Raw genomic sequence first — 57,373 nt, forward strand, 5'->3', positions numbered from 1 at the left:
CCAATACGGTTTTCTACACGTTTTACATTGGCACTTAAAGAAGGCTGCGAAATGAAAAGGGCAGCAGCAGCTTTGGAAAAGCTTTTTTCCTTGTATACTTCATAAATATATTCCATTCCCTGAAACATATGATCCCTCCAATATATAATCTAAACACTATATATTTTATAAAAATATATGTATTTGATTATATTATAGCAGAGATATATAATAAGGGCAAATACATGGGAGGGAGAATGTTACTGTTCACTCCGTTCACAGTAACGTAGCCAAAATTCATTCCAGATTGCCTGCGGCAATGGAATTTTGGCTTGTATGTCTCGGGATTTTGGCATATTCATGCCAAAACACCTCGCGGAATAGTGATGTGTGAACAGTAACGGGAGAATAACTATGAAAAAAACAGATTATCGTGTAGAAAGAGATTCTATTGGTGTAAAGGATATTCCAGAAGACGTATATTATGGAGTTCAATCCTTACGTGCGGCTGAAAACTTCCACATTACGGGATTAAATATGCATCCGGAGATCATTAACAGTCTTGCATACATAAAAAAAGCATCAGCCATAACCAATTGTGAGGTAGGTCTTCTTGAGAAGAAAAAAGCCCAGGCCATTGTCCAGGCATGTGATGAAATTATTTCAGGAAAATTCCACAATGAATTTATTGTGGACCCTATTCAGGGAGGTGCTGGCACATCTTTAAATATGAATGCCAATGAAGTAATTGCAAACCGCGCCATTGAGATTCTGGGAGGGAAAAAGGGTGATTATACAATTATAAACCCTAACGATGATGTGAATTGTGGACAGTCTACCAATGACGTGATTCCTACTGCCGGTAAAATGACTTCTCTTCGTCTGCTGCAGAATCTGAAGAAACAGCTTCTTCGTCTCTACGATGCTCTTAACGAAAAAGCGGTAGAGTTTGATCACGTAATCAAAATGGGACGTACACAGATGCAGGATGCAGTGCCGATTCGTCTGGGACAGGAATTTAAGGCATATTCGGTAGCGATCATGCGTGATATCCACAGAATGGATAAAGCAATGGATGAAATGCGGACTCTTAATATGGGAGGTACTGCTATTGGAACAGGAATTAATGCTGATGAGGGTTATCTGAGAAGAATTGTTCCAAATCTTACTGAAATATCGGGAATGGACTTTATACAGGCCTTTGATCTGATTGATTCCACTCAGAATCTGGATCCATTTGTAGCTGTTTCAGGTGCTGTGAAAGCATGTGCGGTAACTCTTTCCAAAATGTCAAATGATCTCCGCCTGATGTCCTCTGGTCCACGTACTGGTTTTGGAGAGATTAATCTTCCGGCAAAACAGAATGGCTCCTCTATTATGCCAGGCAAAGTTAATCCGGTTATTCCTGAAGTAGTGAATCAGGTTGCTTTTAATATTATTGGTAATGATGTTACCATTACCATGGCTGCGGAGGCTGGTCAGCTGGAATTAAATGCATTTGAGCCGATTATTTTCTATTGCATGTTCCAGTCTATCGATACTCTTGGCTATGCAGTCCAGACACTGGTAGATAATTGTATTGTAGGAATTACAGCAAATGAAGAAAGATGCCGTTATCTGGTAGAAAACAGTGTAGGTATTATTACTGCGATCAGTCCTCATCTTGGGTATCAGAAGGCTGCGGATATTGCAAAAAAGGCAATTAAGACAGGTGAATCTGTAAGAAGCCTGATTCTGCAAGAAAAGCTTATGGATGAGGATGAACTTAATCGTATTCTGGATCCAATCCATATGACGGAACCTGGTATTTCCGGAAAAGATTATCTTATAAAAAAATAAGAAAAAAACAGGCGGGAAATTTTTCCCGCCTGTAAAATCGTCTGGACATAAATCATATTTAAATATGATTTTTTATTTTGGAGTTAAGTTCTGCGAGATTAGAACAGACCTGTGATCTTACCTGTCTCGTCTACGTCGATTCTCTCAGCAGCCGGAACTTTAGGAAGACCTGGCATTGTCATGATCTCACCTGTAAGAGCTACGATGAATCCTGCACCTGCGGAGATCTTCAGGTTACGTACTGTAACTTCGAAGTCTGTAGGAGCACCCAGTTTAGTCTGGTCATCTGTTAAGCTGTACTGTGTCTTAGCTACACAGATTGGGCAGTTGCCGAATCCAAGAGCTTCTAACTGTTTCGCCTGTTTCTGAGCATTTGCTGTCAGAACTGCTTTCTTACCGCCATATACTTTCTGAACGATCTGGTTCAGCTTGTCTTCAATAGAACCTTCCAGTTCGTATGCATAGGAGAAGTCGTTTGGTTCTTCAACAAGACGGATAACTTCTTCCGCAAGTTTGATTCCGCCTTCGCCGCCTTTTGCCCATACTTCAGAAAGAGCAACGTTAACGCCCAGTTCTTTACATTTAGCTTCTACAAAGTCAAGCTCTGCCTTTGTATCTGTCGGGAATGCATTGATAGCAACAACACATGGAAGTTTGTATACGTTCTTGATATTGGAAACGTGTTTTAACAGGTTCGGGATACCTTTTTCAAGAGCTTCCAGGTTTTCATTGTTAAGGTCAGCTTTAGCAACACCACCGTTGTATTTCAGAGCACGTACTGTAGCTACGATTACAACTGCGCTTGGCTTTAAGCCAGCCATACGGCATTTGATGTCGAGGAATTTCTCAGCACCCAGGTCAGCGCCGAAACCAGCTTCTGTGATTGCATAATCAGCAAGCTTCATAGCCATCTTTGTAGCTGTTACGGAGTTACATCCGTGAGCAATGTTTGCGAATGGTCCGCCGTGTACGATTGCAGGAACGTGTTCCAGAGTCTGTACAAGGTTTGGTTTCAGAGCATCTTTTAACAGAGCTGTCATAGCGCCTTCAGCGTGAAGGTCACCAGCTGTTACAGGTTTCTGCTCGGAAACTTTGCCGTATGTATATCCGATGATGATCTTGGATAATCTTTCTTTCAGGTCTTTGATGTCGCTTGCAAGACAGAGAACTGCCATGATTTCAGATGCAACTGTGATGTCGTATCCGTCTTCACGAGGCATACCGTTTGTCTTTCCGCCAAGGCCGTCTACTACATTACGAAGCTGACGGTCGTTCATATCTACACATCTTCTCCATGTGATCTTACGAGGGTCAATGTTTAATGCGTTGCCCTGGAAGATATGGTTATCGATCATAGCTGCCAGTAAGTTGTTAGCTGCACCGATCGCATGGAAGTCACCTGTGAAGTGAAGGTTGATGTCTTCCATAGGAACAACCTGTGCATATCCGCCGCCTGCTGCACCACCTTTTACACCGAATACCGGTCCTAAGGATGGCTCACGAAGAGCTACCATAACGTTCTTTCCAAGTTTCTGCATACCATCTGCAAGACCTACAGTAGTAGTAGTTTTACCTTCTCCTGCAGGAGTTGGGTTGATAGCTGTAACAAGGATTAATTTGCCGTCCTTTTTGTCGCTTTCTTTTAAAAGATTGTAATCAATTTTTGCTTTATATTTTCCGTACTGCTCCAGATATTTATCATCAATACCTGCTTTTTCTGCAATCTGAGTGATTGGAAGCATTTCGCATTCCTGTGCAATTTCGATGTCTGATTTGAATCCCATAAGTGTTTTTCTCCTTTCGTCTCCGCATAAACATGAAAAACTTATATTACTGTTCATTTGTTACTGTGCACTCTGCGATCAGTAACAATTTATTCATTGAAGGAATGATCGATCAGCCCGTCAGATGAACAAAAGTATTGTTTCATCCGATAAAAAAAGGCCAGTATCTGAAATTTTCAAATACTGCCCAGACGGTCGGCTTCTACAAACCTCCGACTCCCCGTGGTTTGCATTCCACTCTTTCCGTCAGTACTCGAAGGTTCCTTCAATTGATGGCAATAGTATATCATTTTGAGAAAAAAATGTCAAGAAAATTTTTGCTGAAATGTCAAAAAAATCAAGTAAACTGGACGAAAGTTGTGTAAAATTAATAATGAAAAACCAGAGTATCTATGATTGTTGGGAAGAATTTGCTTTTTCAAAGAAATGGGATTGTTAAAAAATAGACATGGATTTATAGTAGAATGAAGATTATGTAAAGGAAAGGTTAAACCTTGCAGTTTATAGGAATTTCATAAAAAGTTTATGATTATATTAGTTGCTACCTGTGGTAAATATGGTAGAATAAGAATAATAAGTGCACAGAAATCTCCTGCTTCAATTATCATAAGCAGTGTATGGGGATTTATATTTTGGCAAAGTGGAGTGTAAAAGATGAACAGACAAGAATTTTTGGAAATCCTGAGAAGCCAGCTTGCCGGTCACATGCAGGAGGGCAAGGCTGCAGCACATGTACGATACTATGAAGATTATATACAGTCCCAGGTACGCGGTGGTCGTACAGAGCAGGAAGTGCTTGATCAGTTGGGAGATCCCAGACTGATAGCAAAAACTCTTATTGATACAGAGGGAGATACTGTAGATGAGGAATATGGAGCCTATTCCTCCTGTGGATCTGGATTAGAACCGCCGCCCCAGCCGGAGAAGCGGTGGAAAAAAGTTCTGGACCTTTCAACCTGGTCAGGTAAGCTTGTTGTGATTGTGGCAGCTGCTGTAGCGATTATTTTATTACTTATAATAATTGGTGCCGTTCTTCCGTTTTTTATTATTCTGATTATCATTTTATCTGTTATTTCCTGGTTTACCAAGAGAAGTCACTGATCAAAAGAGAACTCCCTTTGGGAGCTTTCTTTTGATCTGTCTTATAGCTTTATCTAATATTCTTTTCAGTACTCTTTTTATTCAGTTATTTATATTTTTCATATCGTTTCATATTTTCGCCTTAGTCTTATCTGAAGTGTGTTATTCCCTAATCCTGCCAGGCAGCAGGTAAATCTCAATTTTATTATTTTTATAAAGGCAGAAAACAGGATTTTTGCACAGGAATCCTTTTTTCTGTATGCCAAATGGAAAGGAGACAACATGAAAGGAACTGTGAAACTAAAAAAACGTCTGGAGGCTTTAGGCTTAGCCTTACTGTTTATGCTGCAGTCTGTACTGGGCTTTTTACCTGGAATGATTTTCAGTGCGGCCGGAGCGGTAAAGTCCATCGAGGTCTGGGACTCTGATCAGCTTATTGACTATGGTTACCGTTTCAATATGAAGTTTCAGCCAGGGGTAACTACCTATGAGTCTTTTGGCTGCGATAATCTGGACAGTGCTGCATTTTCAGATCACGGAAGAAGTACAAGAGATACAGAAAGTGTGAGGATAACAGAGGATTACAAATCCGGAAGTGCAGGAATGCGCTATAACAATGTGGGCAGAGATGCAGGGGGAAATATTGTGGATGTGCGTCTGACCCTGGTGGGGGTAGAAAATGCCGAGAGACGCTATGACCTGAGAACCCCTGTCTCCAAAAAAGAAAATAATGGTGGACTTACCTTTGGCTGGGAGAATAATGAAACCTATCCAATGGTAGGCTTTGCTAAAAACAATATTGGGGTTTTTATCTATTCACTGGGTTCTGCAAAAATTAATTTTCAGTTTCTGAAGCATGGGACAGATGAGGCTCTGACGATCAGTGGACATGGTACGATCCGTGATATTGATGCGGCGCAGGGAGTATCTATACCCTCAGACAATGGACTGGATCATGCATATGTATTAAAAAATAATGAGTTTTTGAAAGTAAACGGCACCTATGTAGGATCTCAGAATGTGGCTATTGAGCCGGAGGATGAGAATGGCTGGCTGAATATGTTTTTCCAGACAGATAATTTTAATCTGGTGTTTTCTCATCAGGAAAAACTGGATATGTGGGATGCAAGCAGGGAAAAAAGTATTGCAAAGGCCGGCTCTCAGGAGAAGTGGGCAAGTAATGCCAGAAAAGCATATGCAGATGAGTCCGGAAAAAGCTACTGTGAAACTTTTGAAGGACAGAAGGTGGTTAAGGGCTTTGCATATTTTGATTTTACTTCCTATTGCTTCAGTGGTATAGAAATGAAAAAAGCACCGGAAAAAAGAGTAGGCGAAGTGGGCTGCACATGGGATCAGGCAACGGCTGCACCAAAGGAACAGCCATTTGTCATGAAAACAGAAAAAGAATTTCAGTATATGATCCAGGCGGAGACTACTCCTAACAGATTAAAATCATTTGTGATTAGTGATGCACTGGAAAACTGTCTGACAATGGATGATGCCTCTAAGGTTTCGGTAATAAATAGTCTGGGACAGGATGTGACAGAACAGTTTGATGTGGCTGTGGAAGGACAGACTGTAATCTGCAGTGCAAAGGCGGACAGCCTTAAAGAAGAAGCTTTTACAGATAATCAGACATATACTTTTATTCTGAAAGTACACAGGAAGCCAGAAGGACAATTTGATATTTCTAAATATCTGGCAGAGGATGGATACACCCTTCTGGTTCCCAATCAGGCTTCCATGAGTTATGAGAGAGTTAATGGAGGCGGAGATACGAAGAAAACAGAAATCGTATGGGTGAAGGGGATCATTCCGCCTGAGCTTGAGGTAAAGAAAAACGTTTCCGCTTATGAGTGGAAGGTAGGGGATATGATAGATTATTCTGTGACGGTTACGCAGACAAAGCCGGATGTCCAGGCTGTAGGAGTAAGTGTGACAGATGAGATTCCCTCCTGCCTTTGCCTGACAGAGGGACAGTATGCAGCACAGACCAGTCCGGGAGCAGATCCCTGCACTCTTACCAGGCAGGGGGAAAATGGATGGAAAGTAACCTGCCCTACTTTGAAGTATGGAGAAACCATAACAGTCAGCTTTAAATGCCAGGCAGCGGAAGCTTCCAATGGTCAGGAATGGGAAAATATAGTAACTGCTACAGCGGATAATCTTGTAGACCCGGAGACAGGGGAACAGAAAGACCGAAAAGATATGGCCGAAGTATGGCCTAACAGCCCTCAGCTGGAGATTGACAAAACAGCAGATAAATATGAATGGCAGGTAGGGGATGGAGTTACTTATAGAATTGTAGTGAATAATTCTGTGCCCGGAACAATTGCAAAGGATGTCAGTGTGACAGATATCGGACTTCCTCAGGGGCTTGTGCTGTCAGGGGGAACCCAGAGTGTGGAAGTGCTGAATGTACAGTCTCAGGTAAATTACCCGGTTCCTGATAAAAAAACAGGGCAGGCTTATGAAAGCCGGACGGTAGAATCACATATGGAAGCAGATGAAAGCGGCTTTGCTTTTTATTGCTCTTATCTGCCTTACAGTCAGCCGGTCACGCTTGTATTTCACTGTATAGCTACAGAGTCTGCCAATGGCCATGAAAGTGTAAATGTGGCAAATGTAAAAGCTTCCAATGCAAATGAAAAATCTGATGATGCAGAAGTATATGTAAATACGGGAAGTCTCTGGATTGAAAAGACAGCCGATCATTATGAGTGGAAGACAGGAGAGCAGGTTGAGTATAAGGTTGTTGTTGAGAATAAAAATCAGGGAACGATTGCCAGAAATGTGACAGTCTGGGATACAGAGATGCCGGCAGGCCTGGTTCTGGATTCTATGGAAAATGTATCTGTTAATGGAATTCCTCAGAATATTACGCAGCCTGTTGCCGGAACAGAAGATACTCCGGGACAGCTGAATCCGGAATTTTATAATGAAACCGGTGAGAAAACGGTAGGATATGAGTTTCTTCCGGAAGGAAATGGATGGAGACTGAATCTTTCAGACTTGCCTGCAGGAGTACCTGTGACGGTTGCTTTTCTCTGCACAGCCACTGAGGATGCAAATGGAGTGGAAAGTATTAACCTGGCTAATGTGCAGGCAGAGAATGCACCGAAGACCACTGATGATGCGGAAGTATATGTAAATACAGCAATCCTGTCTATTGATAAAGGTTTTCAGAATCCATATCTGGCAGCAGAAGATGGCCGCGTGGAAAATGAATTCCGGGTAGGAGAGCAGGTAAATTATCAGGTAACGGTTACCAATCAGCAAAAAGGGTCTATTGCAAGAAATCTGGTGATCAGTGATCTTTCTCTTCCTGAAGGACTTGCGCTGGACGGTGATGAAGGAGCAGTTACAGTTAGTGGTGTTCCTACAGTGATCCAGAATCCGGTTGCCGGAACGGATGATATGGGGAATGCGTTGAATCCAGAGAATTACGGTGAAACCGTAGAAAAACAAGTCAGCTGCCAGGTGATTCGTCAGGGGACAGGATGGATCGTTACTATTTCTGATCTGCCCTATCAGATGCCGGTAACTGTCAACTTCCGTTGTACAGCCCAGAGTACTGTAAATGGTATGGAAATTGTAAATACAGCCAAGGCATATGCAGATAATGCAGCGGAAGTGAAGGACACCTCTAAGATATGGGTAAATTCTCCGGCTCTCAGGGCTGTAAAGACGGCAGATAAGACTTTTTATAAATATGGAGATATTGTTACCTGGCGTATTGATCTTACTCAGGAGCAGACAGGCTGTGTTGCCAGAGAGCTGGTGGTTCAGGATGTGACAGATACTCCGGGAGTTCGGCTTCAGAAGGATTCTATTGTACTTCTGGATGAAAAGGGAACTAAGGTTGAGGCGCAGATTCAGGCAAATGATGACAATACCTTTGTGATCAATACAGGCAGAAACCTGATCAAAGATGTGGGATATCTGATCTGTGATAATGACAGAGGTGGTATTTCAGAGCAGGTAATGCCTAATCCGCTGGAGTGCAGGGAACAGAAATGTATGGCTGTAGAATATCAGACCGCAATTATTGATCCGGCTCTGGCAGGAAAGAAAATCCATAATACAGCAGTGGTAAATAGTAGAGAAAATATTCCGGTGAATACAGAGGCAGAAACAGAGGTACATAGTCCGGTCCTGGAGATTACAAAGACCTCAGATAAAAAAGAGTATATGTCAGGAGAAACAGGCTACTATACCTTGAAGGTACGTCAGCTCCGTGAGGATGTAACGGATGAAAATATAGTGATCACGGATACTTTTCAGACAGAGGGAGCAAAGATAAAGAAAGAGTCTGTTCTGGTAAAGAAAAACGGAACTGTTTTGAAGGATGCAAAAACAGAAATTTCAGAGGCAGGCTTTGTGATCCATACAGGAACCGGATTAGGAGATTCAGACAAATTGGAAATTTATTATGAGGCAGTGTTTGAAACAGCAGCGAAAGATAAACAGACGATCGTAAATCATGCCACAGCCAGAGGAGATCTTTCTACAGAAGTACAGGCTGATCATGAGGTTTATGTGAAACCTGTGCTAAAACCAAGTCCTACGCCAACTCCGACTCCGAAACCATCGAAAACTCCAGAACCTACCAATACGCCTGTGCCAACGCCTACAATCATTCCAAAAGCAACCCCAACTCCACGTCCAAATGGAACTTGTCCAAAGCTGACACAGATTCCGACAAATACGCCGGTAGGAGTTATAGGCGGTGGAAATAACGGGAATTCCGGAAATGGAGGTTATGGATCCGGAGGTTATTCTTCTTACAGCAGCGGATATCAGGGTGGATATACTGCGGGAAGCTCTAAGACAGGAGAATCCAGACCTTTTAAAACGATGGCAGGTTTGAGTATTCTGGGAATTCTTTTGCTGGGAACCGGAATTCTGGTATTCAGAAGAAGCAAAACCGGAAAAAGGGAAAAGCATTTATGAAAATTCTGAAAAATCTTGCTCGAAGTATGATCTGTGTAGCTGCCGGATTGCTTTTGTACTGCGGGAGCTTTTATATAAAAAGCTATGAGCAGAACAAAGTTGCCAGGGAAAAGAATCAATATGTGGAACAGCTTGCCTATGCCGGAAGTTACGCAGAAAATGATAAAGCAGTTAAAAATCCGGATACAGAAAATAACACCGGACAAAGCAGAAAAAAATCTGACGCAGAAAAGGCGAAAAATAATATAAAGGCTGAAATCAGGGAATCCTTTGGGATTTCCTGGGAGAAGCTAAGAAAGCTCAATCCGCAGACAGTTGGCTGGATTAGGATTTCGGGAGCTGATATTTCCTATCCGGTAGTGCAGGGAGAGGACGATGAATTTTACCTGAAACATGATTTTGAGAGAAAGGAGGATTTATTTGGGAGTATTTTCCTTGGGCATCACAATGATGCAGCTTTTACAGATTCTCACAGCTTTATCTATGGTCACAACATGGAAGGTCATATGATGTTTGCTAATCTGAACCAGTATGAACAGCCTGAATTTCTGGAAAAATGTCCACAGTTTGAAATTGTGACACCAGAGAAAAAGTTGGTTTACGATATTTTTTCTGTAGAACAGGCAGGGGAGGGAGGAGCTGCCTTTGAATATGGATATGACCTGGACAGTCCGTCATATCAAAGGCAGCTGGCTGCCCTGAAGAGAAATTCTATGTATGAAACCGGTATCTGGCCGGATGCCCATAAACCGATGGTGACATTAATCACTTGTAATTCCAGGCTGGATGAGAAGGTACGTATGGCAGTTCATGGTATTTGTAGCCAAGAGATAAAATAATGGGAAAAACTAATGAAAAATCCTCCTGTATTTTGTATAATTTAAGCATAAAAAACAACTTGTTCGTATGTGCATACAAGTTGTATCCTAAATACAGGAGGGAAGAATACATGACAGATAATGGAAAGCCTAAATATTTCTCGCTTATGGAACAGCTCAGAAATGATATTGTATCAGGAGTTATCCGGCCGGGAGAAAAGCTTCCTTCAGAAAACGAACTTTCTCAGAAATATTCCCTGAGTAGGCATACAGTCCGTAAAGCACTGGGAATTCTGGAACAGGACGGATATGTGGAGGCATTTCACGGGAGAGGTACTTATTGCTCAGAAAATATGCGCCACATCAAAAAATCAAAAAATATTGCGGTAGTTACCACATATATTTCTGATTACATTTTTCCCAGACTGATACAGGGAATGGACAATGTCCTCTCAGAAAGTGGTTACAGCATTATCCTGAAAAATACGGCAAACAGCAGGCAAAAAGAAGCCAGATGTCTGGAAGAGCTTCTGAAGAAAGATATTGACGGACTGATCATTGAACCAAGTAAAAGTGAAATGATCTGTAAACACAGAAATCTTTATCAGAATCTGGACAAGTTTGATATTCCATATGTGTTTATTCAGGGAATCTATTCGGAAATGAGAGACAAACCTCATATTCTCATGGATGACGCGCAGGGAGGATATCTGGTAACAAAATATCTGCTGGATCTGGGACATAAGAAGATCAAGGGATTCTTTAAAGCTGATGATATGCAGGGACTGAAACGTCATAAAGGTTATGTAAAAGCACTGCAGGAGGCCGGGATTTCCTATGATCCGGATGATGTTATCTGGTTTCACACAGAAGACAGAAAGATTAAACCGGCACTGATGGCAAAGGAGATGGTACAGAACGGACAGCTTCCGGATGGGATTGTCTGTTATAATGACCAGATTGCTGTTCAGGTTATGGAAGAACTGGAAAAACTAGGAATCAGGATACCGGAAGATGTTTCGATCACAGGTTATGATAATTCTCTGTATGCACAGCGTGGAGGCGGAATCACAACAATTGCCCATCCCCAGGAAAAACTGGGAGAAATGGCTGCAGAACTGATCCTGGAAAAGATCAACGGAGTTTCTGAAGCAGAGAGCAAGGTTGAAAGACTGATCCACCCGGAACTGATCATACGGGGATCGTGCAGAAAGGCTGAATAAAAACGCCGGATATTAACAGTAAACACACAGATTGAAGATGCTGTGGAAAGCAGCAGAAGATCTGAAAATATAAAAAATCCAGGAGGAATTTTATCATGAAAACAGGAAGAAACTATAAGTTCTGGTTTTGTACAGGTTCACAGGATCTTTACGGAGATGAATGCTTAAGAAAAGTTGCCGAGCATTCCAGAATTATCGTTGAAGAATTAAACAAAAGCGGTGTTCTTCCATTTGAACTTGTATGGAAACCAACACTGATTACAAATGAACTGATCCGTAAAACATTTAATGAAGCAAATGCAGATGAGGACTGTGCAGGTGTTATCACATGGATGCATACCTTCTCACCGGCAAAATCATGGATCCTTGGCCTGAAAGAATACAGAAAACCACTCTGTCATCTTCACACGCAGTTTAATGAAGAAATTCCTTATGATACCATTGATATGGACTTTATGAATGAAAATCAGTCTGCACATGGCGGTCGTGAATATGGTCATATTGTTTCAAGAATGGGAATCGAAAGAAAAGTTATCGTTGGCCACTGGGCAGATAAAGATGTACAGGAAAGACTTGCTTCCTGGATGCGTACAGCTGTTGGCATTATGGAAAGCAGCCATATCCGTGTATGCCGTGTGGCAGATAACATGAGAAACGTAGCTGTTACAGAAGGTGATAAAGTAGAAGCACAGATCAAATTCGGATGGGAAGTAGATGCTTATCCTGTAAATGAGATCGCTGACTATGTAAAAGATGTAGCTAAGGGTGATGTTGATGCGTTAGTAGATGAATACTACAGTAAATATGATATCATTCTTGAGGGAAGGGATCCGGAAGAATTCAGACGTCATGTAGCAGTTCAGGCTCAGATTGAAATCGGATTTGAGAAATTCCTGGAAGAGAAAAATTATCAGGCCATTGTTACACACTTTGGAGATTTGGGCGCTCTTAAACAGCTTCCTGGACTTGCAATCCAGAGACTTATGGAAAAAGGTTATGGATTCGGTGCAGAAGGTGACTGGAAGACAGCTGCAATGGTTCGTCTGATGAAGATTATGACTGCTGGTGTAAAAGATGCAAAAGGAACTTCTATGATGGAAGACTACACCTATAACTTTGTACCTGGAAAAGAAGGAATCCTTCAGTCTCATATGCTTGAGGTTTGCCCGTCTGTTGCAGATGGCAAGATTGGCATTAAGGTATGCCCGCTTTCCATGGGTGACAGAGAAGATCCTGCAAGACTTGTATTCACAAGCAAAACCGGTCCGGCTATCGCAACATCTCTGATTGACCTTGGAGATCGTTTCCGTCTGATCATCAATGATGTAGACTGCAAGAAGGTTGAGAAACCAATGCCGAAGCTTCCTGTAGGAAGTGCGTTCTGGACACCACAGCCAAACCTTAAGACAGGTGCAGAAGCATGGATCCTTGCAGGTGGAGCTCATCATACAGCATTCTCCTATGACCTGACAGCAGAGCAGATGGGAGACTGGGCAGCTGCTATGGGTATTGAAGCTGTTTACATTGATAAAGATACCAATATCCGTGATTTCAAAAATGAACTGAGATGGAATGAACTTGCATTCAGAAAATAATTTTTTTGCAATTAAAATGTAAAAAATTATGGCAAAACAATAAAAGAAATGCGATAATAATATGGGTGTACAATATATATGATTACAGATTGTCGAGTGATCTGTAATCATAAATGACAGAGAAACAGGGAGGTACATAAAAATGGGAGCAGCAGAAGCAAAAGCAGCGATTCTCGCTAACAAAACAGCACTTGGTATTGAATTTGGTTCTACCAGGATCAAAGCAGTACTTGTAGATGATAAAAATCAGCCGATCGCATCCGGCGGTCATGAATGGGAAAATCGTTATGAAAACGGTGTCTGGACATATAGCCTTGATGATATCTGGACAGGTATCCAGGATTGTTATCAGGATATGGCAAAGGATGTAAAAGCAAAATATGACGTAGAACTGGAATCTGTAGGTGCATTTGGTGTCAGCGCCATGATGCATGGATATATGCCTTTCAATAAAGAGGGAGAACTTCTTGTACCATTCCGTACATGGAGAAACAATATTACAGGGGAAGCCAGCGAGAAACTGATGGAACTGTTCAACTACAACATCCCTCAGAGATGGAGTATCGCACATCTGTATCAGGCAATCCTTAACGGTGAAGAACATGTGAAAGATATTGACTATATTACAACTCTGGAAGCTTATGTTCACTGGAAACTGACAGGAAAGAAAGTTCTGGGTATCGGCGATGCAGCAGGTATGTTCCCCATTGATACCACAAAGGCTGATTACAATCAGGAGATGGTTGATAAATTTGATGAACTGGTAGCCCCTTATGGATTTTCATGGAAGCTTCGCGATATTATGCCGAAAGCACTTGTTGCAGGTGAAGATGCCGGTGTTCTGACAGAAGAAGGTGCAAAACTTCTTGACGTAACAGGAAAACTGAAAGCCGGAATCCCGATGTGTCCTCCGGAAGGTGATGCAGGAACAGGTATGGTTGCCACAAACAGTGTAGCAGTCCGTACAGGTAATGTTTCAGCAGGAACTTCTGTATTTGCCATGATTGTTCTGGAAAAAGAACTCTCCAGACCTTATAAAGAAATTGATATGGTTACCACTCCGTCCGGACACCTGGTAGCTATGGCACATTCCAACAACTGTACTTCTGACCTGAATGCATGGGTAAATGTGTTCAAAGAATTTGCAGAAGCTATGGGCATGGAAGTAGATATGAACAAACTGTTCGGAACCCTTTATAATAAAGCACTGGAAGGAGATCCAGACTGTGGAGGACTTCTGTCCTACTGCTATTTCTCAGGTGAGCATATGACAGGCTTTGAAGAGGGACGCCCCTTATTTGTACGTTCTCCTGAAAGCAAATTTAACCTTGCAAACTTTATGAGAAATAATCTGTATACATGCCTTGGTGCCATGAGAGTAGGCCTGAACCTTCTGTTTGAGAAAGAAAACGTAAAGGTAGACCGTCTCCTTGGTCATGGCGGATTATTTAAGACAAAAGGCGTTGGACAGCAGATTCTGGCAGACGCTGTAAATGCACCGGTATCTGTAATGTCTACAGCAGGTGAAGGTGGAGCCTGGGGAATTGCCCTTCTTGCATCCTATCTTGTAAATAAAGAAGAAGGTGAAACTCTGGAAGCATTCCTTGATAATAAGGTATTTGCAGACCAGGAAAGCAGTACTCTGGATCCGAAACCAGAAGGTGTAGCAGGATTTAATTCCTTTATGGAAAGATATATGAAGGGACTTGCGATTGAAAAAGCAGCAGTGGATTCCAAAATCTGGTAAATGATAAAATAATAAAACAAAAAACGTTTTGTACGTGAAATGAGTACCGACCTCCGGAAATCAGATCTGAAAATCTAATGACCGGAAGGCCGGTACTTTTTATGATTGTTCGAAAATATAGAGCTTCTTTTGCGAATATTTATGAAACTAAGAAAAAAATTATTCTTATTGTGCTGCGTAATAGGTAAGTGATATAATAATACAAGTTTATATCACAGAAAAAAGCTGGTGTTCGTGAGAGGCTGGGAATAATGATCGAGTGGAAACAAATAACAATGCAGGAAGCAGAGAATAAAATGGAAGTGCTCCGGGAGATTTTTGATATAGTCCGTCTTCTGAAGGGCAGTGATCTTCAGGCTGCCGGAATGGAAAGTAAGCTTCCAGGAAAAAAATATCTTTGTCAGTGTTATGCTTTCTGGAATAAAAATAAAAGATGTGATAATTGTATTTCTCTTAAAGCACTGGATGAAAAGAAACAGACATCCAAGATTGAATTTCTTGATTCCGACATGTACCAGGTGTTTGCAAAGTATTTGGAAATAGATGGTGAGCCTTATGTAATGGAAATGTTGAAAAAGCTGGATGAGAATACACTGACTGATAAAGAAGGGTACGAAAAGCTGGCAGGAAAACTGACTGTATATAGTGAAAAGCTGTATAAGGATGTGCTGACCGGGGCATATAATCGCAGATATTTTGAGGAAAAAGTCAAGGATATGTCTGTGAATGCCGGAATTGCGGTTATTGATCTGGATGATTTCAAATTATGCAATGACACTTATGGTCATGATGGAGGAGATCTGGTACTGACAACCGTAGTGAAGGTGATTCGGCATTATATCCGCCGCACGGATATTCTGGTGCGTTATGGAGGAGATGAATTTTTGTTGATCCTGCCTGGAATTGAGAAGGAGGTTTTTTCTCAGAAGCTTCGCATGATCCAGGAGAAGATTCATGAGACGCATATCCCCGGCTTTAATCGTCTGATCCTTTCAGTGAGCATTGGTGGAGCTATGTTTACCCACGGCAGGATGGAGGAAGCAATCACCAAAGCAGACAGACTTATGTATATGGCCAAGGGGCATAAAAATACAGTAGTGACCCGTTGGGATCTGAAGCAAAATACAGATGAGATGGAAAAAAGAAATCTGCCTCAGCTTCTGGTCGTTGATGATTCTGAAATGAACCGCGAGATACTCAAGGAAATTCTGGGAAAAGAATACCGGATCCTGGAAGCCTGTGATGGAAATGAGGCCCTGGAGATGCTGGAGCAGTATGGAACTGAAATCTCATTGGTTCTGCTGGACATTATTATGCCCAAAATGGATGGATTTGAAGTACTTGCCTATATGAACAGAGATAAATGGATCGAGGATATACCGGTGATTATGATTTCCAGTGAAGGATCGGAGAGCTATATCCGTCGTGCCTATGAACTGGGGGCTTCAGATTACATAAGCAGACCATTTGATACCAAGGTGGTATATCAGCGGGTTATCAATATGATCAAGCTTTATGCCAAGCAAAGGCGTCTGATCCATCTGGTAACAGATCAGATTTATGAAAAAGAGAAAAATAACCGTATGATGACCGGGATTCTCAGCCAGATTGTAGAGTTTCGAAATGGTGAAAGCGGGCTTCATGTGCTTCATATCAATATTCTGACTCAGCTTTTGCTGGAGAAACTGATGCGGAAATCAGAGAATTATAATCTTTCCTGGTCTCAGCAGTATATGATTGCCACAGCTTCTGCGCTTCATGATATCGGTAAGATCGGAATTGATGAAAAAATTCTGAATAAATCCGGAAAGCTTACAAAGGAAGAATTTGAAATTATGAAACAGCACACGCTCATAGGTGCCCAGATGCTGGATAGTCTGGAAATGTATCATGATGAAGAGATGATGAAATATGCCTATGAAATCTGTCGCTGGCACCATGAACGTTATGATGGAAAAGGATATCCGGATGGCTTGAAAGGAGAAGAAATCCCCATATCTGCCCAGGTGGTATCACTGGCAGATGTGTATGATGCCCTGGTAAGCGACCGGGTATATAAGAAAGCATATTCTCATGAAAAGGCAATGGAGATGATCTTAAATGGAGAATGCGGAGTGTTTAATCCGATTCTTCTGGAATGTCTGGTGGAAATTCAGGATAAAGTACGCAAGGAACTGGGTATCAAAAGTGTGAATGAATGTCTGGAATATCTGGAAGAGAAAGCCTGATAAAAATCCCCCTGAAGGGTCGCGGAAAGACTTCAGGGGGATTTTTGAGCAGATTTTAGTATCTGGAGGTTTCTTCGGATTTGTAAGACTGGGAGTCCTTATGATTCATTTTATTACTGTTTTTGCTGTTATGACAGTTTGATTCGCTGTTGTTAGTGTGGTCAGAGGACTGGTTTGTTCTGCTTTCGGAACTGTATTTACTGGAAGTGCCCTCATAATTTTTGCTGTTTTTGGTTGTAGAATCGTAATTTTTTGCCATTTTAATTCCTCCTAATGTGGTTTATTAACCGGAATTGAGTATTTTTTATAAAAATCCCGGTGTTTCTGAATGACAATTGTTATTATTCCAAAAACCTCGGGGAATATTCATTAAAATATGTTGATTTTTTCAACAAGCTATATTATAATCGTACTTGTAAAAAGAATTTACCCTTCAAAAATTTTTTTTACATAACCCCTTATTTAATTATTTATACTCCCCTTGAACACCCCGGTAGCTCCCCTACCGGGGTGTTCTCTATGTAATAGGCTGGTTTCTCAATTCTGAAACTATGCATATACTATAAATAAAAAGGAGTCAGCTATGTTTCCTCTGGAAACTATTTCTGCAAAAATGCTGGATTATTATGTGGACCGGAAGGATTCACTGATCATAGATCTCAGAGATGAGAAAGAATATGCAGAAGGTCATGTAAAAGGGGCAGTGAATATACCATACGGAAAATTCGATGAATATAGAAAATTACCTGAAAAAAAGGTTCTGGTACTTTATTGTGACAGAGGTGGGGCAAGTCTTATGTTAGCCAGACAACTGGCAAAAAAAGGCTATATGACCAGGTCTGTGATCGGAGGTTTTCGGGCTTATCGGGGAAGAAATCTTGTAATTTCTTCCTGACCATGGTAATGTAATGAATTAGAAAGAAAAAGGTAACTGTGAAAGAATTAAACAGTAACAACGAAACAAAGAGGAGAAATGAAATTATGAAATATATGTTTGCATCAGATGTTCATGGATCTGCATATTACTGCAGAAAGATGCTGGATGCTTATAGAGAGGAAAAGGCAGAACGCCTGGTTTTGCTGGGCGATCTGCTTTACCATGGACCAAGAAATGATCTTCCGAAAGATTATGCACCTAAGGAAGTGATCTCTATGTTGAATGCTTTGAAAAGAGAAATCTACGCAGTTCGAGGAAATTGTGAAGCAGAGGTAGATCAGATGGTGTTGCAGTTTCCGGTGATGGCGGATTACTGTATTCTCAATCTGGATGGCAGAACTTTTTATGCTACACATGGGCATATTTATAATGAAAATAATTTGCCCCCTGTTCAGGATGGGGATATCCTGATTCATGGACACACCCATGTCCTCCGTGCTGAGCAAAAGGAAGGATATATATTGTTAAATCCGGGATCTGTGTCTATTCCTAAGGAGGGAAATCCACCTACTTATGGGATTTATGAAAACGGAGTATTTTTAATCAGAGATTTTGAAGGCAATATTGTAAAGCAAATAAATTTATAATCATACTGACAGATATATGAAAAATGAAAGGATAAAGAATGGATAAATTTGAACTGATCGCACCCTGCCATTTTGGGATGGAGGCTGTGCTGAAGCGGGAAATTCTTGATCTTGGTTATGAGATCACCAAAGTGGAAGATGGTAAGGTGACTTTTCAGGCAGATGCCCAGGGAATTGCAGATGCAAATATGTTTCTGCGTTCTACGGAGAGAATCCTGTTGAAGGTGGCGGAGGTAAAAGCGCAGACCTTTGACGAGCTGTTTGAGAAAACCAAGGCTCTGCCCTGGGAAAATTATATTCCCAGAGATGGTAAATTCTGGGTGGCAAAAGCGAATTCTGTAAAAAGTAAGCTGTTTAGTCCCTCAGATATCCAGTCTATTATGAAAAAGGCGATTGTGGAACGTCTGAAGGGGGTATATAAGGTATCCTGGTTTGAGGAGGAAGGAGCCAGTTTTCCCATCCGTGTAGCCTTTATGAAGGATGTAGCGACCATTGGTATTGATACCTCGGGCATTTCCCTTCACAAGAGAGGTTACCGGAAAATGACAGTGAAAGCGCCTATTACAGAAACGTTGGCGTCTGCTTTGATCATGCTGACACCGTGGAACAAAGACAGAATTCTGGTAGATCCTTTCTGTGGAAGCGGTACTTTTCCAATAGAGGCTGCAATGATCGCTGCAGATATTGCACCTGGTATGCATCGTTCATTTCTGGCCGAGGACTGGAAGCATCTGGTTCCAAGAAAGTGCTGGTATGATGCGCTGGAAGAGGCTCAGGACAGAGTAAATCTTAACATTGAAACAGATATTCAGGGATATGATATTGATCCGGAAGCTCTAAAGGCTGCCAGAGCTAATGCCCAAATGGCAGGAGTAGACAAGCTGATTCATTTTCAGCAGCGTCCGGTGAAAGAACTTCGACATCCGAAGCCCTATGGTTTTATTATCACGAACCCACCCTATGGTGAACGTCTGGAGGAAAAGGAAAATCTGTCCCGGCTTTATCGGGAGATCGGGGAGAGCTATCAGCGTCTGGATAAGTGGTCTATGTATCTGATCACATCTTATGATAAAGCAGAAAATGATATTGGCAGGAAGGCAGATAAAAACAGAAAGATTTATAATGGTATGTTGAAAACCTATTATTATCAGTTTCTGGGTCCACGTCCGCCGAAAAAGAAGAACTAAACATGAAAACGCAATAGATGAGGGTATCAGAAAATGAAAAAAATAATTTTTGCAACAGGAAATCAGAATAAGATGAAGGAAATCCGGGAAATTCTGGCAGATATGGATGTGGAGGTTGTTTCCATGAAAGAAGCGGGAATCCATGCAGATATTGTAGAAGATGGAAATTCCTTTGAAGAAAATGCAGAGATCAAAGCGAAAACAATCTGTGAAATGACAGGTGAGATTACGCTGGCAGACGATTCAGGCCTGGAAATTGATTATTTGAATAAGGAACCGGGAATCTATTCTGCCCGTTATATGGGAGAAGATACTTCCTACCGTATCAAAAATGGAAATCTGATCCAGCGTCTGGAAGGAGTACCGGACGAAAAGCGTACTGCAAGATTTGTCTGTGCAGTTGCGGCAGCATTTCCGGACGGAACTGTGAAAACAGTAAGAGAGACAATGGAAGGCCGTATCGGGTACGAAGAAAAGGGAGAGAATGGTTTTGGATATGATCCTATATTTTATCTGCCGGAATATGGATGTACCTCTGCAGAACTTTCTATGGAGGAAAAAAATAAGATCAGTCACAGGGGGAAAGCCCTTCGTGCGATCAGGGACGTATTAAAATAAGACATTCACAAAATAAAGGAAGATGCAGATGAAAATATTGATCGTCAGTGATACTCATGGAAGGGACGAGAACCTGGAAAAAGCTGTATACAGGGAGGAACCCTTTGATTACCTGATTCATTGTGGAGATGTGGAAGGCCGCGAGATTTTTATTGAAGCTCTTGTGGACTGCCCCTGCTGTATTGTATCAGGAAATAATGATTTCTTTTCGGACCTTCCAAGGGAAGAAATTATTGATCTTGCAGGAAAAAAGATTCTGGTGACCCATGGACATACTTATGGGGTTTCAGGCGGAACAGATGGCATTGTAGAAGCTGCCAGAGCCAGAGGCTGTGAGGCAGTGCTGTTTGGACATACACATTATCCGGAAATTGAGATGCAGGAGGGAATCCTGGTGATTAATCCGGGCAGCCTGACCTTTCCCAGACAGAGAGGGCGTAAATTCAGTTATGCTGTGATGGAGGCAGAAGAGGGGAAGGATCTGCAGGCAGAAATCCGGTATCTGTAAAAATAGATTTATTTTGATCAAATGTAGCAAATAAATCAAACAATATATTTTGCTTAAAAAATTTATAATCAAAATAGAAAAAGAAGAAAATATAGAAAAAATATAGAAAAAAAGGCGGGATTGGGATTAACCGGGAAAGTCTGCAAACCCTTGATTTTACTGGGTTTTCATCCTGCCTTATACCTTTGAAAATTTAATTTTTAAAAAAAATTGTAAAAATTGAAAAAAAGGTGTTGACATTTGACACTGATTAACATATAATATGTCTTGCGTCGGACAACGAAGCAAAAATAAATAAAGAAACAGCGGGGTGTGGCTCAGTTTGGCTAGAGCGCCTGGTTTGGGACCAGGAGGCCGCAGGTTCGAATCCTGTCACCCCGACTGCTGTAAACAACAACATTACCGTTTCAGCGAAATGCGGGTGTAGTTCAATGGTAGAACACTAGCCTTCCAAGCTAGATACGTGGGTTCGATTCCCATCACCCGCTTCTCTGTATGTAACAGGGAGATGTGTCTGTAGCTCAGCTGGATAGAGCAACGGCCTTCTAAGCCGTGGGTCGGGGGTTCGAATCCCTTCAGGCACGCTGTGGTGGGTATAGCGCAGTTGGTTAGCGCGCCAGATTGTGGCTCTGGAGGCCCAGGGTTCGAATCCCTGTATCCACCCTTTGCCTTTGGGCTATCGCCAAGCGGTAAGGCACAGCACTTTGACTGCTGCATTCGCTGGTTCGAATCCAGCTAGCCCAGTCTTTTATATGGAGCATTAGCTCAGTCGGTAGAGCACTTGACTTTTAATCAAGTTGTCCGGGGTTCGAATCCCCGATGCTTCATTAAACAAGCGGAAATCTTTTATAAGGTTTCCGCTGTTTTTATAACAGGCGGATATGGCGGAATTGGCAGACGCGCTGGTTTTAGGTACCAGTGGGCATCCCGTGCAGGTTCAAGTCCTGTTATCCGCATAAAAGAGTATCTTTCCATATGAACGGAAGGATACTCTTTTGTTATATGCGAGTAAAAAAATAATTGCAGAAATTATCTGACAGGCTTAAAAAAGATAGGATAATATGGTAAGATAAGGAAAAGTATAAACATCAAAATGTGAGGTTTATGAAATGAATGATACTGGTATCCGGCAGGAAGTTATTGAGGAAATCAGAAAATTAGCAGTAATTAATCCACAGATAATATTAAAAAACGAAAGGAAGTATCCATTATGGGACAGATACACAATATCGAGAAACTGACAGACTGTAAATTTTTGAATTTGTATCATTTAAATGCAACAAGCATCCACAACACTCCTGTGTCATATTTCGTGGCATCACGTGCGAAAACTATTAACGAATTAAAGATAAAAACAGGTAAAAACACTCCTGATGGCGTGATCATTTACAGTCTTTACGGAGAAAAAAAAGACAGAGTTGTATTGGTACGTCAGTACAGATACGCAATCGGCGGATATATCTACGAATTTCCGGCAGGTCTGGTAGAACCAAACGAAGAATTTCATGAGGGTGCGGTAAGAGAAATGTACGAGGAAACAGGATTGAAATTCACACCTCTGAAAGTAGATCCTGCATTTGAGAAACCTTATTTCACAACGGTTGGCATGACAGATGAATCCTGCGCAACTGTTTACGGTTACGCGGAAGGCGAGATCAGTAAAGCGGCACAGGAGGATTCCGAAGAAATCGAAGTTGTGCTTGCTGACAGAGAAGAAGTAAAGAGGATTCTGCGTGAGGAAAATGTAGCGATCATGTGTGCATACCAGCTTATGCATTTCCTTCAGGATGAAGAACCTTTTGCATTTTTAAGGGAAGAACTTTAACAAGGCCTAAAGAAGGTTACGAAAAAGGTTTTATTACTGAAGAAGAAATCCGTCTTAGCGCAAGAAGAATCCTGAACGCTATCCTAAGAATCGACTGATCAAAAAACAGGCACATATACCGGATATCCGGGACTATGTGCCTGTTTTGTTTTAATGATATTTATGCATCCGTACATAATAGCTGATGCATAAGATCACAGTGGCTCCGCTCCATGCTGCAATCTCTGCAAAGAAAATACCGTCTTGTCCGATGAAATGGGGAAGGATCAGTGCAGCACTGATACGCATGACAAATTCAGCCATACCACTTACCATAGGCATTAAGGTATCTCCCAGCCCCTGAAGTGCAGATCTGTACACGTACAGGAAGTACAAAACCCAAAGCATGGCAGCCATAATAGAAAGGTATTTAAAAGCAATTGCCAGTACCTGCTGCGTCTGCTGTGGTTCACCTGAGATGAAAAGTGAGAGAATATTTTTTCCAAATAAAAACATGGCAGCAGAAATGATCAGTGAGGTAAGCAGGGAAAGCATCATACTGCTGCGGACGCCTTTTCTGATCCTGTCAATCTTTCCGGCTCCCAGATTCTGACCCACATAGGTAACGATGGCATATCCATAGGAAATAGCAGCCATTTCCAGCAGACCATAAAGCTTGTTTGTAGCTGTAAATCCTGCTACAAAAAGGAAACCGTAGCCATTGATCACATACTGGACTACCAGACCGCCCACACCGATGATGATATTCTGAAATACAACAGGAATACCAAGCTTCATCAGGCGGGCATTCATACCGGAGGCAGGCATAAAATCTGCTCTGGTCAGATGAACGATATCAATTCTGCGTAAAATCAGGAAACAGTAAACAGCGGAGAAGCTCTGTGCAATCACAGTTGCGATTGCTGCTCCTGCCACACCCCATCTGAAGCCTGCCACAAAAAGGATGTCCAGTGAGACATTCAGCACAGATGCGATGATCATTGCAGTCAGCGGTGTTTTACTGTTTCCCATAGCCCTTAGGGCAGAGCCAAACATATTATAGGCTGCTGTGGCGGGGATTCCGCAGAAAATGATGCGCAGATATAACAGAGACATTCCGATAATATTGGAAGGTGTATGCAGCCCTGTTAATACCAGCGAAGCAAATGACTGGCTGAGAATCAATACTCCGGCTGCGATGAATGCGGTCAGTCGGTAACTATGAGCCAGAGATTTACGCAGATTTTCGAAATCCTTTGCCCCATAATATTGGGAGAGTTGAATAGAAAATCCCTGAGTGAGTCCTGTGGATATTCCTGTGACAACCCACATCAGAAAGTCAACAGCACCCAGTGCGGCAAGAGCCTCCACACCTGCAACCTGGCCAACAACCATGGTATCCACCATTGTATAAAGCTGCTGACAGATATTTCCCAGCATCAGGGGAATTGCAAAAAGAATGATCAACCGTCCCGGTGAACCGGAGGTCATATCCTGAATCTTGGTTTTCATTAGTATAAAAGTTCCTTTCCGGAGCATATTTGAAAAAGTTTAGAAATGATTATTCGAATATGCCCTGATATTTTTTACATTGATAATTTTATATTATTAACGTGAAAAATGAAATATAATATTTCATCAGAATGATATAAATTTATCGATACCTGCTATAATCAGCATGTTGCTGAAATTATTATGCATAGCTGCCTGAGAGGAGTTTTTGATTGCTATTTCTTAAAATACAGATATAATAGAAGGCAAGCCTTTACGGAAGGAGAAAAGAATTATGCTGAAAAGATTTACTAAATATGTAACCCAGAGTGTTGCCGGAATGATCGGGATTTCTGTTTATGTTCTGGCAGATACTTTCTTTATCTCTGTATATTCCGGTGCTGATGGGCTGGCAATCCTGAACCTGATCCTGCCGGTTTATGGGCTAATCTATGCGATTGGGGCTATGATTGGGATTGGTTCCGCTACCAGGTATGCCATAAGCAGGGCAAAAGGAGAAAATACAGATCATTATTTCGTACAGTCAGTAACCTGGAGCATACTGGCTGCAGTTCCATTTATGCTGATCGGAATCTTCATTCCAGACAAGGCATTGGCTTTGCTGGGGGCAGATGCCGGATTGATCGGACTTGGACGAAACTACATGAGAATTATTCTGATTGCAACACCATTCTTCATGTCAAACTATACATGTACTGCATTTGCCAGAAATGATGGAGCGCCTTCTATTGCAATGATCGGTTCCATCAGCGGAAGTATTTTTAACATTGTATTTGATTACATATTCATGTTCCCTGTCGGCCTGGGATTTTCCGGAGCAGGACTGGCTACTGCAATCTGTCCGATCGTAACAATGAGTGTCTGTACCATACACTACAGAAGCAACAGAAACCATGTAGAATTCCATTGGAAAAAACCGTCATTCAGGCACCTGATTTCCTGCTGTCAGCTGGGAGTTTCCGCATTTGTCGGTGAACTGTCTTCCGGTGTGATCGCTATTGTATTTAACTTCCTGATCTTGGGAATCGCAGGAAATGTAGGTGTAGCAGCCTATGGAGTTGTGGCAAACCTTTCTATCGTGGCATTTGCAATTTTCAACGGTCTGGCCCAGGGAGCACAGCCTCTGATCAGTGAAAGCTACGGAAAAGGTCAGCCCACTCAGGTAAAAAAACTTCTGAAATGGAGCCTGCTCGTATGCCTTGCAGTAGAAGCCCTGATCCAATTGATCATCTGGACAGCAACTGACCCGCTGATTAGCATTTTTAACAGTGAAAACAATGTTCAGTTGTTGAATTATGCACATACAGGACTGCGTCTGTATTTCCTTGGATTTATAGTGGCAGGAATCAATATTGTACTGGTGGCATATTTCTCAGCAGTAGATGAACCGAAAATCGCGATTGTGGGATCATTCCTGAGAGGAATTGTTGCTATTGTTATCTGCGCAGTTATACTTGCGAAATTATTTGGATTAAATGGAATCTGGATCTCTCTTCTTGCAGCGGAGACAGTTACGTTTCTGACGATTCTGTTTCTGTCATATAAAGACAGAAGAAAAAGAATCAAACGTTACTGTTCACTCCGTTCACAGTAACAATCGAACAACACTGTTGAAAAGGAATTCTTGTATAAACCTCCAAACTGATGTAAGATAAGATTACTCAGTTTGGAGGTTTTATTTTTATGTTTAACGAAATAAAAGATTTCGCTGCGCCGGAACTGGATGTATATGCCAGAACATCTGAGGTGCAGCTTTTAAGATACTATGAACCGGAACCGGGAATTTTCATTGCGGAGAGTCCGAAAGTAATTGAACGTGCCCTGAATGCAGGATATCAGCCAATCTCTTTCCTGGTGGAGCATAAAGATCTGGAGGGAGAGGCGCGGGAAATTCTGAAACAATATCCGGATGTGCCGGTATATACTGCGGAATATGAACTTCTGGTCAAGCTGACCGGATTTGCCCTTACACGCGGAATGCTATGTGCAATGCGCAGAAATCCACTGCCATCTGTAGAGGAAATCTGCAGAAATGCCAGCCGCATAGCAGTTCTTGAAAATGTTGTAAATCCTACAAATATTGGAGCTATTTTCCGTTCAGCGTCAGCTCTCCATATGGATGCAGTATTTCTGACCAGTGGATGCAGTGACCCGCTTTACCGACGTGCAGCCAGAGTCAGCATGGGAACTGTATTCCAGATTCCCTGGACATATTTTGATAAAAAAACTGTATGGCCACAGGATGGGATGCAGAGTCTGAAAAATTTGGGATTCAAAACAGCTGCAATGGCTCTGCGTGACGATTCTGTAGGAATTGATGACAAAGCACTTCGTTCAGAAGAAAAACTGGCAGTCATTCTCGGAACTGAAGGTGACGGCCTTGCATCACAGACCATCGCAGACTGCGATTATACAGTAAAGATACCAATGTCCCACGGAGTAGATTCATTGAATGTGGCAGCAGCAAGTGCAGTGGCATTCTGGGAGCTGGGACACAGATAAGATATAACTCAGGAGGAAATGAAAAATGTCTTTGGAAAAAGCAGAAAAATATCTGGAAGAGAAAGGCTTTCTTGACCATGTGATCGAACTGGAAGCATCCACTGCCACAGTAACAGAGGCAGCAGAGGCAAACGGATGGGTGGATGTGTGTAAAGAAACAGAAAACTGGTCGTTCATGGTAACACCCATGCATTACATTTATATGAAAGAATCGGTTTTACCAGACTTGGCGTGATTCCCCAGGGATTCAGAATGCCGGATGACATTATGGACAAATACAAAGAACTTGTTTTTTCTTCACTCATCTTTATCTTCTTTGAACATAGTGAATATAAAAGGTGGAAAATTAATGAAAACAGTAAAAACTCCTGCGGGGATATTTACGATCAACAAAGTGAAAATTCCCTCAGCATACACATGTGCAGCAGAACAGAAAATAGAATATATCAGTGAAAATCATGTGCAGATTATCACTATGAATCAGGCAGTATCATTTGGAGATCAGATATTGTCCCCGAGAATCTGTCAAAGCTGTATGAATCCTGAAAAAATTACAATTTATCCACTGGAAATAGAATACTTTGGGGAAAAAGTGTTTTTTACGGATCACTATAGTGTAAAAGAATGGAAAAAAGGCGATCCATTACCGGAAATCCATGAATGGTATCCGCACATAAAAAAAGCCAGATGTAACCCGTGCAGGAACTGTGGAAGATGTTAAAATTGCACACTTGTTACTGTTTACTCCGTTCACAGTAACGTACACTTCTTTAAATGACAGAAACAGAATGATAGGGATTGTTATCAACAGGAAACAGGAATATAATATTTCTGTTAAGCAATATTTATCCAAAAGCAATAACTTAAATGGAGATAAAAAATGGATTACAGAAAATTCGGCGAATGCTATTACATAAGAATGGATCGTAATGACGAGATCATCAGTACAATCCTCGAAATATGTAAAAAAGAAAATATCAGATCAGCCACTTTTTCAGGGATCGGAGGATGCAAGGATGCAGAAATTCAGACCTTTATCCCAGAGACAGGCAGCTTCGAAGAACAGCGCATTTCCGGAATGCTTGAGTTGGTATCTTTAAACGGTAACGTGGTCACAGGTGAAAATAATACTTGTTACCATCATACCCATGCAGTCTTTTCTTATAAAGATGGTGAACGACATTGCATGGCAGCAGGTCATATGAAATCAATTACTGTACTGTATACTGCAGAAATCGAACTTCATCCGGTAACAGGCGGAACTATCCGCCGCAAATATGATCCTGAAACAGGGACTGGATTCTGGGATTTTAATTGAATCAAGTAAGTCCCATGTTTCAATTGCGAAAAGCAATAAGCAGTGGGTAGATGTGTGTAAAGAAACAGAAAACTGGTAGTTAACGGTATGATATGGAAAATGGAGGACAGAAGAATGGGTATTGTAATCAGAGAGTATCAGACAAAAGACGTAACAGCAGCTATTACAATATGGAATCAGGTAGTAGAGGATGGTATAGCATTTCCGCAGGAAGAGAACCTGACAGAAGAAACAGGAGATGCTTTTTTCAAAGAACAGACCTATACAGGAATCGCAGTAAATACTGACAATAATGAAATTGTCGGTCTCTATATCTTGCACCCGAACAATGTAGGAAGATGCGGCCATATCTGTAATGCCAGCTATGCGGTAAGAAGAGAAGTCCGTGGTGAACACATCGGCGAGAAACTGGTTCTTGACTGCCTCGCACAGGCGAAAGTAAAAGGCTTCCGTATTATGCAGTTCAATGCAGTGGTTGCAAATAACACCCATGCATTACATTTATATGAAAGAATCGGTTTTACCAGACTTGGCGTAATTCCCCAGGGATTCAGAATGCCGGATGGACATTATGAAGATATTATTCCGCATTATTATATGCTGTAGAGAATAAAAATATACTGTAGAAAAATTTTGAAGCCGTTTTCAGGATATAGAAAAGGAACAGTTTATTGAGAGTGTACAGAATTTAACACGAGTTCTGTATACTTTTTTTATTAAAAAATGAAACTTTTTGCTCTTTGACAGGATATATAAGAATGTAAAGGTTAAAAGCTTTTAATTTTTTAAAGTATTAAAAAGAAAGTAGGGTTGATATGACAGATGAAGAAGAGCTTTTGCAACGTCTCAGGAACAGAGAAAAAAATTCAATAGATGAAGCAAACGACTATGAGATCAAAAAAGAAAATATTACCTTTGTTGATAGCTGCAACACTTACAATTGGAGTTACTGCTGTAACGGAAACAGGAAAGATTTCAATGTGGACAGGTTCGTCAGCATCACGTGCTGATTATACATCTCTTCCAACGGTAGAACAGGTTACAAAGGATATTGAGTATAGACCGGTATTGATTGATGCATTTGAGAACGGGTACTGCTTTAAAAAGGGTAATATTATAAAAAACAGTTTTAAGGACGACAATGCAAATGTAATTGAGAAGTTTAAATCTGTGTCCTTTGATTATCAGAAGAATGGAGATGTTGTATCGTTTGAACAGCAGAAATATGACTCAAAACTTATTCCGTCAGGTGATATTATTGCCACTGTAAATGGAACAAATCTGTATTATGTACATTATATAAATAAAGTGGTATCGGATGATTACGAATTAACAGAACAGGATAAAGAAGACCAGGCCAGTGGAAAAGTTGTATTCAGTTACGATGACAGCGCTTCTCAGATTGAATTCAGTCCGGTTCACCATCTTTTTGTAACTGTTGTGGAAATACCTGTATTGCAGTTGATGTATAATATGTTATAATTTATAGATAGTGGTGAAATAGCAACACTATATACGACTTAACACAAATGTAAACCAACTACAGAGAAATAGGTTGACAATCTTCCCCGCTTATGATATAAAAAGAAAGTCAAAACCAATCATTAACAGGGAAAGAGGAGAGTCTTATTATGAGCCAGTCATATGCAAAAAGCCCTGCTGCAGAGAGAAAATTTACAACCAGAGAAATGGTACTGGTTGGTATGTTTGCAGCAGTTCTTGCAGTAATATCACAGATTTCACTGCCAATGCCTACCGGTGTACCGATTACCATTCAGGTATTTGGCGTAGCGCTTGTAGGAGCAGTACTTGGTTCCGGACTTGGAACTACAGCAACACTGGTTTACGTTCTGTTGGGAGCCATCGGTCTTCCGATCTTTGCTAACTTCTCAGGTGGAATCAGCAGCATTGTAGGAGTTACCGGAGGATACATCTGGGCATGGCCGATCATGACCTGGCTCTGCGGAATCCGTCCGAAAACAGAGAACAAGACAAAAAACCTTGCAATTTCAATCGGGTTTGCACTGATCGGACTTCTGATCGTTGAGACAATCGGTGGTCTGCAGTGGCACTTTGTAGGAGGCTCCATGAGCATCCCGGCAATCGCAGTATACTCCTTAACAGCATTTATTCCAAAGGACATTGTAATCACAGTTCTTGCAGTTCTGATCGCAATTCCCATCAGAAAAGGAATCAACAATGCAGGAAACCGCTGATAACAGTAACAGGATAAAGAATAGCCTGCCGGAAGACGGGCAGGTGAAACAGGAAAACATAAAGATCCACGGAATCGGACTTGATAAAGCAGGACGGTGTACACACTATCACACACAGCTTGACATAGCTGCATTGCTTTGCGCGAAATGCAGGAAATATTACGCATGTTATTCCTGCCACGATGAACTGGAAGATCATCTATTTGTTGCAACAACACCGGAAGAAGCTTATCCTGTTTTATGCGGAAATTGTGGCAGGAAACTTACACTTCAGGAATACAAAAAAGGCAGCTGCCCTTACTGCCACGCAGGATTTAATCCAAAATGCAGTTTACATGAGAATATTTATTTCTGTTGCACTATGTAACGTGTTTTGAAAAACATTCCCGCAATCTGCACGTCTCACTTTGTAGTATATTTTGCAGAAAGTCTTTTCAAACACAATCTAATGCAGAGAATACAAAATAACAAAAAATTTTGTATCCTCTTTTTATTTTGCGAAAAATTTGTTATACTTACATGAGTTAGCATAAGCTAAACAAAAAAACATATTTCTTAAATATGAATATAGATAAAACAGGAGGAATAAATCAATGGATATAAATGTATTCTATGGAATTCTGATTCCTTTTCTTGGAACCTCTGCAGGAGCTGCCTGCGTATTTTTCATGAAGAAGAATCTGAATGAACAGATCCAAAGGGCACTTACCGGCTTTGCAGCAGGAGTTATGGTTGCGGCTTCCATATGGAGTCTGCTGATCCCGGCAATTGAACAGTCTTCCGGACTGGGGAAGCTTTCATTTGTACCGGCAGCAGTGGGATTTTGGATAGGGGTGCTTTTTTTGCTCTTGCTGGATCACATGATCCCGCATCTTCACCAGAACAGTAACAAGGCAGAAGGTCCGAAGAGCAAACTTCAGAGAACTACCATGCTGGTTATTGCAGTAACTCTGCATAACATTCCGGAGGGAATGGCAGTAGGAGTTGTATACGCAGGTTATTTGACAGGTCACGCCCAGATTACTATCATGGGAGCTATGGCCCTTTCTATCGGGATTGCTATTCAAAACTTCCCTGAGGGAGCTATTATCTCCATGCCCCTGCGTTCTGAAGGGATGGGAAAGACCAAAGCCTTTGCAGGTGGAGTCCTGTCCGGGATTGCAGAACCTATCGGTGCAGTTCTCACAATCCTGGCTGCCGGCCTCATTGTCCCGGCACTTCCATATCTTTTAAGCTTCGCTGCCGGAGCTATGCTCTATGTAGTGGTAGAAGAGCTCATACCTGAAATGTCTGTCGGAGAACACTCCAACATAGGAACTCTTTTCTTCGCAGTAGGATTCTCTCTGATGATGATTCTGGATGTAGCGCTTGGATAAAAAACAGCTGTCCGATTTATTACCGGGCAGCTGTCTTGGCGTTGAGAGATATTTGGGAAACAGTGGGAACCTGTGAGGGGGCAGAGTCAGTTGAATGACGTGGTTCTGTCCGGTACAGATATAAAATACCGCCAAAGAAACCAAAGATCAATCCTGTATACCCGCCGCTGCAAAGGACAACAGTTACCTTTGTAACAAAGGACATACCGCCGATCATGCAGATCAAAAAGCCTGTCAGAAGACCGATGGTTGTCCAGCTTATAAGTGAAACAGCCAGAAAAGTTGCAGCAGCATGTGAGTTTTTTACCTGTTTATTAATAGAATTCCATAATGTCTGATACATAATGATTCCTCTTTTCTTTTTTTCATTTTATGTACTTTATTATAAAAATGGTTTGTAAAATACACATGCGCGCTAATGAAAAATTTGTGTAAAATTTGCAGGATCATATAAATCCTGTGGCTTGTGTGAAAAAATGATTCGTGATAAGATAAGGGCAATAAATCTGATTAACGATCTGGCAAGGAGAAGACTATATGGATATAAATAAATTTCAGGAAAAACTGGCAGAAATCTGTAAGCTCGGTGAGGAAAGTGGTAAGGCGCTGAAGCCGGAGCAGATAAAGGAATGCTTTGGAGATATGGATCTTGACAAATCACAGCTAATCAAAATTCTTCAGTACCTGAAGCTTCAGGGGATTTCCATTGAGGGTGCAGAAGCCCTTCAGAAACCTGCAGATCCGGAAACACCGGGAACAGAGGAAACGCAAAAAAAGGTACCGCTTACTGCAGAGGAAGAAGAATATTTGAGGGAATACCTGGAAAATCTGGAAGAACAGAAAAAGGTTCTGCGCAGTACAGAAGAGCTTTTCGGGCTGTTGAATCAGGGAGATGCTCTGGCAGCAGCAGAGCTTTCTCAGAAATATCTGCCCAGAGCAGCACAGATGGCAGCGGAATTAAATTGTGAGGAGATTTTCCTGGCAGATCTGATCCAGGAAGCGAATGTCAGTCTGCTTATGGCTCTGGACGAGGAGAATGACCACAAGGATGAAAAATGGCTTCTGGGAAGAATCCGCGCAGGAATCCTTCGGGCCATTGAGGAGCAGACACAGAAGAAATTCGAAGATGATTATCTGGTGGCAAAAGTAGAAAAGCTGGAAGCGGCAGTGCGGGAACTGACAGAAGATGATGAGGATGAAAAATCTAAATTCAGTGTGGAGGAACTGGCGATAATCCTGGATATGGATGTGGAAGAAATCCGGGATGTATTAAGACTGACAGGAGATGATAAATAATTATGGAAAAAACGATTCTTGTAATTGATGCCTGTGTCAGACAGGAGGAATCCAGAACCAGAAAATTACTTACGACTGCCCTGGATACTATGAAGGTGCAGCATCCGGACTGGAAGTTTGAGGTGCTGGATCTGAACAAAATGGATTTAAAATATTGGACAACGGATACCTTAAAGGCCAGGGATGAGCTTTTGATGAAAGGGGATTATACAGCTCCTGTATTTCGGTATGGAAATCAGTTCCGGGAAGCAGATGGAATTGTTGTGGCAGCGCCGTTCTGGGATCTGAGTATACCGGCAGTGCTGAAGGTTTACATTGAAAATATTTCGGCAGATGGTATTACCTTTAAGTGCGATGAATCCGGTATGCATGGAATCTGTAAGGGCCAGTGGATGCTGTTCCTTACTACCCGTGGAGGTATATGGGCAGATAGCCATATGGAGCTTGGAAGCAGATATATGGAAGCTTTATGCCAGTTTTTTGGGATTGATCAGTATAATTGTGTGTATGCAGACGGAATTGATGTCCAGGAATTGGATGGCGAGAAGATTCTGGAGGCAGCGATAGAAGAGACTGTGCATATCAGCAGAATGCTGAACTAACATCATAAAATGAATAAAAAAGATTTTCACATGGAAAGAAAATAAGAGTAAAGTACTCCTTTGCCATGCGAAAATCTTTTTTTGTCAGGAAAGAGAATTACTTTTCAGGCATATGGGAAATTTTGTTATCCCAGATGATTCCGGCAGCTACCAGAAGGATTCCCAGAAGCTTCTTCAGATTAATATTATGGAACATAAAGGCGTCAAACAAAATTCCGGCAGTAAGCTGTCCTGTCAGTAAAAGAATGGTGGATTCCATAACTTTCAGATGAGAGAGTGTGATCATGGAAATAATAAATGCCACGATCCCGAAGGCTCCGCCCAGATAGGCCCACCAGGGAGCCTGGCTAAAAGAATATAGGTTAATAGAAAATTTTGAGGATATTGTCAGTAAAACAAAGGATAAGACTGAAGCCACCACATAGTTCACCAGAGAACCATTGTTGGTTCCAAGATATTTTGTACACCGATAATTGATCATTTTGGAAATAACGGTGGCACATCCGTTTACGAATGCGAGAGTTAATATAAATGCCATGATTAATGTCCTTTCATGAAAGAGTGATAATGATCAGCCCTGCAAGGATCAGTGCAAAGCAGGGTAAACGTTTCAGGTTAAAAGGAATTCTGGGTACACCGAACCATCCGAAATGATCGATCACTGCAGAAATCACCAATTGACCGGTTACAGAAAGACAGGTTACCACCGAGACACCCAAAACACCGATACAGTAACTGGAAGTGACAACCAGAAAAATTCCAAAAAAACCGGCAGAATAGAGATACCAGGGCATTCCGCTGATTTTCAGTTTCTCATGAACAAATAGTTTCATATACAGAATAAGTAAAATTCCGCCTACTGCATGAACCACAAGGCTCATGCCAAACATTCCCACATAATCGGTGAGCATGCGGTTCAGGCTGCCCATGGCAGACTGACAGGCACCGGCCAGAAGGGTAAACAAAGCGTACATAAAAATTCCTCCTCAAATTGTTATCACACAACATTATACAGGAAAACTGTTTTTCTTACAATTCTTTTGGCAGGACCTATATAATATTTTGAAGATTATGGGAAAACAGGTAATGAATTTGTTTTATTTTTATATTTTAAGAGAAATGGGTGGAAATTTTATTTGAAATAAGGTACAATAAAAGAACTGAATTACAATTGTATGTACAGAAACGAAGAGGATCAGAGCCTTATTTGCCATTGATGTCTGATCAGTATCTGTCATGGATAAAGGAGAAAGGTATGAAAGCCTGGGAAAAAGCACAACAGATTTTTCGTGAAGCCAGACCGGTGGTACGATCGGAGGAGGAGCAGACCTGGACGGATAACGTAGACGTATCTCAATTCTATGATGATAATCTGTCCCTGGATTGGGGCAGTAATGTACCGGGATCAGGGGCTCCGGAGAAGATTATGGTGGCAGCTGTTCAGGCACTTGAGAACAGGGGCTATCAGGTCAGCGAGACCGGATACAGGTTCCTGGAGCAGGGACTTGCAGCACATCAGGAGCGGGATTTTGTGAAGCTCCATCAATTGTCAGCGCTTTTACGAAGAGAGCTGATGAATGCCCAAAAGGATGAAAACTCAGAATACTGGAAATACAAATATTATCATTCTTTTGAGGAGTATGAGAAGGAAGTAAGCTTTCCGGATTCCATAGCGGTTGATGCTTCTACAGAAGATTTCAGAGAAAAGATCCGTGCCGGGTGGTTGGCACAGCTGGTTGGCGGAGCTATGGGAACCATGGTGGAGGGCTATACCAGTGAGAATTTACAGAAAGCATTTGGGGATGTGACAGGTTATCTGCGGGAACCAAATACTTACAATGATGATATTACCTTTGAACTGGCATTTCTGGATGCTTTTTCTGAGAAGGGATATGAAGTTACAGCAGAGGATATTGCACTCAGGTGGGTAGGATTTATTCCCTGTGGCTGGTCAGCAGAGGAGTTGGCTATTCGGAATATCAAAAGCGGTATTTTCCCTCCGGAAAGTGGTACCCACTGCAATCCGTTCAATGAATGGATCGGTGCTCAGATGAGAGCCGGAATATGCGGAATGGCAGCACCGGGTAATCCTTATATGGCAGCGAGACTTGCATGGCGGGATGGCGAAGTTTCCCATGCAAACAATGGAATTCTGGGAGAAGTTTTCAATGCTGTGATGACCTCACTTGCATTTGTGAATACAGATATTCACAGTGTAGTAAAAGCTTCTATTGATATGATCCCGAAAAAAAGTGAATATTATTCAGTGATCTCATATGCGTATGAGTGTTGTATGCGCTGTGACAGCTGGCAGGATGCACTGAAGGCATGTATGGACAAATATCATACCTACAACTGGATCCATGCATATCCCAATGCCTGTTGTGAGATCATTGCATTAATATATGGAAACGGTGATTTCCGTGAAACCCTTCACATCATTACTATGTGCGGTATTGATGTAGACTGCAATGCGGGAATGATTATGCCGCTTCTGGCAATCCAACAGGGAATCCAGTCTATTCCCTCTGAACTGCTCCATCCGGCTTTTGAGAAGCTGGAGACCTATATGAGAGGTAAATACCGTGAAATCTCTCTGGAGGAACTGGTTCAGGAAACCGTAGACAGTATCTGCAGGGCTGGAGCGCAGAATACCGGGCATGTATGAGAAAAAGGAGGAACTATAATATGAAGAAAAAATTAGTAGCAGCAACTCTTACAGCAGCAATGATCCTTTCCACAGGACTGGTAACAGTGCCGGTTATGGCAAAGGAAGATGGTGAACCATATAAGGCAGCACTGCTTCTGAACGGAACTCTGGGTGACAAATCTTTCTATGATTCTGCAAATGCAGGTCTGGAAGCACTTCAGGAAGAGCTGGGCGATGATAAGTTTACATTCAAGGTTGAGCAGATGGGTGCTACTTCCGCTGATGAAGCAAAATGGGAGCCTACCATGTATGATTACTGTGATGATGGTTCTTACGATGTAATTATCTGTGGAACTTACCAGATGCTGGATGCGCTGACCAATGCGGCAGCTGATTATCCGGATCAGAAGTTTATCTTCTTTGATGAAGCCTTTGATTTCAGCACAGGCGGAGAGGAGAATGTATATAATGTAATGTACAAACAGAATGAGGTATCTTATCTGATCGGTGCTATGGCTGCTATGATGACTACAGATGAGTCTCTGGACATGATCGATCCATCCAACAAGATCATTGGTTTCCTGGGTGGTATGGAGAACTCTGTTATCAATGACTTCCTGGTTGGATACATTCAGGGTGCAAAGGATGTGGATCCTGATACACAGGTGGCTCTGGCATATGTAGGAAACTTCTATGACTCTGCAGCAGGAAAAGATATGGCTCTTACTCAGTATCAGAATGGTGCTGACGTTGGATTTAACGTAGCAGGAAGTGCAGGTCTTGGACAGATTGAGGCAGCAGTAGATGCAAAGAGATATGCTTTTGGTGTTGACTCTGACCAGGCAGCAGTTCTGCCGGATTACGCAGCTAATATTCCTACATCTGCACTGAAAAATGTAGGTAATTCCCTGATCCGTGCTATTAAAGAGGATATGGATGGTGAGCTTCCATATGGTACTCTGGAGTATCTGGGACTTTCTGACGGTGGTGTAGAGCTGGTAGAGGATGATCACTATAAAGAGGTTGTTCCGGAAGAGATCCGTACAAAGGTTGAGGATCTGAAGCAGCAGATCATTGATGGAAAGATTACAGTTCCTACAGCTCTTGGCGATGATGCAATGAGCGAGGACGATATCAAGGCTCTCATCGATTCTGCAAAAGTAGGCTGATCGTTACTACAGAAAAAGTGAACAGTAGCGGTTCATCCGTATAGATGTGGATTGCAAAGGTGCGCATCATGTAAAGCATGATGCGCACTCTGTGTTTAACCGAAATATAAACATTAATGTGAGATGAGGTGAGTCGATTGGATAATCAGACGGTTTTACAGATGAACCACATTATGAAGATTTATGGAAATGGTGTGGTTGCCAATGAAGATGTATCCCTTGAGCTCCGAAAAGGAGAGATCCATGCACTTCTGGGAGAAAACGGTGCCGGAAAAAGTACATTGATGAAAGTGCTTTTTGGTCTGGAAGCACCGGATCAGGGTGATATTATTCTGAATGGTCAGAAAACAACAATAAAATCTCCACAGGAGGCTATCAGTAAAGGGATTGGAATGGTACATCAGCATTTTATGCTGGTACCCTCTCTGACAGTGGCACAAAATATTATTCTGGGTGTTGCGCCGAAGAAAGGCTTGTTTATTGATATGGATAAAGCTGTAAAGGCTGCCCGGGATATTGCAGAGGAGTATAATTTTGACCTTGATGTTAATCAGAGGGTGGAGGAAATCCCGGTAGGTATTAAGCAGAAGGTAGAAATTCTGAAAGCTCTTTACAGAGGAGCAGAAATTTTGATTCTGGATGAACCTACGGCAGTGCTTACTCCGCAGGAAACAGATGAGCTTTTTGTCCAGCTTATGAAACTGAAGGATAAGGGACACACGATTATTTTTATTTCTCATAAACTTGATGAAATCAAAAAGATCTGTGACCGTGCAACTATTATGAGAAATGGACGAAGCATGGGAACCTATGAGGTGAAGGATATTACTACACAGGAAATGTCCAGACTGATGGTTGGCCGTGAGGTATCTCTGACATTTGATAAGAATGAACAGCATCTTACGGATGATATATTTGTAAAAGTCCGTAATCTTACTGTGCATAATTCCCAGGGTGTGTTGAAGGTGGATGATCTTTCCTTTGATGTAAAAGGTGGAGAGATTCTGGGAATTGCCGGTGTGGAGGGAAACGGACAGAGTGAACTGATCGATACCCTTACCGGTCTGAACAAGAAATACAAAGGTGAGATAAAGATCAAGGGGGAGGATATTGCGAATACTTCCATCGAAGGAATCAGGGCATTGAAGCTGGCCCATATTCCTGAAGACCGTATGACTTCCGGCTGTGCAGGTAATCTTTCTATTCAGGAAAACATGTTTTCCAATCAGTACAAAGATACAGCTTATTCCGGTAGATTGTTTTTAAAGAAAAAAGCAATTGAAAAGCGCAGTGATGAGCTGATCAGAGAATATATGGTGAAATGTAAATCCAGAAAACAGAATGTGGGTATGCTTTCCGGAGGAAATATTCAGAAAGTAATTGTTGCCAGAGAATTTTCTACAGGACCGGATATTATTATTGCAAACCAGCCAACCCGTGGTATTGATGTGGGTGCGGCTGCTTTTATCCGTAAAAGACTTCTGGAATTTCGCGATGCAGGCTGTGCAGTCATCCTGATTTCGGCAGACCTTACAGAGATCTTTTCTCTTAGTGACAGACTGGCAGTTATGTACAAAGGAAAATTTGCCGGTTTCTTTACAGATGTGGAGAAAGTGACAGAGGAAGAGCTTGGACAGCATATGCTGGGAATCAAGCATGATGATGTACTGGAGGGCGTGACTTATGAATAGTGCAAAAAGATTTGATATTATCAGAACGATCATGTCAGTTCTGATCGCGCTTGCCATCTCTTTTGTAATTATCTTCATGGTAAGTGATCAGCCGCTGGAGGCTATTAAATATTTGCTTATTGGTCCTCTGACTAATAAGCGAAGTATGGGTAATGTGGTGGAATCTATGATTCCGCTGATCTTTACGGGAACCGGTGTATGTATTATGTTTTCTGCAAACCAGATCAACTTGGCTGGAGAGGGCGCTTTTCATATTGGAGGTCTGATTGCTTCCTGTATTGCCATTAAAGTGACTGCAGGCTTTGTATCTCCTTTTGCAGCCCTGGTCTGCGCTGGTCTGGCAGGTGCTTTATTTACTGTAATCCCTGCTATTATGAAGATTACGACTACAGCATCCGAGATGGTTTCCTCTCTGATGATCAACTACATTGCGCTGTATTTTGGAAACTATATGCTTAACAATGTAATCGGAGATCCAAAGGCAAGTGCTGCTTCCTATAAGCTGAGCGAAGCATCTGAACTTCCGGTACTGATTCAGGGAACCCGTGTACATCTGGGCTTTATCATTGCTATTGCAGTGGCAGTGCTTGGATATTTGTTTCTGTACAGGACCAAAATGGGATATGAACTTCGTCTGGCAGGTGAGAATGAAGAATTTGCCAGATATTCAGGAGTGAGTATCGTAAAGGTTATTGTACTTTCTCAGATCCTTGGTGGTTTTGTGGCAGGTCTTGGCGGTGGAGTGGAAATGCTCAGCCCGATTTACAGCAGATTTACATGGACTTCACTTCTGGGATATGGATGGGATGCGATCATTATCTGTACCCTTGCAAAGAAAAATCCGCTGTATACACCTTTTGCAGCGCTGTTTCTTGCTTATCTGCGTACCGGTGCTTCCATTATGGCCCGGAGAACAGATGTAACACTGGAAATTGTACAGATCACCCAGGGTATTATCATTCTTCTGGTTGTGGCAGAACAATTCCTGAGTAAGTATAAACATAAGATCATTGCCAAAGAGGCAAAGGCAGCACTGAAAGATGAGGAGGTGGCATAAGTATGTGGAAAGCAATTTTATCACCGGATTTCTTTTCTACGATTTTAAGATCTGCAACTCCGATTCTGTTTGCCACACTGGCATCTGCAATTGCAGCCAAATCCGGTATCTGTAACATGGCACTTGAGGGCATTATGTTGTTCTCTGCATTGTTTGGGGTAATCTTTTCATCCCTTACCCATAGTGCGTGGCTGGGACTTTTGATCACAATGGTTATTGGCGGTTTGATTGGTATGATCCTGGCATTCTTTATCCTGAATCTGAAGACGGATGAAATCCTGGCAGCGATTGCTATTAACCTGACGGCAACAGGAGGTACGGTTCTGATCATGGTTGCTTTTTCGGGAGACAGAGGCGTTTCTTCCTCAATCCGAAGTGTATCGGCACCTACGGTTACCCTGCCCCTGATTGAGAAGATTCCTTTTATTGGAAGTGTACTTTCCGGGCAGAATGTACTGACCTGGCTGGCGATTCTGGCTGTGATCCTGCTTCATCTGTTTTTGTATAAGACTCCTCTTGGTCTGGCAATCCGGGCAGTAGGAGAAAATAAAAATGCAGCGGAATCGGTAGGAATCAGTTCCAGAAAGATTAAGTATATTGCGCTGATCATTAGTGGTGTACTGGCTTCTATGGGAGGTTTTTATCTTTCCGGCGGTTATATGAATATGTTTACCAAAGACATGTCCGGTGGACGAGGCTTTATTGCACTGGCTGCATCCAGTATGGGTGGTGATACTCCTGTTGGAGGTTTCCTGGTATCCTTACTTTTTGGCCTTGCCCAGGCAGTTGCAAATGTTATGCAGTTGACTTCACTGATGCCTTATGAGATTATCCTGATGGTACCATATCTTACCACTCTGGTAGGTTTGGGAGTTTATTATTATGGACAGAAGAAGAAAAAAGAACGCCTCAGTGGAAAATAGAAGATAACTGTCAGGTGCATCTGCAGTTATAATAGATTATAAAAAATACAGGCAGAGCTGCGGATGGCGGACTCTGCCTGATGTGTATTGAACTCTAAATATTCAGCTTCCGGAAGTCTTCATCCGGCAGAAGTGCGGAAGATGTGGCAACCACAGCAGAAGAAACACGGTTGGCCTTGGATATGGCGACCGGGATGCTGTCTCCCTTTTTCAGACAGGCGATCACAGATCCGATGTGGGAATCTCCGGCTCCGATGGTATCTGCCTGGATGGCAGGAATGGGGGCAATGATCTCTTCTTTTTTTCCGTTGTAATAATAGCAGCCTTTCTCACCCAGGGTGATGATTACAGTATTGTGGGTTTTTCGGTATAAATAAGCACCTGCTTTGCTGATGTTTGCTTCACCGCTTACCTCAAGGGCTTCTGTTTCGTTAAGGTGGAGGACAGGAGAGAGCTTATAGATTCGTTCTGTAAGTGCGGGATCAATGACTGTAAGTCTTGGACCGGGGGCAAAGAATACAGTGAGCTGGGGATTTTTTTCTAGAAATTCAACAATGTTGATACCGGTTTTTTCTTCAATTTCCAGACCGCAGATATATACAGAATCGATTTCAGACACATCTACCAGGTCGAACCAGCTTTTTTCAAAAAGATATTCCGCGCCATGGTAGGAGACAAAGCTTCTTTCCCCGCTTTTTTCTACGAAACAGTAGCAGCATCCGTTCTCCGCATCAGGGGATGGAATGGGGCTTGAAATCCCGCGTTTCTTCAGCTCTTCCCTGACAAAGTGACCGTATACTCCCTGTCCTACAGGGGAAAAGAGGATATAGGGAACCTGGAAATGGCGGACAGAGTCCGAGACATTATAGGCACATCCTCCCAGGGACATGTGTTGGCTGCGGATGTGGACGTCCTCTCCTGTTTTGGGTAAAGAATCCACAAGGTTTACAATAATATCTACAACAGTAGATCCGATAATCAGTACTTTTTTCATGATAGCTCCTTTAAAGTGGTCAAAATTAAAAATATTTTTCTTCTGACTTACGGAGAATATGCTATCACAATCTGGGTTTACTGGCAATATAGAAAGGATGATTTCATTATGGAGAAAACAGTTTTATTAAAAAATGCAGGGCTTTTGGATGAAGAAGCAAATTGTATTTTGAATCAGAATGTATATGTGCAGGAAGGGAAAATCCTGAAAATTCTGCCTGCAGCAGAGGACACAGAATCCATTCATGCGGATGAGACAATTGATTGCAGTAAATATTATGTCAGTCCGGGACTGGCAAATCTGCATACCCATACTGCCATGAATATCTTTAAGGGAATTGCTGAGGATGTTACGGCAGATGCCTGGTTTAATGAAATGATATGGCCATATGAGAGCAAGATGACAGATGAGGATATTTATGTGGGAACCCTGATGGGAATCGCAGAAATGATCAATAATGGGGTAACTGTTTTTGCAGATCATTATTTTGGAGAAGAACAGGTGCTGAAGGCTGTAAAGGAGACAGGGATCAGGGGAGACCTGGCGCCTACCTTGTTTGGGATGACGCCGGATTTCCATGAGCGTCTGGCACAGGTAAAAGCATTTATCCAGGAACACAGAAACGATTCAGACAGGATTTCTTTCCATATGGGACCCCATGCCAATTATACCTGCCCATCACCTACGCTGAAAGAAATCATTGATGCAGCAAAGGAACTGAATCTGCCTATCCATCTCCATGTATCAGAGGAGGATGTGCAGGTGGAGAAGGCCAGAGAAGAGACAGGGCTGACTCCTTTTGGAATTCTTTATGAAGCAGGGGGATTTGACTGTAAGGTGCTGATCGGTCATGGACTTTGGATCGAGGAAGAGGATCTGAAATACCTGCGGGATGATACCTGGTTTGCTTTCTGCCCCAAAACGTATATGAAGCTGGCTTCCGGTAAGGGTGGATTCTTCGATTATTATAAACAATTGAATTATGGTTTTGGTACAGACGGAGCGGCAAGTTCAAATACGTTAAATCCTGTGGAACAGGCAAGGTTGTTTGGCCTGATGGGAAAATATCAGGAGAGAAATTCAGCAGCTTATACAGCAACAGAAATATGGCAGCATCTTATGGCAAGCCATCAGGCGTTTCCTTTTGGAAGTGGCAGACTGAAAGAAGGGGCTCCTGCAGATCTGGTGATCTGGGATCTGTATCAGCCGGATACTTTTCCATTCTACAGCCCGATTTCGGCTATTCTCTACAGCAGTAACAGCCAGAATGTAAAATATACAATGGTTGCCGGGGAATTTCTGAAATATAACGGAAAGCTGAAAATAGATACCAAAACTCTGATGCAAGAAGCTGTCCGACTGCAGAAAGCTCTGTTAGAGCGCGGAAAAGGAAAAGCGCAGGTTGCTTATTGACATTGAAATTTTGTTTGTAAGATTGGATAAAGTGCGGTAAAATGTACTTAGTATGTTGACCAGAAATAATGTGATAAAAATAAACTAAAGGAGGAAATATTATGTCTATTCCAACACCACACAATACTGCAAAAAAAGGAGATATTGCAAAAAAGGTTCTGATGCCGGGAGATCCTCTTCGTGCGAAATATATTGCAGAAACTTATCTGGAGAATCCGGTGTGCTTTAATACCGTAAGAAATATGTTTGGATATACTGGAACTTATAAGGGACAGCAGGTTTCTGTAATGGGAGGCGGTATGGGTATGCCGTCTATGGGTATTTACAGCTATGAGCTGTACAATTTCTATGATGTGGAGCAGATTATCCGTATTGGTTCTGCAGGCGCCCTGCAGGATGATGTAAATGTGATGGATGTGGTGATTGCCATGAGTGCATGCACAGATTCCAATTATGGAAGCCAGTACAAACTGCCGGGAACTTTTGCTCCTACTGCAAGCTATGAATTGGTGGCAAAAGCAGTAGAGGTTGCCAAAGAGCAGGGAACTCCGGTTCATGTAGGATCTGTAGTTTCATCTGATGTATTTTACAGTGATGATCCGGATTCATCTGCTGCATGGAGAAAAATGGGAGTTCTCTGCGCGGAGATGGAGTGTGCAGCATTGTTTATGAATGCAGCGAGAGCAGGAAAGCAGGCTCTGGGAATTCTGACTATCTCTGACCATATTTTCAGAGATGAGGCCATTTCAGCAGAAGCCAGACAGACATCCTTTAATAAGATGATGGAAATTGCGTTGGGAATCTGATATCCGGATATATAATATGGGAGGTATTTGAATGCAGATCAGAAAATCAGCGGAGGATTATCTGGAAGCAATTTTAATGCTATCGAAGCAGGGCAGCGCAGTTCGGTCTATTGATATTGCTACCATGCTTGGTGTTTCCAAGCCCAGTGTAAGCCATGCCATGAAGCTGCTTCGTGAAGATGGGTATATTGCTATGGACAGGTATGGTACGGTTACTCTTCTGGATAAGGGGGCTGAGATTGCAAACCATATTTATGAACGTCACAGAGTACTTAGCAGTTTGCTGGAGCGTCTTGGGGTGAATCCTGAGGTGGCCAGAGAGGATGCGTGTAAGCTGGAGCATGATCTCAGTGATGAGAGTTTTTCAAAGATAAAAGAGCATTTCCACAAGGTGATGGGGGAAGTTGAATAAATAAAAAACGGGAGAAAATCTGTTTATATGATTTCTCCCGTTTTTTTGTATATGTTGTTTTCAACGTCATAATATGCAATATTATTTTCGAATGCCAAATTGCAAACAATATTATTATTAACTCAACTTTCCCAGATGACGTTTTGAAATAAAATCTGAATTGAATTTGAAGACATAATCCATTCTTCTATCAAAGGTTTTCAAGCGAATACCGGTATGTGCGGTAATTCTTAGGACTTAATCCAAACTGTCGTTTAAACGCCTTTGAGAAGACGAGCTGATCTGTATATCCGACATTGTCAGCAATCTCCTTTACAGATAAATTTGTTCCTACGAGAAGGTTTGCCGCTTTGTACATCCGAAATTCCAGTAAGTAGTTTCGGATTGTCATGTTTGCACGCTCATTAAAAATACGGTTCAGATACCCCTGAGAAATTCCAATGTGTTCTGCTATATCTGAAACACTAATATCTTTCATATAGTGAGTATTGATATATTCTATTGCAGCATCCAGATGCTGGTTTTTTCCTAAATAATCATCCTGGACGCGTTCTTGCTTCAGAAATTCCTGATGAGTACTTACAAGTAATGCCATAAGCTTCAAAAGCGCAGCTTCTCGAAACAGGCTTCCTGCATAATCCTGAACAACGTGGTCAAATAATTCATCAAAACATTGATGAAGTTTATCTTTGTCTGGAGAGGGTAAAACAAGACGATTTTTCGAAAATCCGCATTGTTTTAAAATCGCGTTTGTACGCAATCCCTTGAATCCAATCCACATATAACTCCATGGATCATTGACATCCGCACAATATACTGTTGGAACACCAGGAGAAATCAGAAACATATGCCCCGGACTAATAGAATAAGTAACACCTTCCACTGAATAAAAGCCAGTTCCCGATATAACAAAATGAATAATATATTCCTCTCTGGTTGCGGAGCAGGCATGGTATGGCAGGCATTGTTCTTTTCCCATATGAACCAGATCCAGTTCCATAGAAGAAAGGCTTAAATCTTCCAGACTACGATATTCCTGACTGTTCATATATTTAACATTTACCATAGAAACTCTCCTTCCTGATTTTTTATAAACAGATACTCGAAAAAATTCAAAAAATCCAATTGAGAAAATAGTTGGTTATGACATATAAAATTCAAAAAAGTATATCTGATTTTAACATATAAAGTCAAAAAAAAACCATACTGTTTTTAACATGATTTTATCAAAATCTTATATGTGAATTATAGCATGTTTTAGATTTTTTATGTCATTGTTATGTAAATAATAATATATAATAAATTCAACTTGAAGATACGTATCATTTATAACAAAAAAACATTTCAAAGTGAAAGGAAAATATATTATGAACAAAAAACTCACAACCTTATTACTGATAGCAACTGTAATTGGCAGTCAGACTGTTTGTGTAAATGCTGCAGAAAAAACCATTACCGTAGCAATTTGGGATAACAACCAGCTTGACGGACTTCAGCAGATTGCAGATGAATGGGGAGTAGAAAATGGATATAAGGTTGAATTTGATGTACTCGGATGGGACAGCTACTGGACAATGCTGGAAGCTGGTGTCTCTGGTGGTGAAATGCCAGATGTTTTCTGGATGCATTCTAACAATGCACTGAAATTTGAAGGTTCCAATATTCTTCTGAATCTGAATGATTATATTGAAAGCGATGACGCAATCAATATGGACAACTATTTTAACGGAATCACAGAACTGTATACAAAAGACGGAGTTCACTATGCGATTCCAAAAGATCATGACACTATCGCAGTGGTATATAACAAAGCAATCTTTGACAAATATGGTGTTGAATATCCGTCCGAAGACTGGACCTGGGATGACTTCGCAGAGGCTGCTCAGGAAATCACAGATAAAGGTGCTGACGATGGAGTATATGGAACTTACTGTAATGTAAGTAACAATCAGGATACCTGGTACAACATCATTTATTCTTATGGTGGAGAAGTTATTACATCAGATAAAACCAAATCAGGATATGACGAAGATGCTACCATCGAAGCTATGAAGTTTGTCGGCGACAAAATTCTTCCAGCCTGCCCTTCTCAGGACGCAATGGCATCTACCGGTGGTGACACTATGTTCCTTTCAGGTCTTGTTGGTATGATCTGTCAGGGATCCTGGTGTATAAACAACTTCTATACTGCTGATCATGCATCTGATTATGCATGGGCTATGCTGCCATATACTGACAGAAACGAAAATGGAACCTGCGAATCAGAAGAACGTTGCTCTATCTACAATGGACTCGGATGGGCTGCCTATTCCCAGACTAAGGATCCAGATGCTGCATGGTCTTTGATTTCTGAATTCTGCTCTGAAGAAGGACAGAAAAAGCAGGCTGAATTAGGCGTAACAATGGCTGCGTATAAAGGTGTTTCCGGTGAATTCGCAAATGCTTATGATGGAATGGATATCTCTCCTTTTATTGATATCGAAGAAAAAGGAACTTTGGTTTTTCGTCCATATTCAAAGAGTGCCGGAACATGGGAATCTGATGTATCGGATGCACTTGTAGAAGCATGGAATGAACCAGATCAGATGGAAACTATTCTGAAAAAGTGTGCGGAAGAAATGAACGAAACAATTTCTGAAGAATAATATTCAGAAGACACGTTATGAGCAAGTGGCGAAGCGGATTGCAAATATCCGCTTGCCAAGCTTTTTAGAAAGGAAGAGTCTGATATGAAAAAAAAGATGACACGTCGTCAAAAATCACAGGCATTTTAGGGAATTGTGTTTATTATGCCAACAATCATCGGTTTATTAATATTGAATTACTATCCGATGATTCAGGTTGCATATCAATCTTTCTGCAAGACAGGTGATTTTGGTATCGGTAATGTCTGGATCGGTTTAAAAAGCTATACAAAGCTGTTTCATGATCCGGAAGTTTTTAAATGTTTATGGAATTCTATCCGTTATTCTCTGCTGAGCATTCCGTTAACATTAATCATTCCTCTTGTCTTGGCAGTATTTCTGAACAGAAAAATGAAATTCCGTAGCGTCTATCGTATGATATTTTTCCTTCCTATGGTTTGTGCGCCAGCTGCAATCGCCATGGTATGGAAATGGATGTATAACCAGGATTATGGTCTTTTAAACCACCTTCTGAATGTAAAAATCAACTGGATCACAAACCCCAAGATTGCAATGCTTTCTGTAGTTATCGTTGGTGTCTGGGGTGCTCTGGGAAATAATATGATTCTTTTCCTCGGAGGCCTTCAGGATATTCCAAAAGATTATTATGAAGCTGCACAGATGGACGGATGCACTGGTATCCGGGCATTCCGATATATCACTGTTCCGCTTCTTTCACCAATGATCTTCTTCGTTTTACAGACTGGTCTAATTGGAGCACTTCAGCTTTTCGACCTTCCGTTTATGATCATGGATCAGACAAGCCGTGCATGGCCTTCAGTCAAAACTATTACCTATCTATTCTATGAATACGCATTTGAGCAGTCCAACCGTGGATACGGTGCAGCAATCGTTATCTTCACTATGGGTATCATTGGAATATTGACCATTATTCTTCAGAAATCTGAGAAAAAATGGGTATTCTATGAATAAGGGGGAGAAAAAGATATGACAGAAAAAAAAAGAACCGTTTCATTAATCATACATATTATTTTGATTGCAGGTTCACTGATCATGCTGATTCCATTTGCATGGATGATACTGACCGCATTAAAAACAAAAAGTGAAGCAATCTCCATTAATCCGTTTTTGATTTTCCCACACAACGGATGGCATTTTGAAAACTTTTCCGAAGTATGGAAATCCTACAATTTCCTGATACTTTATAAAAATACCCTGATCACAATCTTTCTGCGTGTTGTATGCGCCTGCATGACTGCTACACTTGCAGGATATGCATTTGCGCGATTGCATTTTCCATTTAAAAAGTTTTTCTTTTCTCTGATCCTGATTCAGATGATGGTGCCTGGACAGATTTTCATTATTCCACAGTATCTGATGGTATCAAATATGCATATGCTGAATACGAAGTTCGCACTGCTGTTTCCTGGTATTGTCACTGCATTCGGCACTTATCTTTGCAAGCAAAGCTATCAAAGCCTGCCAAAATCCCTGGAAGAAGCAGCGGAACTGGATGGTTGTTCCATACCAAAACAGTTCTTTTATATTATGCTTCCGCTGACCAGATCTTCTCTGGTATCTCTTGGTATCTTTACTGCATTATTTGCTTATAAAGACCTGATGTGGCCAATGATCGTCTGCCCGAAATCCGATGCAACAACATTGACAGCAGCTTTATCAAAAATTCAGGGACAGTTTACAAATAATTATCCGCAAATCATGGCAGGGGCGGTAATGGCAGTTTTGCCTATGTTAATTCTCTATCTTATTTTCCAGAAACAGTTTGTAGAAGGAATTGCGACCTCAGGAGGAAAATTATAAATGAATCGAAAAAATATGTGTGCGGTTCCACCAATGGGATGGAACTCCTGGAATACATTTACTGAAAATATTAATGAAGAGCTGATTTTTGAAATTGTGGATCAGATGAAGGCAATGGGCTACCAGAAAGCAGGTTATGAGTACATTGTAATTGATGACTGCTGGAGTCTGAAACAGCGTGATCATGGGCGTCTGGTACCTGATCCTGAAAAATTTCCTCACGGAATGAAAGCAGTTGCTGATTATGTTCATGCAAATGGTTTTAAGTTTGGTATGTATAGCTGCTGCGGAACCAGAACCTGTGCAGATTATCCGGGAAGCTTTGAACATGAATATGATGATGCAAAGCAATTTGCTGAGTAGGGAGTAGATTTTCTGAAATATGACAACTGCTTTAAACCGCAGCGCCAGGATGTACAGACCTTATATCGTCGCATGGGTCTTGCGCTTGCCAATTGCGGTCGTGACATTGTATTCTCAGCCTGTGAATGGGGATTTTATGATGTTTATAACTGGATAAAATCTACAGGTGCGCATCTGTTCCGGTCTACAGAAGATATCAATGATTCATGGAACTCTATCAAAGATATTGCATTATCCCAGTTAGATAAAATGCCATACTCTGCACCATATTGCCATAATGATATGGATATGCTGGTTGTAGGAATGCATGGAGCAGGTGGCAATGAGTATATTGCTGCTGGCGGATGCAGCACAGAGGAATATCAGACACATTTTGCATTATGGGCAATGATGAATTCTCCATTAATGATCGGATGTGATATCAGAAAAATTTCGGAACAGGATAAAGCAATCCTGCTTAATGAGGATCTGATTGCAATCAATCAGGATATCGAATGCCGCCAGTCTTATGAGGTTCATTGTGAGTCTAATAGTCCGGAAGTGCATGTTCTGGTAAAATTCTTAAGCAACGGTGACCTTGCAATTGCATTTTTCAACATGGGAGATGTTCCGGAAAAATGTGCTGTTGATTTTTGGGATATCGGACTCTCTCTCAATTCCAGATGCAATTTGAATTTTTATGACTGTATTAATCATAAGGATCTTGGAATTCAGAAAGAAGTATTTGCAAAGACAGTTCCGTCACACGGATGTAGTGTTTATCGATGTAAAGTAGTTCCAGAAGGAGAATTGGAATGAGTGATTATCTGTGCATGAAATGTCAGAAAAATTTACAGTCAGATGAGATTGCACTGCACCGTAAGCTTTACGGAATCGCTTCAAGGAAATATATGTGCCTGGATTGCCAGGCACAGTATCTTTCCTGCACACGGGAACATCTAGAGCATATTATTGAAATGTATCATAAAAGTGGCATCTGTGTATTATTTGCAAAACAGTGACACGGAAATTATCAGGTATAGGAAGAATAACTATGAGATGTATGAAGTCTAATATTCAGATTAATTGTTTGAATGAAAAACAACACTTTGCTTTGTCTCCGACAGGAGAAATTTGCACCAAAGATAATTACCAGATTTGCTTTACTGAAGAGGAACAAGAAGGCTGCAGAATCGGAAGCTTAAAATTAAATATTTCCCGCAAAGACACATGGGATATGACGGGGCTGGCACTTGATGCACCAATACAGATTGCACTTGAACTTGATGAAATTCCCGAAAAAATGACATGCATGTACATGTTTAATGAATGGTGGACAAGACCCGCTTTTATTACTGAAATAAATGAAGTGCCAGAAAAAACACAGATTATTTTTTGCAGACAAAATGATCATTACTCATGTTTTCTTCCAATGGTTGGAAAAATTTTTAAAACAACTGTCTGTAGTGGGAAAGCCCAGAACAGAATGTACCTGAAGATGGAGGCAGGTGTTGGCGGTCTCAGAGAACTGGATGAACCCGTTTATCTGATTGCAGACGGAAATACGTTAGAGGAAGCAATCAGAAAAATTTTTCAATACCTGAGCAAAGCTTTCGGTATTCCACTGAGAGAAGAACGCACTTTTCCAGAATTTCTGCAGTATATTGGATGGTGCAGCTGGGATGCATTTTATAAAGAAATCAACGAAGAAAAGTTTCGCGCAAAAGCTGAAGAACTGATTGAAAAACAAGTTCCTGTAAGATGGATGCTTTTTGATGATGGCTGGATGAACGGCAGAGATGATATGCTTTGTGCATATGAACCGGATAAAGAAAAATTCCCAAATGGTTTTGATGCATTGATTACAGATATCAAGCAGAAAAGTAATATTTCATGGTTTGGTGTATGGCATGCATTAGGGGGATACTGGGCAGGTGTAGATCCTGATAGTGAACTCGCACAACTGGAAAATAACCATTTATATGCCACTGTAAATGGAAGACTTGTCCCAAATCCTGTAAATGGAGCCGGATTTTATCGCAACTGGTATCAGCTGTTAAAAAAGCAGCAGATTGATTTTGTAAAAGTAGATGGACAAAGTGCTGTTCCAATCTATTTCCAGCAGGATCAGCCAACTGCAAGTGCTGCAAGAGGTATGAATCGTGAGCTGGACAAAGGTGCGGAAGTGATGAATGGAAATGTCATCAACTGTATGGGCATGGCCATGGAAAGTATTGTTGCTAGACCAAGTACAGGTGTTTCCAGAAACAGCGATGATTTCGTTCCAAATCGTGAAGGTGGTTTTGCAGAACATCTTCTTCAGAATGCATATAATGCCTTATATCATAATGAAATCTACCATTGTGACTGGGATATGTTCTGGACCATGCATCCGGATGCAGTAAAACACAGTCTTTTGCGTGCAGTCAGCGGAGGACCGGTATATTTCAGTGACCGAATCGGAGAGACAAATGCGGATGTGGTTAAAAAGCTTTGTTATCAAAATGGAAAACTTCTTTTGATGCAAAGAGCAGCTAAGCCAACGGAAGATACTGTTTTTACAAATCCATTACAGATAGGAATTCTAAAACTTCAGAATGTTGGTATCTGGTCCGGCAATAAGTTTGGTGGTGTCATTACCGCTTTTAATCTAACAAAAGAAAAACAGGAAACTGTTATTTCTGCAAAAGATATTTCGGAATTAGATGATACTAAAACATACTGGTTATATAATTATTTTTCAAAAAATGCTGAAGTTCTGTGTGGAGGGCAGAAAAAACAGATTGCGTTAGATGCAGGAGAATATGCTTACTATATACTTCTCCCGAATGATGGACCTTTCGCATGTCTTGGACTTGTTGAAAAATATACAGGATTTCTTGCAGTAGAAACGCAGAAAAACGAAGAAAATATAACCTCTTTCAAAATTACAGAAACAGGGAATGTTGTCTGGCTCACAGAGAAAAAGATTAAAAAAGTGACGATAAATGGCAAAGATCTGACAGACAAAGTACAGAAAAATGGATTTGTTTATGAGCTGGTACTTGAAGATTCAGATGAAAATATGATGTTGGAAATAGAGTATCCAACAACAGTATAATCAATTAAGACTTTTGCTGATGAACTTAAAACTATTCTCTTATAATTAAGTGCATAATTATGTAAAACCGCCGACTACTGATTAATTAATAATCAATATCAAGGCGGTTTTTGTTTTCATAAACTGGATTTATACTTGGACCTGATGAATTTTCACGATATTATGCAGATTGTTTCTGTGGAAGCTGTGCGAGGATAATTGCGGCAAACATAATGACGCATCCAAGGATTTCTTTTGTACTTAGTTTCTGATCGAGGATAATCCATCCGGCCAGGACAGAGATGCAGGATTCCAGGCTGAGGATCAGGGATGCCACAGTCGGATTCATGTTCTTCTGTCCGATGACCTGAAGAGTGTAGCCCACACCGCAGGACATGACACCTGCATAGAGGACTGGCTTCCATGCGGCAAGAATGGAAGAAAAATCCGGATGTTCGAATATTAGTGCAGGAATGCCGGAGAGGATTCCGCAGGTCAGAAACTGAATGCAGGAAAGCTTTATGCCGTCTGTTTTTGGTGAAAAGTAATCAATGACCAGTATGTGTGCAGAAAATAAAAATGCACATATAAGTACGAGCATATCACCTTTTCCGATGGAGAAACCATCTGTAATGCACAGAAGATAAAGACCGACCAGAGCCATTGCAACAGCAGCCCATATGAGTTTACTGCATTTTTTTCCGAGGAACAGTCCGAGCACTGGCACGATCACAATATAACAGGCAGTGATAAAACCTGCCTTTCCTACAGTTGTATATTTAATGCCGAATTGTTGAAAATTACTTGCCAGGCAGAGGAAAATACCGCAGATAATGCCGCCGGCGATCAGATCTTTTCGATTCTGTGAAGGTGAGACTGATGTATCAGAGGATGGATCGCCGGAGCTGTTTTTCTGCCCAAAGACAAAGATCAATGGAACTAACACTGCGGATCCGATCAGGGAACGGGCTGCATTAAAGGTGAAGCCACCCACATAATCCATTCCCACGCTCTGAGCGACAAATGCGATTCCCCATACAGTTGCCGTGAGGAGCAGAAGCAGTGAATTTTTTAAAGGTATCTGTTGTTTTTGCATGATGTAAATAATCCTTCCTGATAATGTATAAGCGGATAAGACAAAAATGAATATACGCCTTCATAATTATACAATACAGATGTGGAAAGGGAAAGAAGATTATTGCAGTAATTCCATGAATATAATTCCGGGAAATCAAAAAGAAGCCTCTGCAGGAGACTTCTTTTTCAAATATGGAATTGTAAGTGTCTGACTGTTTATTCAGAATCAGATAAAGATATATTTCAGAATGAACAGTACAGCAAGCACATACATTAGAGCGCTGATTTTCTTTTCTTTTGCTTTGCCTGTAACAACGTTGATGATCACATAGGAGATAACACCCATGGAGATACCTTCGGAAATGCTGTACAGGAATGGCATTGCGATGATTGCGATAAATGCCGGGATTGCTTCAGTCATGTCGTTGAAGTCAATCTTGGTTACTGATGTGAGCATCAGGAATCCAACGATGATCAGAGCCGGTGCTGTGGCAAAGGACGGGATTGCCAGGAAAATCGGGGATAACAGCAGTGATAATCCGAAGAGGATGGCTGCTACCAGGGAAGTAAGTCCTGTACGTCCGCCTTCAGCAACACCGGAAGCACTCTCTACGAAAGTAGTAACTGTGGAAGTACCACACATAGCACCTACTGTAGTTCCTACTGCGTCAGAAAGAAGAGCGCCTTTGATGTTCGGAAGTTTGCCTTCTTTGTCAAGCATATCAGCTTTGGAAGCAACACCGATTAGAGTTCCCAGAGTATCAAACATATCTACAAACAGGAATGCAAACATAATGACTACGAAATCAAGTGTGAAGACAATGGAGAAGTCCATTTTCATAAATGTGGGAGCCATGCTTGGAATGGAGATTCCGTTTGAAAAATCAGGCAGGAGGCTGAACCAGCCGGCTGCAGGATCAGGTTTGTAAAGCCCTGTCAACTGGCAGATAATGCCAAGTCCCCATGTGATCAGGATACCCCAGAGAATGTTTCCTTTTACACCCTTAACAAGAAGGATGGCAGTGATCAGAAGTCCGATCAATGCAAGCAGAACAGTGATTCCCTCAGTATTAAATGTTCCGCCGGAAACGGAGGATTTAAAGGAAAATACGCCTACCAGAGTGGAGTCGTTATTAACTACGATCTTAGCATTCTGCAGTCCGATGAAAGCAATGAAAAGTCCGATACCAACAGATACTGCATGTTTCAGGTTCATTGGGATCGCATTAAAAATTGCCTCACGTACATTGGTCAGAGATAACAGGATAAAAATAATACCCTCTACAAATACAGCTGCCAGTGCCTGCTGCCAGCTGTAGCCCATGCCAAGAACAACAGTGTAGGCAAAGTAGGCATTCAGACCCATGCCAGGTGCAAGAACGAATGGATAATTAGAAAGCGCAGCCATCAGACAGGTTGCAATAAAGGATGCCAGTGCGGTCGCTGTAAAAACAGCACCTCTGTCCATTCCGGATGCCTCCAGAATGTTTGGGTTTACAGCCAGAATGTATGCCATTGTCATGAATGTTGTAATACCTGCCATAACTTCGGTCTTTACATCTGTGTGGTTTTCTTTGAGATGGAATAATTTGTCAAGATTCATAATCTTTCTCCCTTTTGATTTTAAAAATTGCCGGCTGTTTTGCGGTGCCTCAGATAATCATTCCGAAAAAACACCATCAGAATCTGTATTTCCTGCAGTTACAGAATCTTCCTGCCAGCTACATACTTAGCGGTTATGTTGCGGTCATCTGAAAGGTAGATCAGTCTTTCCAGCCTGTTTTTCGGAGAGAGTTTTAATGGAGTTGGAATGGTGCTGTCATTAAGTACAACTGCATCAAATTCATAACCTTCTTTAAAATTTCCTACCTTTCCGAAGAAGGAACCGCCTCCTTCTGTTCCCATATAAAAGGCTTCTTCAACAGTCAGCGGCTTCATGGAAGAATCGATCAGCCGCCAGTACAGTTTGGAAACCTGAATGGCATCAGCCATGGCACGCAGAATGGAAACGGAAGTTCCTCCTGCAATGTCAGATCCAAGTCCGACATGCATACCCTCGTCCAGATATCGTCTGGCAGGAGAGATACCTGAGGAGAGATTTGTGTTGGACTGTGGACAATGTGCAATGTAAACGCCCTGTTTTTTCATAAGGGCAATTTCTTCATCTGAAGAATGAACGCAGTGCGCCATGATCGTCGGACAGTCACCTCCAAAAAGATCAAACTGGCTGTATGCTTCTCCATAGAAATGTGTATTCGGACAAAGTTCCTTTACCCAGGTAATTTCACCGAAATTTTCAGAGAGGTGAGACTGCATTGGCAGGTGATACTTCTTCTGGATTTCAGAAAGCTTTTTCATCAGTTCATCAGAACATGATGGAGTAAATCTGGGAGTAAGGATTGGCTTTGTATTTTCAAACCTGTTCAGGGTATCCTCAATCCACCGGACAGTTGCATCTGCGGAAGCCTGAGCACTCTCTTCCTGTAATTTGGCAGAACCATTGCGGTCCATATTTACTTTTCCCACCATGGTTTTCAGTCCGGTCTTATCCAGCTGCTCCATCAGGATCTCAGTAGCAGGGACATGCAGAGTTCCGAAGATACATGCTCTTGTATTCGGGCTCTTCTTCATATCTTCAGCGAAAATAGAATAAGCTTCCTTTGCAAATTCAGGATCTTCGTAACGTGCTTCCTGTGGGAATGTATAGGTATTCAGCCAGTCCAGTAATTCTAAATCCATACCTGAGGCACGAAATGTGTACTGGGGGGCATGTACATGCAGATCTGTCAGACCAGGAATGATCAGGTCATCTTTATAGTCTGTGCAGGGGATTCCCCTGTATTTTTCAGGGAGCACTGGAAATATTCCGGCACATTTTCCCTGGCTGCAGATCAGATAACTGTTTGGAGTGATGGAAAGTTCCTGAGGGGAGATACTGTAACAAATGGTACCTTTCAGGGCAAATGTATCTGTAAGCATTATTGCCACCTTCTTTCTTTGAAATAAAAGGATTATCAGATGAAATTATAAAGTGTTTCGGGCATAGTGTCAATTGTAATAAATATGACAGAAATATCAACTGACAGATATAAATTTGTAAAGGCTATGTAAAGGAACGTAAGGGTACTGTAATTGTAATTAATTTGATATTCCAGTATTATTATATTGATATTTGGTTAAAATTGGAAGGGGATCTTAAAATGGACATATTAAAAGGTAAACGATATGATATCATGAATGTGCTTTGGGAAGAGGGAAGACCATTGTCTGCTTTTGAGATCAACGAGATTGCACCTGAGCTGAAAATGCCTACTGTGCGCAGATGTCTGGAACTTCTTTTGAAGGAAAATCTGATAAAGGTAGCTGGAACCTCTATGAATGGCAAGGTTTATGCGAGAAACTATACACCTTTGATCACCAGAGAAGAATATCTGAAAGGAAATGCACAGAGCAGAAAGATTTCTCCGGTGGAAATGATGCATGCGCTTTTGGAAACCGAAGGACTTACAGAAGAGGATCTGGAAAAACTTCAGGAGCTATTGGATCGAAAAAAAGCAGAGCTGAAATAAGAAGCGGAAGGAAGCT

Annotated in this window: 54 protein-coding genes, 7 tRNA genes, 1 pseudogene and 1 riboswitch (1 of these 63 running past the window's edge); of the genes and pseudogenes, 50 read left to right on the plus strand and 12 right to left on the minus strand. The window is 41.5% G+C overall.

All coding sequences use genetic code 11. The annotated features are described in order from the left end of the window. A protein-coding gene (locus tag ACTNC6_RS08885) for a LysR family transcriptional regulator (protein WP_441034160.1) crosses the window boundary here: on the minus strand, positions 1–128 show its 5' end (the start). Its footprint begins 808 nt before the window's first position; the window shows 128 of its 936 coding nt (coding positions 1–128); it begins with the start codon at positions 126–128; the stop codon falls past the left edge of the window. A 265-nt stretch (positions 129–393) separates the two neighbouring features. On the opposite strand from ACTNC6_RS08885, the gene ACTNC6_RS08890 reads away from it, so the two are divergent. Then, positions 394–1,818: an aspartate ammonia-lyase gene (locus tag ACTNC6_RS08890; RefSeq protein ID WP_441043905.1), complete on the plus strand. Its 1,425-nt coding sequence runs from the start codon at positions 394–396 to the stop codon at positions 1,816–1,818. A gap of 98 nt (positions 1,819–1,916) precedes the next feature. Here the strand turns inward: ACTNC6_RS08890 and ACTNC6_RS08895 are convergent, their stop codons facing one another. Beyond that, the gene (locus tag ACTNC6_RS08895; RefSeq protein ID WP_441034156.1) at positions 1,917–3,602 is read right to left on the minus strand and encodes a formate--tetrahydrofolate ligase; all 1,686 of its coding nucleotides are present in this window, start codon (positions 3,600–3,602) and stop codon (positions 1,917–1,919) included. Positions 3,603–3,780: 178 nt separating this feature from the next. Then, a riboswitch (ZMP/ZTP riboswitch) is annotated at positions 3,781–3,866 on the minus strand. A gap of 390 nt (positions 3,867–4,256) precedes the next feature. Here ACTNC6_RS08895 and ACTNC6_RS08900 point away from each other — a divergent pair. The 7 genes from ACTNC6_RS08900 (at position 4,257) to ACTNC6_RS08930 (ending at position 17,246) form a co-directional block, all read left to right on the plus strand. After that, the gene (locus ACTNC6_RS08900) at positions 4,257–4,703 is read left to right on the plus strand and encodes a DUF1700 domain-containing protein (RefSeq protein WP_173743650.1); all 447 of its coding nucleotides are present in this window, start codon (positions 4,257–4,259) and stop codon (positions 4,701–4,703) included. A 261-nt stretch (positions 4,704–4,964) separates the two neighbouring features. Further along, positions 4,965–9,635 (plus strand): isopeptide-forming domain-containing fimbrial protein, encoded by a 4,671-nt coding sequence (locus ACTNC6_RS08905; protein WP_441043906.1) that lies wholly within the window; start codon positions 4,965–4,967, stop codon positions 9,633–9,635. Beyond that, a complete protein-coding gene (gene srtB, locus ACTNC6_RS08910) occupies positions 9,632–10,474 on the plus strand; it encodes a class B sortase (RefSeq protein ID WP_441043907.1) in 843 nt (280 codons plus the stop codon). Before ACTNC6_RS08905 ends, srtB begins: the two co-directional genes overlap by 4 nt. A gap of 110 nt (positions 10,475–10,584) precedes the next feature. Continuing rightward, positions 10,585–11,676: a GntR family transcriptional regulator gene (locus ACTNC6_RS08915; RefSeq protein ID WP_173743653.1), complete on the plus strand. Its 1,092-nt coding sequence runs from the start codon at positions 10,585–10,587 to the stop codon at positions 11,674–11,676. 95 nt (positions 11,677–11,771) lie between these two features. Continuing rightward, positions 11,772–13,271 (plus strand): L-arabinose isomerase, encoded by a 1,500-nt coding sequence (araA, locus tag ACTNC6_RS08920; RefSeq protein ID WP_173743654.1) that lies wholly within the window; start codon positions 11,772–11,774, stop codon positions 13,269–13,271. Positions 13,272–13,413: 142 nt separating this feature from the next. Further along, positions 13,414–15,018, plus strand: coding sequence for a xylulokinase (locus ACTNC6_RS08925; RefSeq protein WP_441034146.1), 1,605 nt, complete (start codon positions 13,414–13,416; stop codon positions 15,016–15,018). A gap of 251 nt (positions 15,019–15,269) precedes the next feature. After that, a complete protein-coding gene (locus ACTNC6_RS08930) occupies positions 15,270–17,246 on the plus strand; it encodes a diguanylate cyclase (protein ID WP_441034144.1) in 1,977 nt (658 codons plus the stop codon). A 55-nt stretch (positions 17,247–17,301) separates the two neighbouring features. On the opposite strand, the gene ACTNC6_RS08935 is transcribed toward ACTNC6_RS08930, so the two are convergent. After that, on the minus strand, positions 17,302–17,505 hold the full coding sequence (locus tag ACTNC6_RS08935) for a hypothetical protein (RefSeq protein WP_441034142.1): 204 nt from the start codon (positions 17,503–17,505) through the stop codon (positions 17,302–17,304). A 324-nt stretch (positions 17,506–17,829) separates the two neighbouring features. On the opposite strand from ACTNC6_RS08935, the gene ACTNC6_RS08940 reads away from it, so the two are divergent. The 14 genes from ACTNC6_RS08940 (at position 17,830) to ACTNC6_RS09005 (ending at position 22,908) form a co-directional block, all read left to right on the plus strand. Continuing rightward, positions 17,830–18,141, plus strand: coding sequence for a rhodanese-like domain-containing protein (locus ACTNC6_RS08940; protein WP_173743657.1), 312 nt, complete (start codon positions 17,830–17,832; stop codon positions 18,139–18,141). Between the two features lie 86 nt (positions 18,142–18,227). After that, positions 18,228–18,770: a phosphodiesterase gene (gene yfcE, locus ACTNC6_RS08945; protein ID WP_441034140.1), complete on the plus strand. Its 543-nt coding sequence runs from the start codon at positions 18,228–18,230 to the stop codon at positions 18,768–18,770. A 38-nt stretch (positions 18,771–18,808) separates the two neighbouring features. After that, positions 18,809–19,957 carry a THUMP domain-containing class I SAM-dependent RNA methyltransferase gene (locus ACTNC6_RS08950; RefSeq protein WP_441043908.1) on the plus strand — a complete coding sequence of 383 codons (1,149 nt, stop codon included), beginning with the start codon at positions 18,809–18,811 and terminating at the stop codon, positions 19,955–19,957. Positions 19,958–19,990: 33 nt separating this feature from the next. Further along, positions 19,991–20,575, plus strand: a complete 585-nt coding sequence (locus tag ACTNC6_RS08955) for an XTP/dITP diphosphatase (protein WP_019160654.1) — start codon at positions 19,991–19,993, stop codon at positions 20,573–20,575. Positions 20,576–20,603: 28 nt separating this feature from the next. After that, the gene (locus tag ACTNC6_RS08960) at positions 20,604–21,083 is read left to right on the plus strand and encodes a metallophosphoesterase family protein (RefSeq protein WP_019160655.1); all 480 of its coding nucleotides are present in this window, start codon (positions 20,604–20,606) and stop codon (positions 21,081–21,083) included. Positions 21,084–21,389: 306 nt separating this feature from the next. Continuing rightward, positions 21,390–21,464: transfer RNA gene (locus ACTNC6_RS08965), tRNA-Pro, on the plus strand. A gap of 36 nt (positions 21,465–21,500) precedes the next feature. Beyond that, positions 21,501–21,571, plus strand: a tRNA-Gly gene (locus ACTNC6_RS08970). A 22-nt stretch (positions 21,572–21,593) separates the two neighbouring features. After that, positions 21,594–21,667, plus strand: a tRNA-Arg gene (locus ACTNC6_RS08975). A 5-nt stretch (positions 21,668–21,672) separates the two neighbouring features. After that, positions 21,673–21,746, plus strand: a tRNA-His gene (locus ACTNC6_RS08980). 9 nt (positions 21,747–21,755) lie between these two features. Next, positions 21,756–21,827, plus strand: a tRNA-Gln gene (locus ACTNC6_RS08985). Positions 21,828–21,837: 10 nt separating this feature from the next. Continuing rightward, a tRNA-Lys gene (locus ACTNC6_RS08990) sits at positions 21,838–21,910 on the plus strand. A gap of 48 nt (positions 21,911–21,958) precedes the next feature. Continuing rightward, positions 21,959–22,039: transfer RNA gene (locus tag ACTNC6_RS08995), tRNA-Leu, on the plus strand. Positions 22,040–22,192: 153 nt separating this feature from the next. Beyond that, positions 22,193–22,324, plus strand: a complete 132-nt coding sequence (locus ACTNC6_RS09000) for a hypothetical protein (protein ID WP_441034136.1) — start codon at positions 22,193–22,195, stop codon at positions 22,322–22,324. Beyond that, complete coding sequence (locus tag ACTNC6_RS09005) at positions 22,294–22,908, plus strand: NUDIX hydrolase (protein WP_441034134.1); 615 nt, start codon at positions 22,294–22,296, stop codon at positions 22,906–22,908. The genes ACTNC6_RS09000 and ACTNC6_RS09005 overlap by 31 nt, the downstream gene beginning before the upstream one ends. Before the next feature lie 150 nt (positions 22,909–23,058). Here the strand turns inward: ACTNC6_RS09005 and ACTNC6_RS09010 are convergent, their stop codons facing one another. Further along, the gene (locus ACTNC6_RS09010) at positions 23,059–24,399 is read right to left on the minus strand and encodes an MATE family efflux transporter (RefSeq protein WP_441043909.1); all 1,341 of its coding nucleotides are present in this window, start codon (positions 24,397–24,399) and stop codon (positions 23,059–23,061) included. A gap of 274 nt (positions 24,400–24,673) precedes the next feature. Between ACTNC6_RS09010 and ACTNC6_RS09015 the strand changes: the two genes are divergently transcribed. From ACTNC6_RS09015 to ACTNC6_RS09060, 10 genes are all read left to right on the plus strand, one after another. Further along, positions 24,674–25,993, plus strand: a complete 1,320-nt coding sequence (locus ACTNC6_RS09015) for an MATE family efflux transporter (RefSeq protein ID WP_441043910.1) — start codon at positions 24,674–24,676, stop codon at positions 25,991–25,993. 89 nt (positions 25,994–26,082) lie between these two features. Next, entirely contained in the window at positions 26,083–26,901 is an 819-nt protein-coding gene (locus tag ACTNC6_RS09020) for a TrmH family RNA methyltransferase (protein ID WP_441043911.1), read from the plus strand. Positions 26,902–26,926: 25 nt separating this feature from the next. Then, positions 26,927–27,136 (plus strand): hypothetical protein, encoded by a 210-nt coding sequence (locus ACTNC6_RS09025; RefSeq protein WP_441043912.1) that lies wholly within the window; start codon positions 26,927–26,929, stop codon positions 27,134–27,136. Between the two features lie 24 nt (positions 27,137–27,160). Then, on the plus strand, positions 27,161–27,622 hold the full coding sequence (locus ACTNC6_RS09030; RefSeq protein ID WP_441034124.1) for a hypothetical protein: 462 nt from the start codon (positions 27,161–27,163) through the stop codon (positions 27,620–27,622). A 159-nt stretch (positions 27,623–27,781) separates the two neighbouring features. Further along, on the plus strand, positions 27,782–28,219 hold the full coding sequence (locus ACTNC6_RS09035) for a PPC domain-containing DNA-binding protein (RefSeq protein ID WP_022379989.1): 438 nt from the start codon (positions 27,782–27,784) through the stop codon (positions 28,217–28,219). 114 nt (positions 28,220–28,333) lie between these two features. Continuing rightward, the gene (locus tag ACTNC6_RS09040; protein ID WP_441043913.1) at positions 28,334–28,825 is read left to right on the plus strand and encodes an N-acetyltransferase family protein; all 492 of its coding nucleotides are present in this window, start codon (positions 28,334–28,336) and stop codon (positions 28,823–28,825) included. Between the two features lie 282 nt (positions 28,826–29,107). Then, positions 29,108–29,701 (plus strand): hypothetical protein, encoded by a 594-nt coding sequence (locus ACTNC6_RS09045; protein ID WP_441043914.1) that lies wholly within the window; start codon positions 29,108–29,110, stop codon positions 29,699–29,701. Between the two features lie 149 nt (positions 29,702–29,850). After that, positions 29,851–30,435: a biotin transporter BioY gene (locus ACTNC6_RS09050; RefSeq protein WP_441043915.1), complete on the plus strand. Its 585-nt coding sequence runs from the start codon at positions 29,851–29,853 to the stop codon at positions 30,433–30,435. Next, entirely contained in the window at positions 30,419–30,802 is a 384-nt protein-coding gene (locus ACTNC6_RS09055; protein WP_441043916.1) for a CHY zinc finger protein, read from the plus strand. The genes ACTNC6_RS09050 and ACTNC6_RS09055 overlap by 17 nt, the downstream gene beginning before the upstream one ends. Before the next feature lie 226 nt (positions 30,803–31,028). Next, complete coding sequence (locus ACTNC6_RS09060; RefSeq protein WP_441043917.1) at positions 31,029–31,811, plus strand: ZIP family metal transporter; 783 nt, start codon at positions 31,029–31,031, stop codon at positions 31,809–31,811. A 19-nt stretch (positions 31,812–31,830) separates the two neighbouring features. Here ACTNC6_RS09060 and ACTNC6_RS09065 read toward each other — a convergent pair whose 3' ends face one another. Continuing rightward, positions 31,831–32,154, minus strand: a complete 324-nt coding sequence (locus tag ACTNC6_RS09065) for a hypothetical protein (RefSeq protein ID WP_433845066.1) — start codon at positions 32,152–32,154, stop codon at positions 31,831–31,833. Between the two features lie 194 nt (positions 32,155–32,348). Between ACTNC6_RS09065 and ACTNC6_RS09070 the strand changes: the two genes are divergently transcribed. Further along, positions 32,349–33,107 (plus strand): hypothetical protein, encoded by a 759-nt coding sequence (locus tag ACTNC6_RS09070; RefSeq protein WP_441043918.1) that lies wholly within the window; start codon positions 32,349–32,351, stop codon positions 33,105–33,107. Positions 33,108–33,109: 2 nt separating this feature from the next. Next, positions 33,110–33,709, plus strand: coding sequence for an NAD(P)H-dependent oxidoreductase (locus ACTNC6_RS09075; protein ID WP_441034112.1), 600 nt, complete (start codon positions 33,110–33,112; stop codon positions 33,707–33,709). 97 nt (positions 33,710–33,806) lie between these two features. Here the strand turns inward: ACTNC6_RS09075 and ACTNC6_RS09080 are convergent, their stop codons facing one another. Then, positions 33,807–34,247 carry a DMT family transporter gene (locus ACTNC6_RS09080; protein WP_441034110.1) on the minus strand — a complete coding sequence of 147 codons (441 nt, stop codon included), beginning with the start codon at positions 34,245–34,247 and terminating at the stop codon, positions 33,807–33,809. A 13-nt stretch (positions 34,248–34,260) separates the two neighbouring features. Beyond that, positions 34,261–34,683 (minus strand): DMT family transporter, encoded by a 423-nt coding sequence (locus ACTNC6_RS09085; protein WP_173744113.1) that lies wholly within the window; start codon positions 34,681–34,683, stop codon positions 34,261–34,263. Between the two features lie 281 nt (positions 34,684–34,964). On the opposite strand from ACTNC6_RS09085, the gene ACTNC6_RS09090 reads away from it, so the two are divergent. The 5 genes from ACTNC6_RS09090 to ACTNC6_RS09110 all read left to right on the plus strand — a co-directional run bounded on the left by ACTNC6_RS09090 (position 34,965) and on the right by ACTNC6_RS09110 (position 41,199). After that, positions 34,965–36,377, plus strand: a complete 1,413-nt coding sequence (locus tag ACTNC6_RS09090) for an ADP-ribosylglycohydrolase family protein (RefSeq protein ID WP_441034108.1) — start codon at positions 34,965–34,967, stop codon at positions 36,375–36,377. Between the two features lie 20 nt (positions 36,378–36,397). Then, positions 36,398–37,528 (plus strand): BMP family lipoprotein, encoded by a 1,131-nt coding sequence (locus tag ACTNC6_RS09095; RefSeq protein ID WP_173744112.1) that lies wholly within the window; start codon positions 36,398–36,400, stop codon positions 37,526–37,528. 137 nt (positions 37,529–37,665) lie between these two features. Further along, positions 37,666–39,219 (plus strand): ABC transporter ATP-binding protein, encoded by a 1,554-nt coding sequence (locus ACTNC6_RS09100; RefSeq protein WP_173744111.1) that lies wholly within the window; start codon positions 37,666–37,668, stop codon positions 39,217–39,219. Continuing rightward, positions 39,212–40,276: an ABC transporter permease gene (locus ACTNC6_RS09105; protein ID WP_441034103.1), complete on the plus strand. Its 1,065-nt coding sequence runs from the start codon at positions 39,212–39,214 to the stop codon at positions 40,274–40,276. Before ACTNC6_RS09100 ends, ACTNC6_RS09105 begins: the two co-directional genes overlap by 8 nt. Before the next feature lie 2 nt (positions 40,277–40,278). After that, complete coding sequence (locus ACTNC6_RS09110) at positions 40,279–41,199, plus strand: ABC transporter permease (RefSeq protein ID WP_019160689.1); 921 nt, start codon at positions 40,279–40,281, stop codon at positions 41,197–41,199. 94 nt (positions 41,200–41,293) lie between these two features. Here ACTNC6_RS09110 and ACTNC6_RS09115 read toward each other — a convergent pair whose 3' ends face one another. Next, entirely contained in the window at positions 41,294–42,193 is a 900-nt protein-coding gene (locus ACTNC6_RS09115; RefSeq protein WP_441034101.1) for a PfkB family carbohydrate kinase, read from the minus strand. A gap of 108 nt (positions 42,194–42,301) precedes the next feature. On the opposite strand from ACTNC6_RS09115, the gene ACTNC6_RS09120 reads away from it, so the two are divergent. The 3 genes from ACTNC6_RS09120 to ACTNC6_RS09130 all read left to right on the plus strand — a co-directional run bounded on the left by ACTNC6_RS09120 (position 42,302) and on the right by ACTNC6_RS09130 (position 44,824). Then, positions 42,302–43,606, plus strand: coding sequence for an amidohydrolase family protein (locus tag ACTNC6_RS09120; RefSeq protein WP_441034099.1), 1,305 nt, complete (start codon positions 42,302–42,304; stop codon positions 43,604–43,606). A gap of 101 nt (positions 43,607–43,707) precedes the next feature. After that, positions 43,708–44,412, plus strand: coding sequence for a purine-nucleoside phosphorylase (gene deoD, locus ACTNC6_RS09125; protein ID WP_173744107.1), 705 nt, complete (start codon positions 43,708–43,710; stop codon positions 44,410–44,412). Between the two features lie 31 nt (positions 44,413–44,443). Continuing rightward, positions 44,444–44,824: a metal-dependent transcriptional regulator gene (locus tag ACTNC6_RS09130; protein ID WP_441034097.1), complete on the plus strand. Its 381-nt coding sequence runs from the start codon at positions 44,444–44,446 to the stop codon at positions 44,822–44,824. Positions 44,825–45,014: 190 nt separating this feature from the next. On the opposite strand, the gene ACTNC6_RS09135 is transcribed toward ACTNC6_RS09130, so the two are convergent. After that, positions 45,015–45,890, minus strand: coding sequence for an AraC family transcriptional regulator (locus ACTNC6_RS09135; RefSeq protein WP_441034095.1), 876 nt, complete (start codon positions 45,888–45,890; stop codon positions 45,015–45,017). Positions 45,891–46,191: 301 nt separating this feature from the next. On the opposite strand from ACTNC6_RS09135, the gene ACTNC6_RS09140 reads away from it, so the two are divergent. The 7 genes and pseudogenes from ACTNC6_RS09140 (at position 46,192) to ACTNC6_RS09170 (ending at position 52,732) form a co-directional block, all read left to right on the plus strand. Then, positions 46,192–47,469 (plus strand): ABC transporter substrate-binding protein, encoded by a 1,278-nt coding sequence (locus ACTNC6_RS09140; RefSeq protein ID WP_441043919.1) that lies wholly within the window; start codon positions 46,192–46,194, stop codon positions 47,467–47,469. A 144-nt stretch (positions 47,470–47,613) separates the two neighbouring features. Continuing rightward, complete coding sequence (locus ACTNC6_RS09145; RefSeq protein ID WP_441043921.1) at positions 47,614–48,441, plus strand: carbohydrate ABC transporter permease; 828 nt, start codon at positions 47,614–47,616, stop codon at positions 48,439–48,441. A 15-nt stretch (positions 48,442–48,456) separates the two neighbouring features. Continuing rightward, a complete protein-coding gene (locus tag ACTNC6_RS09150) occupies positions 48,457–49,290 on the plus strand; it encodes a carbohydrate ABC transporter permease (protein ID WP_441034088.1) in 834 nt (277 codons plus the stop codon). A 33-nt stretch (positions 49,291–49,323) separates the two neighbouring features. Continuing rightward, positions 49,324–50,130 (plus strand): annotated as a pseudogene (locus tag ACTNC6_RS09155) (glycoside hydrolase family 27 protein); the annotation flags it as partial. A gap of 63 nt (positions 50,131–50,193) precedes the next feature. After that, entirely contained in the window at positions 50,194–50,451 is a 258-nt protein-coding gene (locus tag ACTNC6_RS09160; protein ID WP_441043939.1) for a hypothetical protein, read from the plus strand. Continuing rightward, positions 50,448–50,654: a hypothetical protein gene (locus ACTNC6_RS09165; protein WP_026649642.1), complete on the plus strand. Its 207-nt coding sequence runs from the start codon at positions 50,448–50,450 to the stop codon at positions 50,652–50,654. The genes ACTNC6_RS09160 and ACTNC6_RS09165 overlap by 4 nt, the downstream gene beginning before the upstream one ends. A 32-nt stretch (positions 50,655–50,686) precedes the next feature. Then, the gene (locus tag ACTNC6_RS09170; RefSeq protein WP_441043922.1) at positions 50,687–52,732 is read left to right on the plus strand and encodes a Sip1-related alpha-galactosidase; all 2,046 of its coding nucleotides are present in this window, start codon (positions 50,687–50,689) and stop codon (positions 52,730–52,732) included. 160 nt (positions 52,733–52,892) lie between these two features. Here the strand turns inward: ACTNC6_RS09170 and ACTNC6_RS09175 are convergent, their stop codons facing one another. The 3 genes from ACTNC6_RS09175 to ACTNC6_RS09185 form a co-directional block, all read right to left on the minus strand. After that, positions 52,893–53,792 carry a DMT family transporter gene (locus tag ACTNC6_RS09175; RefSeq protein ID WP_441043940.1) on the minus strand — a complete coding sequence of 300 codons (900 nt, stop codon included), beginning with the start codon at positions 53,790–53,792 and terminating at the stop codon, positions 52,893–52,895. A gap of 222 nt (positions 53,793–54,014) precedes the next feature. Then, on the minus strand, positions 54,015–55,391 hold the full coding sequence (locus tag ACTNC6_RS09180; protein ID WP_441034081.1) for an NCS2 family permease: 1,377 nt from the start codon (positions 55,389–55,391) through the stop codon (positions 54,015–54,017). A 98-nt stretch (positions 55,392–55,489) separates the two neighbouring features. Continuing rightward, positions 55,490–56,767 carry an amidohydrolase family protein gene (locus ACTNC6_RS09185; RefSeq protein WP_441043923.1) on the minus strand — a complete coding sequence of 426 codons (1,278 nt, stop codon included), beginning with the start codon at positions 56,765–56,767 and terminating at the stop codon, positions 55,490–55,492. Between the two features lie 221 nt (positions 56,768–56,988). Between ACTNC6_RS09185 and ACTNC6_RS09190 the strand changes: the two genes are divergently transcribed. Beyond that, positions 56,989–57,357, plus strand: a complete 369-nt coding sequence (locus ACTNC6_RS09190) for a BlaI/MecI/CopY family transcriptional regulator (RefSeq protein WP_019160697.1) — start codon at positions 56,989–56,991, stop codon at positions 57,355–57,357. The last annotated feature ends 16 nt before the right edge of the window (positions 57,358–57,373 follow it).

This window comes from Blautia sp. HCP3S3_C4 (genome assembly GCF_052064095.1).
Classification (GTDB): domain Bacteria; phylum Bacillota; class Clostridia; order Lachnospirales; family Lachnospiraceae; genus Blautia_A.

What these genes read in the sequence shown, in the direction of transcription:
- ACTNC6_RS08890 (WP_441043905.1), top strand. Translation starts at nt 394, where the DNA reads ATGAAAAAAACAGATTATCGTGTAGAAAGAGATTCTATTGGTGTAAAG.
- ACTNC6_RS08895 (WP_441034156.1), bottom strand. Translation starts at nt 3,602, where the DNA reads ATGGGATTCAAATCAGACATCGAAATTGCACAGGAATGCGAAATGCTT.
- ACTNC6_RS08900 (WP_173743650.1), top strand. Translation starts at nt 4,257, where the DNA reads ATGAACAGACAAGAATTTTTGGAAATCCTGAGAAGCCAGCTTGCCGGT.
- ACTNC6_RS08905 (WP_441043906.1), top strand. Translation starts at nt 4,965, where the DNA reads ATGAAAGGAACTGTGAAACTAAAAAAACGTCTGGAGGCTTTAGGCTTA.
- srtB (WP_441043907.1), top strand. Translation starts at nt 9,632, where the DNA reads ATGAAAATTCTGAAAAATCTTGCTCGAAGTATGATCTGTGTAGCTGCC.
- ACTNC6_RS08915 (WP_173743653.1), top strand. Translation starts at nt 10,585, where the DNA reads ATGACAGATAATGGAAAGCCTAAATATTTCTCGCTTATGGAACAGCTC.
- araA (WP_173743654.1), top strand. Translation starts at nt 11,772, where the DNA reads ATGAAAACAGGAAGAAACTATAAGTTCTGGTTTTGTACAGGTTCACAG.
- ACTNC6_RS08925 (WP_441034146.1), top strand. Translation starts at nt 13,414, where the DNA reads ATGGGAGCAGCAGAAGCAAAAGCAGCGATTCTCGCTAACAAAACAGCA.
- ACTNC6_RS08930 (WP_441034144.1), top strand. Translation starts at nt 15,270, where the DNA reads ATGATCGAGTGGAAACAAATAACAATGCAGGAAGCAGAGAATAAAATG.
- ACTNC6_RS08935 (WP_441034142.1), bottom strand. Translation starts at nt 17,505, where the DNA reads ATGGCAAAAAATTACGATTCTACAACCAAAAACAGCAAAAATTATGAG.
- ACTNC6_RS08940 (WP_173743657.1), top strand. Translation starts at nt 17,830, where the DNA reads ATGTTTCCTCTGGAAACTATTTCTGCAAAAATGCTGGATTATTATGTG.
- yfcE (WP_441034140.1), top strand. Translation starts at nt 18,228, where the DNA reads ATGAAATATATGTTTGCATCAGATGTTCATGGATCTGCATATTACTGC.
- ACTNC6_RS08950 (WP_441043908.1), top strand. Translation starts at nt 18,809, where the DNA reads ATGGATAAATTTGAACTGATCGCACCCTGCCATTTTGGGATGGAGGCT.
- ACTNC6_RS08955 (WP_019160654.1), top strand. Translation starts at nt 19,991, where the DNA reads ATGAAAAAAATAATTTTTGCAACAGGAAATCAGAATAAGATGAAGGAA.
- ACTNC6_RS08960 (WP_019160655.1), top strand. Translation starts at nt 20,604, where the DNA reads ATGAAAATATTGATCGTCAGTGATACTCATGGAAGGGACGAGAACCTG.
- ACTNC6_RS09000 (WP_441034136.1), top strand. Translation starts at nt 22,193, where the DNA reads ATGAATGATACTGGTATCCGGCAGGAAGTTATTGAGGAAATCAGAAAA.
- ACTNC6_RS09005 (WP_441034134.1), top strand. Translation starts at nt 22,294, where the DNA reads ATGGGACAGATACACAATATCGAGAAACTGACAGACTGTAAATTTTTG.
- ACTNC6_RS09010 (WP_441043909.1), bottom strand. Translation starts at nt 24,399, where the DNA reads ATGAAAACCAAGATTCAGGATATGACCTCCGGTTCACCGGGACGGTTG.
- ACTNC6_RS09015 (WP_441043910.1), top strand. Translation starts at nt 24,674, where the DNA reads ATGCTGAAAAGATTTACTAAATATGTAACCCAGAGTGTTGCCGGAATG.
- ACTNC6_RS09020 (WP_441043911.1), top strand. Translation starts at nt 26,083, where the DNA reads ATGTTTAACGAAATAAAAGATTTCGCTGCGCCGGAACTGGATGTATAT.
- ACTNC6_RS09025 (WP_441043912.1), top strand. Translation starts at nt 26,927, where the DNA reads ATGTCTTTGGAAAAAGCAGAAAAATATCTGGAAGAGAAAGGCTTTCTT.
- ACTNC6_RS09030 (WP_441034124.1), top strand. Translation starts at nt 27,161, where the DNA reads ATGACATTATGGACAAATACAAAGAACTTGTTTTTTCTTCACTCATCT.
- ACTNC6_RS09035 (WP_022379989.1), top strand. Translation starts at nt 27,782, where the DNA reads ATGGATTACAGAAAATTCGGCGAATGCTATTACATAAGAATGGATCGT.
- ACTNC6_RS09040 (WP_441043913.1), top strand. Translation starts at nt 28,334, where the DNA reads ATGGGTATTGTAATCAGAGAGTATCAGACAAAAGACGTAACAGCAGCT.
- ACTNC6_RS09045 (WP_441043914.1), top strand. Translation starts at nt 29,108, where the DNA reads ATGAGATCAAAAAAGAAAATATTACCTTTGTTGATAGCTGCAACACTT.
- ACTNC6_RS09050 (WP_441043915.1), top strand. Translation starts at nt 29,851, where the DNA reads ATGAGCCAGTCATATGCAAAAAGCCCTGCTGCAGAGAGAAAATTTACA.
- ACTNC6_RS09055 (WP_441043916.1), top strand. Translation starts at nt 30,419, where the DNA reads ATGCAGGAAACCGCTGATAACAGTAACAGGATAAAGAATAGCCTGCCG.
- ACTNC6_RS09060 (WP_441043917.1), top strand. Translation starts at nt 31,029, where the DNA reads ATGGATATAAATGTATTCTATGGAATTCTGATTCCTTTTCTTGGAACC.
- ACTNC6_RS09065 (WP_433845066.1), bottom strand. Translation starts at nt 32,154, where the DNA reads ATGTATCAGACATTATGGAATTCTATTAATAAACAGGTAAAAAACTCA.
- ACTNC6_RS09070 (WP_441043918.1), top strand. Translation starts at nt 32,349, where the DNA reads ATGGATATAAATAAATTTCAGGAAAAACTGGCAGAAATCTGTAAGCTC.
- ACTNC6_RS09075 (WP_441034112.1), top strand. Translation starts at nt 33,110, where the DNA reads ATGGAAAAAACGATTCTTGTAATTGATGCCTGTGTCAGACAGGAGGAA.
- ACTNC6_RS09080 (WP_441034110.1), bottom strand. Translation starts at nt 34,247, where the DNA reads ATGGCATTTATATTAACTCTCGCATTCGTAAACGGATGTGCCACCGTT.
- ACTNC6_RS09085 (WP_173744113.1), bottom strand. Translation starts at nt 34,683, where the DNA reads ATGTACGCTTTGTTTACCCTTCTGGCCGGTGCCTGTCAGTCTGCCATG.
- ACTNC6_RS09090 (WP_441034108.1), top strand. Translation starts at nt 34,965, where the DNA reads ATGAAAGCCTGGGAAAAAGCACAACAGATTTTTCGTGAAGCCAGACCG.
- ACTNC6_RS09095 (WP_173744112.1), top strand. Translation starts at nt 36,398, where the DNA reads ATGAAGAAAAAATTAGTAGCAGCAACTCTTACAGCAGCAATGATCCTT.
- ACTNC6_RS09105 (WP_441034103.1), top strand. Translation starts at nt 39,212, where the DNA reads ATGAATAGTGCAAAAAGATTTGATATTATCAGAACGATCATGTCAGTT.
- ACTNC6_RS09110 (WP_019160689.1), top strand. Translation starts at nt 40,279, where the DNA reads ATGTGGAAAGCAATTTTATCACCGGATTTCTTTTCTACGATTTTAAGA.
- ACTNC6_RS09115 (WP_441034101.1), bottom strand. Translation starts at nt 42,193, where the DNA reads ATGAAAAAAGTACTGATTATCGGATCTACTGTTGTAGATATTATTGTA.
- ACTNC6_RS09120 (WP_441034099.1), top strand. Translation starts at nt 42,302, where the DNA reads ATGGAGAAAACAGTTTTATTAAAAAATGCAGGGCTTTTGGATGAAGAA.
- deoD (WP_173744107.1), top strand. Translation starts at nt 43,708, where the DNA reads ATGTCTATTCCAACACCACACAATACTGCAAAAAAAGGAGATATTGCA.
- ACTNC6_RS09130 (WP_441034097.1), top strand. Translation starts at nt 44,444, where the DNA reads ATGCAGATCAGAAAATCAGCGGAGGATTATCTGGAAGCAATTTTAATG.
- ACTNC6_RS09135 (WP_441034095.1), bottom strand. Translation starts at nt 45,890, where the DNA reads ATGGTAAATGTTAAATATATGAACAGTCAGGAATATCGTAGTCTGGAA.
- ACTNC6_RS09140 (WP_441043919.1), top strand. Translation starts at nt 46,192, where the DNA reads ATGAACAAAAAACTCACAACCTTATTACTGATAGCAACTGTAATTGGC.
- ACTNC6_RS09145 (WP_441043921.1), top strand. Translation starts at nt 47,614, where the DNA reads ATGCCAACAATCATCGGTTTATTAATATTGAATTACTATCCGATGATT.
- ACTNC6_RS09150 (WP_441034088.1), top strand. Translation starts at nt 48,457, where the DNA reads ATGACAGAAAAAAAAAGAACCGTTTCATTAATCATACATATTATTTTG.
- ACTNC6_RS09165 (WP_026649642.1), top strand. Translation starts at nt 50,448, where the DNA reads ATGAGTGATTATCTGTGCATGAAATGTCAGAAAAATTTACAGTCAGAT.
- ACTNC6_RS09170 (WP_441043922.1), top strand. Translation starts at nt 50,687, where the DNA reads ATGAGATGTATGAAGTCTAATATTCAGATTAATTGTTTGAATGAAAAA.
- ACTNC6_RS09180 (WP_441034081.1), bottom strand. Translation starts at nt 55,391, where the DNA reads ATGAATCTTGACAAATTATTCCATCTCAAAGAAAACCACACAGATGTA.
- ACTNC6_RS09185 (WP_441043923.1), bottom strand. Translation starts at nt 56,767, where the DNA reads ATGCTTACAGATACATTTGCCCTGAAAGGTACCATTTGTTACAGTATC.
- ACTNC6_RS09190 (WP_019160697.1), top strand. Translation starts at nt 56,989, where the DNA reads ATGGACATATTAAAAGGTAAACGATATGATATCATGAATGTGCTTTGG.